The 57,671-nt window shown below is 60.0% G+C and carries 49 protein-coding genes and 1 pseudogene (1 of these 50 running past the window's edge); 35 read left to right on the top strand and 15 right to left on the bottom strand.

Annotation, left to right across the window (positions count from 1 at the left end; genetic code table 11):
- The 9 genes from ftsX to VF436_RS06955 all read left to right on the top strand — a co-directional run.
- A protein-coding gene (gene ftsX, locus VF436_RS06995; protein ID WP_330903288.1) for a permease-like cell division protein FtsX crosses the window boundary here: on the top strand, positions 1 to 187 show its 3' portion. The gene continues 779 nt to the left of window position 1, outside the view; the window shows 187 of its 966 coding nt (coding positions 780-966); the start codon falls outside the window, past its left edge; its stop codon occupies positions 185 to 187.
- A gap of 113 nt (positions 188 to 300) precedes the next feature.
- Positions 301 to 1,143, top strand: coding sequence for a response regulator (locus tag VF436_RS06990; protein WP_330903287.1), 843 nt, complete (start codon positions 301 to 303; stop codon positions 1,141 to 1,143).
- The gene (gene ung, locus VF436_RS06985; RefSeq protein WP_330903286.1) at positions 1,140 to 1,856 is read left to right on the top strand and encodes a uracil-DNA glycosylase; all 717 of its coding nucleotides are present in this window, start codon (positions 1,140 to 1,142) and stop codon (positions 1,854 to 1,856) included. Before VF436_RS06990 ends, ung begins: the two co-directional genes overlap by 4 nt.
- 428 nt (positions 1,857 to 2,284) lie before the next feature.
- Positions 2,285 to 3,142 (top strand): RNA polymerase sigma factor RpoH, encoded by an 858-nt coding sequence (gene rpoH, locus VF436_RS06980; RefSeq protein WP_330903285.1) that lies wholly within the window; start codon positions 2,285 to 2,287, stop codon positions 3,140 to 3,142.
- 173 nt (positions 3,143 to 3,315) lie between these two features.
- Positions 3,316 to 3,996, top strand: a complete 681-nt coding sequence (locus VF436_RS06975; RefSeq protein WP_330903284.1) for a response regulator transcription factor — start codon at positions 3,316 to 3,318, stop codon at positions 3,994 to 3,996.
- Between the two features lie 55 nt (positions 3,997 to 4,051).
- Complete coding sequence (locus VF436_RS06970) at positions 4,052 to 5,485, top strand: HAMP domain-containing sensor histidine kinase (RefSeq protein WP_330903283.1); 1,434 nt, start codon at positions 4,052 to 4,054, stop codon at positions 5,483 to 5,485.
- Positions 5,486 to 5,821: 336 nt separating this feature from the next.
- Positions 5,822 to 9,031, top strand: a complete 3,210-nt coding sequence (locus VF436_RS06965; RefSeq protein WP_330903282.1) for an efflux RND transporter permease subunit — start codon at positions 5,822 to 5,824, stop codon at positions 9,029 to 9,031.
- Positions 9,021 to 10,217 (top strand): efflux RND transporter periplasmic adaptor subunit, encoded by a 1,197-nt coding sequence (locus VF436_RS06960; protein WP_330903281.1) that lies wholly within the window; start codon positions 9,021 to 9,023, stop codon positions 10,215 to 10,217. Before VF436_RS06965 ends, VF436_RS06960 begins: the two co-directional genes overlap by 11 nt.
- Entirely contained in the window at positions 10,201 to 11,664 is a 1,464-nt protein-coding gene (locus tag VF436_RS06955) for an efflux transporter outer membrane subunit (protein WP_330903280.1), read from the top strand. Before VF436_RS06960 ends, VF436_RS06955 begins: the two co-directional genes overlap by 17 nt.
- A 185-nt stretch (positions 11,665 to 11,849) precedes the next feature.
- Here VF436_RS06955 and tal read toward each other — a convergent pair whose 3' ends face one another.
- The 3 genes from tal to VF436_RS06940 all read right to left on the bottom strand — a co-directional run bounded on the left by tal (position 11,850) and on the right by VF436_RS06940 (position 15,188).
- Entirely contained in the window at positions 11,850 to 12,803 is a 954-nt protein-coding gene (tal, locus tag VF436_RS06950) for a transaldolase (RefSeq protein ID WP_330903279.1), read from the bottom strand.
- An 80-nt stretch (positions 12,804 to 12,883) separates the two neighbouring features.
- A complete protein-coding gene (locus tag VF436_RS06945; protein WP_330903278.1) occupies positions 12,884 to 14,170 on the bottom strand; it encodes an NAD(P)/FAD-dependent oxidoreductase in 1,287 nt (428 codons plus the stop codon).
- Between the two features lie 106 nt (positions 14,171 to 14,276).
- Positions 14,277 to 15,188 carry a LysR family transcriptional regulator gene (locus VF436_RS06940; RefSeq protein ID WP_330903277.1) on the bottom strand — a complete coding sequence of 304 codons (912 nt, stop codon included), beginning with the start codon at positions 15,186 to 15,188 and terminating at the stop codon, positions 14,277 to 14,279.
- 130 nt (positions 15,189 to 15,318) lie between these two features.
- Here VF436_RS06940 and VF436_RS06935 point away from each other — a divergent pair, with 130 nt between their 5' ends.
- Positions 15,319 to 16,086 carry an SDR family NAD(P)-dependent oxidoreductase gene (locus VF436_RS06935; protein WP_330903276.1) on the top strand — a complete coding sequence of 256 codons (768 nt, stop codon included), beginning with the start codon at positions 15,319 to 15,321 and terminating at the stop codon, positions 16,084 to 16,086.
- A 193-nt stretch (positions 16,087 to 16,279) separates the two neighbouring features.
- Here the strand turns inward: VF436_RS06935 and VF436_RS06930 are convergent, their stop codons facing one another.
- Positions 16,280 to 18,451, bottom strand: coding sequence for a primosomal protein N' (locus VF436_RS06930; RefSeq protein ID WP_330903275.1), 2,172 nt, complete (start codon positions 18,449 to 18,451; stop codon positions 16,280 to 16,282).
- 428 nt (positions 18,452 to 18,879) lie between these two features.
- Positions 18,880 to 20,058 carry a DUF3667 domain-containing protein gene (locus tag VF436_RS06925; protein ID WP_330903274.1) on the bottom strand — a complete coding sequence of 393 codons (1,179 nt, stop codon included), beginning with the start codon at positions 20,056 to 20,058 and terminating at the stop codon, positions 18,880 to 18,882.
- Between the two features lie 227 nt (positions 20,059 to 20,285).
- Between VF436_RS06925 and VF436_RS06920 the strand changes: the two genes are divergently transcribed.
- Positions 20,286 to 21,686: an MATE family efflux transporter gene (locus VF436_RS06920; protein WP_330903273.1), complete on the top strand. Its 1,401-nt coding sequence runs from the start codon at positions 20,286 to 20,288 to the stop codon at positions 21,684 to 21,686.
- A 95-nt stretch (positions 21,687 to 21,781) separates the two neighbouring features.
- Entirely contained in the window at positions 21,782 to 23,644 is a 1,863-nt protein-coding gene (sppA, locus tag VF436_RS06915; RefSeq protein WP_330903272.1) for a signal peptide peptidase SppA, read from the top strand.
- A gap of 57 nt (positions 23,645 to 23,701) precedes the next feature.
- On the opposite strand, the gene VF436_RS06910 is transcribed toward sppA, so the two are convergent.
- Both VF436_RS06910 and VF436_RS06905 read right to left on the bottom strand, forming a co-directional pair.
- On the bottom strand, positions 23,702 to 24,526 hold the full coding sequence (locus VF436_RS06910) for an ABC transporter ATP-binding protein (protein WP_330903271.1): 825 nt from the start codon (positions 24,524 to 24,526) through the stop codon (positions 23,702 to 23,704).
- On the bottom strand, positions 24,523 to 24,732 hold the full coding sequence (locus VF436_RS06905) for a hypothetical protein (protein WP_330903270.1): 210 nt from the start codon (positions 24,730 to 24,732) through the stop codon (positions 24,523 to 24,525). Before VF436_RS06905 ends, VF436_RS06910 begins: the two co-directional genes overlap by 4 nt.
- A gap of 92 nt (positions 24,733 to 24,824) precedes the next feature.
- On the opposite strand from VF436_RS06905, the gene VF436_RS06900 reads away from it, so the two are divergent.
- Entirely contained in the window at positions 24,825 to 25,607 is a 783-nt protein-coding gene (locus tag VF436_RS06900; RefSeq protein WP_330903269.1) for an SDR family oxidoreductase, read from the top strand.
- 150 nt (positions 25,608 to 25,757) lie between these two features.
- A complete protein-coding gene (locus VF436_RS06895) occupies positions 25,758 to 26,906 on the top strand; it encodes a serine protease (RefSeq protein WP_330903268.1) in 1,149 nt (382 codons plus the stop codon).
- Positions 26,907 to 26,952: 46 nt separating this feature from the next.
- Here the strand turns inward: VF436_RS06895 and VF436_RS06890 are convergent, their stop codons facing one another.
- Positions 26,953 to 27,591, bottom strand: coding sequence for a DUF4124 domain-containing protein (locus VF436_RS06890; protein WP_330903267.1), 639 nt, complete (start codon positions 27,589 to 27,591; stop codon positions 26,953 to 26,955).
- A complete protein-coding gene (locus VF436_RS06885) occupies positions 27,591 to 28,535 on the bottom strand; it encodes a DegV family protein (protein ID WP_330903295.1) in 945 nt (314 codons plus the stop codon). Before VF436_RS06885 ends, VF436_RS06890 begins: the two co-directional genes overlap by 1 nt.
- 265 nt (positions 28,536 to 28,800) lie before the next feature.
- Between VF436_RS06885 and VF436_RS06880 the strand changes: the two genes are divergently transcribed.
- Positions 28,801 to 29,592: an AMP nucleosidase gene (locus tag VF436_RS06880; RefSeq protein ID WP_330903266.1), complete on the top strand. Its 792-nt coding sequence runs from the start codon at positions 28,801 to 28,803 to the stop codon at positions 29,590 to 29,592.
- Between the two features lie 104 nt (positions 29,593 to 29,696).
- Here the strand turns inward: VF436_RS06880 and VF436_RS06875 are convergent, their stop codons facing one another.
- The 5 genes from VF436_RS06875 to VF436_RS06855 form a co-directional block, all read right to left on the bottom strand.
- Positions 29,697 to 32,798, bottom strand: coding sequence for a TonB-dependent receptor (locus VF436_RS06875; RefSeq protein WP_330903265.1), 3,102 nt, complete (start codon positions 32,796 to 32,798; stop codon positions 29,697 to 29,699).
- 563 nt (positions 32,799 to 33,361) lie between these two features.
- On the bottom strand, positions 33,362 to 34,285 hold the full coding sequence (grxD, locus tag VF436_RS06870) for a Grx4 family monothiol glutaredoxin (protein WP_330903264.1): 924 nt from the start codon (positions 34,283 to 34,285) through the stop codon (positions 33,362 to 33,364).
- Positions 34,286 to 34,486: 201 nt separating this feature from the next.
- Positions 34,487 to 35,344 carry a UDP-2,3-diacylglucosamine diphosphatase gene (locus VF436_RS06865; protein ID WP_330903263.1) on the bottom strand — a complete coding sequence of 286 codons (858 nt, stop codon included), beginning with the start codon at positions 35,342 to 35,344 and terminating at the stop codon, positions 34,487 to 34,489.
- 97 nt (positions 35,345 to 35,441) lie between these two features.
- The gene (locus VF436_RS06860; protein ID WP_330903262.1) at positions 35,442 to 36,038 is read right to left on the bottom strand and encodes an SGNH/GDSL hydrolase family protein; all 597 of its coding nucleotides are present in this window, start codon (positions 36,036 to 36,038) and stop codon (positions 35,442 to 35,444) included.
- A 7-nt stretch (positions 36,039 to 36,045) separates the two neighbouring features.
- On the bottom strand, positions 36,046 to 37,299 hold the full coding sequence (locus VF436_RS06855) for an aminotransferase class I/II-fold pyridoxal phosphate-dependent enzyme (protein ID WP_330903261.1): 1,254 nt from the start codon (positions 37,297 to 37,299) through the stop codon (positions 36,046 to 36,048).
- Positions 37,300 to 37,517: 218 nt separating this feature from the next.
- Between VF436_RS06855 and rsgA the strand changes: the two genes are divergently transcribed.
- The 3 genes from rsgA (at position 37,518) to VF436_RS06840 (ending at position 42,561) form a co-directional block, all read left to right on the top strand.
- On the top strand, positions 37,518 to 38,573 hold the full coding sequence (gene rsgA / locus VF436_RS06850; protein WP_330903260.1) for a ribosome small subunit-dependent GTPase A: 1,056 nt from the start codon (positions 37,518 to 37,520) through the stop codon (positions 38,571 to 38,573).
- Between the two features lie 147 nt (positions 38,574 to 38,720).
- Positions 38,721 to 39,992 carry a flavohemoglobin expression-modulating QEGLA motif protein gene (locus tag VF436_RS06845; RefSeq protein WP_330903259.1) on the top strand — a complete coding sequence of 424 codons (1,272 nt, stop codon included), beginning with the start codon at positions 38,721 to 38,723 and terminating at the stop codon, positions 39,990 to 39,992.
- A 277-nt stretch (positions 39,993 to 40,269) separates the two neighbouring features.
- Positions 40,270 to 42,561: an NADP-dependent malic enzyme gene (locus tag VF436_RS06840; protein WP_330903258.1), complete on the top strand. Its 2,292-nt coding sequence runs from the start codon at positions 40,270 to 40,272 to the stop codon at positions 42,559 to 42,561.
- 360 nt (positions 42,562 to 42,921) lie between these two features.
- Here VF436_RS06840 and VF436_RS06835 read toward each other — a convergent pair whose 3' ends face one another.
- Entirely contained in the window at positions 42,922 to 43,248 is a 327-nt protein-coding gene (locus tag VF436_RS06835) for a hypothetical protein (protein ID WP_330903257.1), read from the bottom strand.
- A 371-nt stretch (positions 43,249 to 43,619) separates the two neighbouring features.
- Between VF436_RS06835 and VF436_RS06830 the strand changes: the two genes are divergently transcribed.
- From VF436_RS06830 to aceE, 17 genes and pseudogenes are all read left to right on the top strand, one after another.
- Entirely contained in the window at positions 43,620 to 43,964 is a 345-nt protein-coding gene (locus VF436_RS06830; protein ID WP_330903256.1) for a ribbon-helix-helix domain-containing protein, read from the top strand.
- A gap of 48 nt (positions 43,965 to 44,012) precedes the next feature.
- Positions 44,013 to 45,680: a type III secretion system outer membrane ring subunit SctC gene (sctC, locus tag VF436_RS06825; protein ID WP_330903255.1), complete on the top strand. Its 1,668-nt coding sequence runs from the start codon at positions 44,013 to 44,015 to the stop codon at positions 45,678 to 45,680.
- A 67-nt stretch (positions 45,681 to 45,747) separates the two neighbouring features.
- Positions 45,748 to 46,917: a hypothetical protein gene (locus tag VF436_RS06820; RefSeq protein ID WP_330903254.1), complete on the top strand. Its 1,170-nt coding sequence runs from the start codon at positions 45,748 to 45,750 to the stop codon at positions 46,915 to 46,917.
- Positions 46,918 to 46,995: 78 nt separating this feature from the next.
- Positions 46,996 to 47,325 carry a hypothetical protein gene (locus VF436_RS06815; protein ID WP_330903253.1) on the top strand — a complete coding sequence of 110 codons (330 nt, stop codon included), beginning with the start codon at positions 46,996 to 46,998 and terminating at the stop codon, positions 47,323 to 47,325.
- A 76-nt stretch (positions 47,326 to 47,401) separates the two neighbouring features.
- Positions 47,402 to 47,782 (top strand): hypothetical protein, encoded by a 381-nt coding sequence (locus VF436_RS06810; RefSeq protein WP_330903252.1) that lies wholly within the window; start codon positions 47,402 to 47,404, stop codon positions 47,780 to 47,782.
- A gap of 22 nt (positions 47,783 to 47,804) precedes the next feature.
- Entirely contained in the window at positions 47,805 to 48,590 is a 786-nt protein-coding gene (gene sctJ / locus VF436_RS06805; RefSeq protein ID WP_330903251.1) for a type III secretion system inner membrane ring lipoprotein SctJ, read from the top strand.
- A gap of 245 nt (positions 48,591 to 48,835) precedes the next feature.
- Positions 48,836 to 49,138: a hypothetical protein gene (locus tag VF436_RS06800; RefSeq protein WP_330903250.1), complete on the top strand. Its 303-nt coding sequence runs from the start codon at positions 48,836 to 48,838 to the stop codon at positions 49,136 to 49,138.
- Positions 49,135 to 49,782 carry a hypothetical protein gene (locus VF436_RS06795; protein WP_330903249.1) on the top strand — a complete coding sequence of 216 codons (648 nt, stop codon included), beginning with the start codon at positions 49,135 to 49,137 and terminating at the stop codon, positions 49,780 to 49,782. Before VF436_RS06800 ends, VF436_RS06795 begins: the two co-directional genes overlap by 4 nt.
- Positions 49,782 to 50,777, top strand: coding sequence for a FliM/FliN family flagellar motor switch protein (locus tag VF436_RS06790; RefSeq protein WP_330903248.1), 996 nt, complete (start codon positions 49,782 to 49,784; stop codon positions 50,775 to 50,777). The genes VF436_RS06795 and VF436_RS06790 overlap by 1 nt, the downstream gene beginning before the upstream one ends.
- On the top strand, positions 50,770 to 51,438 hold the full coding sequence (locus tag VF436_RS06785) for an EscR/YscR/HrcR family type III secretion system export apparatus protein (protein WP_330903247.1): 669 nt from the start codon (positions 50,770 to 50,772) through the stop codon (positions 51,436 to 51,438). The genes VF436_RS06790 and VF436_RS06785 overlap by 8 nt, the downstream gene beginning before the upstream one ends.
- A gap of 8 nt (positions 51,439 to 51,446) precedes the next feature.
- Positions 51,447 to 51,707, top strand: coding sequence for a flagellar biosynthetic protein FliQ (locus VF436_RS06780; protein WP_330903246.1), 261 nt, complete (start codon positions 51,447 to 51,449; stop codon positions 51,705 to 51,707).
- A complete protein-coding gene (locus VF436_RS06775; RefSeq protein ID WP_330903245.1) occupies positions 51,692 to 52,450 on the top strand; it encodes an EscT/YscT/HrcT family type III secretion system export apparatus protein in 759 nt (252 codons plus the stop codon). The genes VF436_RS06780 and VF436_RS06775 overlap by 16 nt, the downstream gene beginning before the upstream one ends.
- Positions 52,451 to 52,453: 3 nt before the next feature.
- On the top strand, positions 52,454 to 53,188 hold the full coding sequence (locus VF436_RS06770; protein ID WP_330903244.1) for an EscU/YscU/HrcU family type III secretion system export apparatus switch protein: 735 nt from the start codon (positions 52,454 to 52,456) through the stop codon (positions 53,186 to 53,188).
- On the top strand, positions 53,185 to 55,305 hold the full coding sequence (locus VF436_RS06765) for a flagellar biosynthesis protein FlhA (RefSeq protein ID WP_330903243.1): 2,121 nt from the start codon (positions 53,185 to 53,187) through the stop codon (positions 55,303 to 55,305). Before VF436_RS06770 ends, VF436_RS06765 begins: the two co-directional genes overlap by 4 nt.
- A complete protein-coding gene (locus tag VF436_RS06760; protein WP_330903242.1) occupies positions 55,302 to 56,606 on the top strand; it encodes a FliI/YscN family ATPase in 1,305 nt (434 codons plus the stop codon). The genes VF436_RS06765 and VF436_RS06760 overlap by 4 nt, the downstream gene beginning before the upstream one ends.
- A gap of 35 nt (positions 56,607 to 56,641) precedes the next feature.
- Positions 56,642 to 57,046 carry a hypothetical protein gene (locus VF436_RS06755; protein ID WP_330903241.1) on the top strand — a complete coding sequence of 135 codons (405 nt, stop codon included), beginning with the start codon at positions 56,642 to 56,644 and terminating at the stop codon, positions 57,044 to 57,046.
- A gap of 194 nt (positions 57,047 to 57,240) precedes the next feature.
- Positions 57,241 to 57,671: pseudogene (gene aceE, locus VF436_RS06750) on the top strand (pyruvate dehydrogenase (acetyl-transferring), homodimeric type); the annotation flags it as partial.

Below are 57,671 nucleotides of genomic sequence, written 5' to 3'. Positions count from 1 at the left end.
CGTGGCCTTGGTGGTCGAATTTGCCCTGGTTGATCCGGTGACACGACTGAGTCATGCCTATGAGGGCAAACTGCAGGTCGGTGGATTGCCGTGGTGGCTGCTTGCCGCCGTGCCGGTCGCTGCTGCTGTGCTGGGCTGGTTGGGTGCGCGCTTGATGAGTGCCTGGCAGTTGCGCAAGGCGGTTTGACACGCTCGAAGCAGCATCCGGGCGAAGAACAGGGCAAGATGGTTGTATCCACGGGTGCGCAGGCGTGCTTGCCCGGGTTTCGGACATCGTGTTTCGGGCGAACGGATGGCGGCATGAGTACAAGTTTCAGCAACCGGGTAGCCAGCGCCGCGCCGCGCGTGCTGGTGGTCGATGGTTCCAAGGTGGTCAGGCAGCTCATCACGCGCGTGCTCAACGCCGAACTGCCTGATGCCGAAGTCATCGGTTGCGGCACGGGCGCGCAGGCGCATCAGCTGCTCGAGAGCGGCGTGTTCGATTTCATCACCGTATCGCTGCGCCTGCCGGATATGGACGGCCTGGAGCTGGCTCGCTACGTTCGCGAATTCGCTCCTCAGATCTATATTCCTATCGTGGTCGTGTCCGGCGACGTGGACGATCGACTGCATCGCCGCACGCTGGGTGAGCATGTCACCGATTATTTCGACAAGTCGCTGGGCTTCCAGGCGCTGGCCGAATTCATTCGTGGCTATGTACGCCCGGAGAGCATGGCCGAAGGCGAGGTGCTTTACGTCGAGGACAGTCGCGTGGTTGCGCTGGCCACGCGGCGCGTACTGGAAAAGTACGGACTGACCGTGCGCCATGTGATCAGTGCGGAGGATGCGCTGACCATGCTGGAGACCGCCAAGGCGCAAGGTGTGATAGGTGCGGATATCGTGCTGACGGACGTGAGCCTCAAGGGTGAACTGACCGGCGGCGATTTGCTCGAACGCATTCGCCGCGACTATGGTTATGGCAAGGGCAGCCTGCCCGTGCTGGTCATGACCGGCGACGAAAACCCGGCCAATCAGGCCGCGCTGCTCAAGGCAGGCGCCAACGACCTGGTCGAGAAGCCGATCGAGGAAAAACTGTTGATCACCAAATTGCTGTTCCAGTTGCGCGTGGCGCGACATCTGCGCGAGCGTGACGCAGCCCTATGAGTTCGGAACGTGTGAGACTGGAGCCTTCGTGGAAGGCTCGCATAGGCGATTACCTGGAGCGCCCGGAGATGCAGGCGCTTTCTGCGTTCCTGCGCAAGGAAAAGCAAGCCGGCAAGGTGATCTATCCACCCGGTCCGGAAATCTTCGCCGCCTTCGACCACACCCCTTTTGATGCGGTGCGCGTGGTGATTCTTGGTCAGGATCCATACCATGGTCCCAATCAGGCGCATGGCCTGTGTTTTTCGGTGCGTCCCGGCGTGCAGGTGCCACCGTCCCTGGTAAACATTTTCAAGGAAATCCAGCGTGATCTGGGCCTCGCCTCGCCAGACCATGGCTGCCTCACACCGTGGGCCGATCGTGGGGTGCTATTGCTCAATGCGGTACTTACCGTCGAGCGTGGCCGCGCCGCATCGCACCAGGGTAAGGGCTGGGAAGGTTTCACCGATGCGGCCATCGATGCGCTCAATCGCGGCGAGCGCGAGGGCATCGTGTTCATGCTGTGGGGCTCGTACGCGCAACGTAAGGGGCAGTTGATCGACACGCGCAGGCATCATGTACTGAAATCCGTGCATCCCTCGCCGTTGTCGGCGCATCGTGGCTTCCTGGGTTGCGGACATTTCTCCGCCGCCAATGCCTACCTGGAACAGCACGGCCATAAGCCGATTGATTGGTCGTTGCCGATGCGAGCGCAGCTTGAGTCAAAGTCCGGCTGAGGAACATTCCCGCCTCACTTCAAGCTGGCCCATCCGGTGCTGGTGCGGGTGGGGCCGTTAACGCTCATATGGCGGCGCCCCAGCGGGGTATACCCCTTGTTGATCTCAGCCAGACGCTATCTTGCCAGGTCATCGATCAGTCTCTTGAGACGAAGGGTGTTACCTATGCCTTATGCCAGGCGAATGACCGGACAGGAAGCTATTCAAGCCTGGGTTCCTGGAAAAGCTCGGGATTTTTATGTCCAAGTGGATGATTTAATTGTTTTTTCATGTCTGGGTGGTGGGTTGTTGCGCTGCAGAAACCCACTGGACACACGCAAGGTATTCCTGTACGATTCGGTTTAATAAACGAGCTGGAACTATTCAGCGCGTTAGCACTCTCAACCCCGGAGTGCTAAGTTGTTCCCCAAGTTTTCAGGAGGTTCCTCATGTCACAAGCTTTGGCGACCGCCTCTCTGCCGGTACCCAGTGTTGTCGGCAGTCTGGACGCGTATATCGCGGCGGTGCACCGTATTCCGGTGCTGAGCCAGGACGAGGAGCAGGCACTCTCGCGCCGCTACAACGATGACAACGACCTGGATTCGGCCAAGAAGCTGGTGATGTCCCACCTGCGCTTCGTCGTCCACGTTGCCCGCGGTTATAACGGTTACGGTCTGCAGCTCTCCGACCTGATCCAGGAAGGCAACATCGGCCTGATGAAGGCGGTGAAGCGTTTTGATCCCGACCAGGGCGTTCGCCTGGTCAGCTTCGCGGTGCATTGGATTCGTGCCGAGATGCACGAGTTCATCCTGCGCAACTGGCGCATCGTCAAGGTGGCCACCACCAAGGCGCAGCGCAAGCTGTTCTTTAACCTGCGCAAGAGTAAGAAGCGCCTGGGCTGGATGAACGCAGAGGAAGTGCGCGTGGTAGCGCAGGACCTTGGCGTGCCTGAAGCGACCGTGCGCGAAATGGAGTCCCGTCTGTCTGGTCGTGACATTGGTTTTGAGGCTCCGGCCGACGCTGATGAAGACGCCAAGCCGGCTCCGGAGGCCTTCCTGGTCGACGATGGCGCCGACCCGTACGAGAACATCGCCGACGCTGACCAGGCCGACAATGAGCTGGAAACGCTGTCGGTGGCCTTGCAGAAGCTTGACCAGCGTTCGCGTGACATCATCCAGCGTCGTTGGCTGAACACCGAAAAGGCCACCTTGCAAGACCTTGCAGATGAATACGGTGTCTCCGCCGAACGCATCCGCCAGGTCGAAGCCAACGCGATGAAGAAGATGCGCGGTCTGTTTGCCGCTTGATTCCAGGCATGCGACGCGCTTGATACATACGGCCTCCGGAAGCGGGGGCCGTATGCTTTTCAGCGGCAGGAGAGCGGGCCGCCGGCGGCCCTGGTCGTGAGGTGTGAGGCGCAAAAGCCTTCACCCTGACCCACTCCTCACTCCTCACTCCTCACTCCTCACTCCTCACTCGTATGCCCCAAGTCCTGGTCATCGAAGACGACGAAGTCACTGCCCGCGAGATCGTGGCCGAATTGAGCGTCCATGGCCTCCTGGCCGAATGGGTGGCTGATGGCAGGCTGGGGCTGGAACGGGCGTTGGATGGCGCCTATGACCTGATCACGCTCGATCGCATGCTGCCCGGCATGGATGGGATCGACGTGGTCGAGGCGTTGCGCCGGGCCCACGTGGATACTCCGGTGCTGATGATCAGTGCGCTCAGTGATGTCGATGAGCGGGTGCGTGGCCTGCGTGCCGGCGGCGACGATTACCTGACCAAGCCGTTCGCCCCCGATGAGATGTCGGCTCGTGCCGAGGTGCTGCTGCGCCGCCGCCAGGGTGTGGATGGCGGCAACCGGCTGCGCGTGGCTGACCTGGAACTGGACCTGGTGCGCCATGTAGTGCAGCGCAACGGCCAGTTATTGAACCTGCTCCCTACCGAATTCCGTCTGCTGGAGTTCCTGATGCGCAATTCCGGCCAAGTGGTGACCCGCACCATGATTTTCGAGCATGTGTGGGGCTTTCACTTCGATCCGGGTACCAATGTCATCGACGTGCATATCGGTCGGCTGCGGCGCAAGATCGATAGCGCGGGTCTGCCGGCCTTGATCCGCACGGTCCGGGGAACCGGGTACATGCTGGCGCCGACCCGCTAGTCGTATGATTCCTCTCCGCTCCTGAAGGCGCGCGCGGCGCGTCCGGTTGACTGTCATGACTTTCCATCCCAAGGCCTGGCACTCGGCCACCTCTCGGCTGATCCTGGTCTACGGTGCGCTCTTTGCCGCCTGGGGCCTGATCCTGGTGGGCGTGATCCAGTGGGAAACCACCCGTTATCTCAACAACGTGATCGACCAGATCATCGTGCAGCGCATGCATTACCTGGCCGAGACCGACGCCGCACGATTGCCCGCCACAGTGGATGCGGCCGGGTTGATCGATCCGCATGGCGTGATGTCGGTGGGGTTGTTCGGGGCTGACGGCCATGTGGTGGCCGGTAATATCCGCCGGCTGCCGGCCGAGCTGATTGTCGATGGCAAGCCGCGCCTGCTGGCCGGTGGCATTCCGCGGCCGTTTCGCGCCGATGGCGTGGTGCGTGCCCGCGCCGTGGCTATACAACTCCCCTCTCACGAGGTGCTGGTCATCGCCAAGGACACGAGCACGCTCGATGGCCTGGGCATCATCGTCTGGCGCGCGCTGGCCTGGGGCATTTCCCTGACCATCATCCCCGGCCTGCTGGGTGGTTTCCTCCTGCGGCGAGGCCCGGCTCGGCGTATCCGTGCTTTGCAGGAGGCCACCGATCCAATCCGCCAGGGCGACCTGACCAAGCGCTTGCCGGTCAGCCGGCGTGGAGACGAGTTGGACCTGCTGGCCGGCATCGTCAACACGATGCTGGATGAGATCGAGCGCCTGATGAACGAGGTGAAGGGTGTGTGCGACAACATCGCCCATGACCTGCGCACGCCACTGACCCGCTTGCGTGCCCGCCTTTATCGCGCGCAGCAACAGATCGCCGAACAACCAGAATCGGCCCTGCTCGACGCCTGCGTGACCGACGTGGATGGCCTGCTCGCGCGATTCCGCGCCCTGTTGCGCGTGTCGGAACTGGAAGACCGCAACCGTTGCGCCTGCTTTGCCGAGGTGGATTTGGCCCAGGTGCTGGAACAGGTGCATGAGTTCTACGCCCCGGTGGCCGAGGATCGCGGCCAGCCTTTTTCGCTGGACTTGTCTCCCTTGTCTCCCGTGCGTGCCGATGGGCACCTGATGTTCGAGGCGCTGGCCAACCTGGTGGGCAATGCCATCAAGTTCACACCCAGCGGTGGCCGTATTCACCTGCGTGCCCAGATGGACAAGCTCGGCCCACGCATCGACATTCTCGACAGCGGCCCGGGTATACCCGCCGACGAGCGCGATGCGGTGACCAGGCGCTTCTACCGAGGCGATAACAGCCGCACCACGCCGGGCTCCGGTCTGGGCCTGAGCATCGTCAGCGCCATCGTGCGCCTGCATGGGTTCACCCTGGAGATCGGCGAGGGCGATTACGGTGCCCGCATCACCTTGTATTGCTACACCCCGGAGCCGGGGCAACTGGCACGGCCCAAGGCACTGCCGGCTGACGTGGTGGAGTCGGCACGGGCGACTGCCTGACGGCCCGGAGATGGGGGAGGGTAGTAGGGATGCACCGATGATTGCCCCTTAGGTAATGCAGTTGGCGCGCTGGGCCAAGGCTTATGCCATGGTCACACGTCATGCCACGTTTCGGCGTGCTGCTGCTCGTGTTTGCGCCCCAGCACGCATCCCCGTTCCTGGTTTCCGTCTCCTGGCGCACCAGAAAAACGCCCTCCGGCGCCTGCCGCCCATACCGCCGATCCCCAGGCAATAGTTGAAAGATGAAATTATCTTCATGGATGACAGGGGCCCGCCGGCCTGGTCTCCATGCGAAAATCTGCCGCGACGCACCATCAGCGCTCGGAATCCCCTGGCATGTTCAGTATTGTCCGGATCGCGCTTTCGCGACCGTATACGTTCGTCGTTCTCGCTCTGTTGATCCTCATTATCGGCCCGCTGGCTGCAATGCGGACTCCTACCGACATCTTCCCGGATATCAAGATTCCGGTGATCAGCGTGGTGTGGCAGTACACCGGCCTTCCGCCCGACCAGATGGCTGGACGCATCTCCTCGCCGTTTGAGCGCGTGCTGACCACGACGGTGAATGACGTGGAGCACATCGAGGCCCAGTCCATCAACGGTTTCGGCGTGATCAAGATCTTCTTCCAGCCGACGGTGGATATCCGTACCGCCAATGCCCAGGTGACTGCCGTAGCGCAGACGCTGCTCAAGCAGCTGCCGCCCGGCATCACGCCGCCGCTGATCCTCAACTACAACGCCTCGACCGTCCCGATTATCCAGCTGGCGCTGTCGGGCAAGGGTTTGACCGAACAGAACCTGGGCGATCTTGGCCTGAACGCGGTGCGCCCGGTGTTGAGTTCGGTGGCCGGCGCTTCGATTCCGTATCCCTTCGGCGGCAAGACTCGCCAGGTGCAGATCGATATCGACTCGGCCGCATTGCAGGCGCGTGGCCTGTCCGCGCAGGACGTCGCCAACGCACTGGCGGCCCAGAATCTGATCGTGCCGGTCGGTACGCAGAAGATCGGCCAGTTCGAATATATCCTGCAACTGAACAACGCCCCGTCGGACATCAATGACCTGGGCAACCTGCCGGTCAAGACCGTCAATGGCACTACGGTATATATCCGCGACGTGGCCCATGTGCGCGACGGCGCGCCGCCGCAGACCAACATCGTTCACGTGGACGGCAACCGTTCGGTGCTGATGACGGTGCTCAAGAATGGCTCGGCCTCGACGCTGGCCATCATCGAAGGCGTGAAGCAGAAACTTGCCGCTGCCAAGGATTCGTTCCCCGACTCGTTGCAGATCGCGCCGATCGGCGACCAGTCGTTGTTTGTGCGTGCGGCGATCGGCGGCGTGGCGAAGGAAGGCATCATCGCCGCTGCACTCACGAGCCTGATGATCCTGTTGTTCCTGGGTAGCTGGCGCTCGACGGTCATCATTGCGATCTCGATCCCCCTCGCCATCCTCGGATCGATCATCTCCTTGTCGGTGATCGGCGAGACGCTCAATATCATGACGCTAGGCGGCCTGTCGCTGGCCGTGGGCATCCTGGTGGATGACGCCACGGTGACCATCGAGAACATCAACTGGCATCTTGAGCATGGCAAGGACGTGGAGACAGCCATTCTCGACGGTGCGGCGCAGATCGTAACGCCAGCCTTCGTATCGCTGCTGTGTATCTGTATCGTGTTCGTGCCGATGTTCTTTCTGGAAGGCGTGGCGCGCTTCCTCTTCGTGCCGATGGCCGAAGCGGTGATGTTCGCGATGATCTCCTCGTTCATCCTGTCGCGCACGCTGGTGCCGACGATGGCCAAATACCTGCTGCATCCGCATGCGCCGCATGTGGATGAGCACGGCCATCACGTGTCGCTGTCGCCGTCGAGGAATCCGCTGGTGCGCTTCCAGCGCGGGTTTGAGCGTCGCTTTGACAGCATTCGCGACGGCTACCACAGCTTGCTGGCTACGGCGCTGGAACATCGCAAGGTATTCGTCGCCGGTTTCATGGCCTTCGTGCTGCTGTCGTTCGCCCTGGTGCCGTTCCTTGGCCGTAACTTCTTCCCGGCGGTCGATGCAGGCCAGATCCTGATGCATGTACGTGCGCCAGTAAGCACGCGCGTGGAGGACAGTGCGACGTTGTTCGCCGACATCCAGGCTTCGATCCGTCGCATGATTCCCAAGGAAGAACTGGGCACCGTGGTGGACAACATCGGCCAGCCAGTGTCGGGTATCAACACCGCGTACAACAACACGGGCACCATTGGCTCGTGGGACGGCGATATCCAGCTGGCCTTGAATGAAGGCCATCGTCCGACCGCCGAATACGTGCAGCGCATGCGCGAGCAGTTGCCGCGCCAATTTCCCGGCGTGACCTTCTCCTTTCCACCCGCGGACATCATCAGCCAGATCCTGAACTTTGGTTCGCCGGCACCGATCGACCTGCAAATTCGCGGCAACAAGCTGTCGGAGAATTTTGGCTATGCCAATGCCTTGCTGCGCGATATCAGGCGCATCCCGGGAGTGGTGGATGCACGCATCCAGCAGTCGCAGGCCAACCAGGGCTTCAGCATCGACGTCGATCGTACGCGTGCCCAGTTGCTTGGCGTGACCGAGCGCGACGTCACCAATTCGCTGGTAGTGAACCTCGCCGGTTCCAGTCAGGTGGCGCCGACGTTCTGGCTCAATCCGCAGAATCAGATCTCCTATCCGATCGTGATGCAGACACCGCAGTACAGCCTGGACAACCTTTCGCAGTTGCAAAATCTGCCGATCAATGGCGCATCCGCCAATGGGACGACCCAGGTCCTCGGTGGTTTGGCTACTTTCAAGCGTTTTTCGGGCAATGCGGTGGTCAGCCAGTACAACCTCCAGCCGATGGTGGAGATTTTTGCCACCACCCAGGATCGCGATCTCGGTGCCGTGGCCTCGGATATCCAGAAGGTGGTGAGCGATCACGCCAAGGCGCTGCCCAAGGGTACCTCGGTAGCCCTGTTGGGTCAGGTGCAGACGATGAACAGCGCTTTCTCTGGCCTGATGTTCGGCTTGCTCGGCGCTGCGGTGCTGATCTACCTGCTGATCGTGGTGAACTTCCAGTCCTGGGCTGATCCATTCGTGATCGTCACGGCGTTGCCTGCGGCCCTGGCCGGTATCGTCTGGATGCTGTTTGCCACGCATACCACGCTGTCGGTGCCTGCGTTGACCGGCGCCATCATGTGCATGGGTGTGGCCACGGCCAACTCCATCCTGGTGGTGAGCTTCTGTCGCGAGCGGCTGGCCGAACATGGCAATGCCACCCGCGCGGCGCTTGAAGCCGGTTACACACGTTTCCGCCCGGTACTGATGACGGCACTGGCCATGATCATCGGCATGGGGCCGATGGCCATGGGTATGGGCGAGGGTGGCGAACAGAATGCGCCACTGGGTCGTGCAGTGATCGGCGGCCTCATTTTCGCGACCACGGCCACGTTGTTGTTCGTGCCTGTCGTCTTCAGCATCATCCACGCGCGGCATGGCCGCGCCCAATCCCCGGCGCCTGCTTCCGGAGAGCCTGCACATGTCGTCTGAATCGTCTGAATTCAAAAATCCCACACCGACCCACCCTCGCAAGCTGCGGCTGGCGGCCCTGATCGGTGTCATCCTGGTGGTGGGCATCGTAGCTGTCGGCGTGACCACGCGAGCCTCCGATGCGCACAAGCTCAAAGATTGGACCGACCAGCAGGCCGTGCCCACCGTCGCGGTGGTGGATCCTGAGCCAGGCAAGACGGGCAACGGCCTTGAACTGCCCGGCCGTCTGGAAGCCTATTCGCGTGCGCCGATCTTCGCGCGCATCAATGGTTACTTGAAGTACTGGAAGGTCGACATAGGCACCCAGGTCAAGGCCGGTCAGTTGATGGCCGAGATCGAGACGCCTGACGTCGACCAGCAACTGCTGCAAGCCAAGGCCGACTACGCCAGCGCCAAGGCCAACCAGGAACTGGCGGCCATCACCGCCAAGCGCTGGCAGGCGATGCTAGGCTCCGACTCGGTCTCCAAGCAGGAAGTGGACGAAAAGACCGGCGACCTGACCGCCAAGACCGCCCTGGCCAATGCTGCCAAGGCCAATCTTGACCGACTGCAAGCCACGAAGGCGTTCGCGCGCATCGTGGCGCCCTTCGATGGCGTGGTTACCGCGCGCAATACCGATGTGGGACAGTTGATCAACGTCGGCGGCGGTGCACCGGGGCAGGAGTTGTTCACAGTCTCGGACGTGCGCAAGCTGCGCGTGTATGTCCAGGTCCCGCAGAACTATGTGCCGGCGATCAAACAAGGTTCGGTGGCTCAGATGAGCGTGCCGGAGCATCCGGGACAGACCTTCAAGGCGACCGTCGAATCGTCGGCGCAGGCGGTGAATGCGGCATCCGGTTCGACGCTGGTCCAGCTTTCGGTGGACAACACCGATAACCAGCTGATGCCGGGCGCGTTCGCCAACGTCAAGTTCGACCTGCCGATCAGCGCCACGGCCCTGCGTGTACCGGCCAGCGCGCTGGTCTTCGATAACCAGGGCCTGCGCGTGGCCGTGGTGGGACAGGACAACAAGGTCACTTTCAAGCCGGTATCCATCGCGCGTGATTTCGGCAAGAGCGTGGAATTGAACGCGGGGCTAGCCAAGGGCGACCGAGTGATCGAGAGCCCACCCGATGGCCTGGCCGATGGCGATACCGTGAAGATTGCTGAGAAGACGGCGGACAAGCCCAATGAAAAGAAGGCTTAATGTTGTCCTGGCTGGCGCAGTGACCATGGTCCTGGCCGGTTGTTCGCTGGCTCCGGCCTACAAGGTGCCGGATGCGCCGGTCGCCAACCAGTACAAGGAGCAACCGCAGTCGCAGGGCCCCTGGGTGCTGGCGCAACCGTCCGATCAGCTGGCGCGCGACGGTTGGTGGAAAGTCTATGGCGATTCGCAGTTGGATGACCTGCAACAGCGCCTGCTTGCGCATAACGCCGATCTTGAGGCGGCGCTGGCTCACTTCGAGCAGTCGCAGGCGTTCTATCGGCAGACACGAGCCAACCTGTCTCCGCAGGTATCGGTCAGCGGCAATGCCCAGCGCGATCGCGAATCCGACACCAAGCCATTGCGTGGCGCGACGTCGCCAGCTTGGTACAACTCGTTTACCGCTGTAGGCGAGATCGATTACGAGGTGGACCTGTGGGGTCGCGTGCGTAACGAGGTCGCGGCTAGCAAGGACCAGGCTATCGCGGCCGCGGCCGATCTTGCTTCGGCACAGTTGAGCTTGCAGGCGCAGTTGGCCGATAGCTACATCGTATTGCGCGGGCTGGACCAGCAACTGGATTTGCTCAAACAAAGTACCGACGCTTTCGCCAAGGCCTTGCAGCTGACGCAGACGTTGCATCAGGGCGGTATCGTGTCCGGCCTGGACGTGGCGCGTGCGCAGACGCAGTTGTCGTCGGTGAAATCGCAGTGGTCGCAGACCCAGGCCCAGCGTGAGTTGGTAGAGCATGCGATCGCGGTATTGGTGGGCGAATCGCCGTCCACCTTCACCATCGCGTCCAACACCAAGACGATCGTCTTGCCGACTGTGCCCACTACGGTGCCGTCGACCTTGTTGCAGCGCCGTCCCGACATTGCGGCCGCCGAACGTCGTACGGCGGCATCCAACGCGCAGATTGGTGTGGCGCGCGCGGCGTACTTCCCCTCGCTTAGTCTGGGCGTGCAGGGCGGCTACCAGAGCGACGTCTACGGTGGGCTGTTGTCCACGCCCAATCGCATCTGGGCGTTCGGTCCGAACATCCTGATGGATATCTTCGATGGTGGTCGTCGCAAGGCGCAGGTCGCCGCGGCGAAAGCGGCCACCGAGGAAGCTGGTGCCAAGTATCGCGGCGTGGTGCTCAACGCATTCCAGCAGGTCGAAGACAACCTGGTGCAACTCGATCGCCTGGGCAATGCGCGGGTGGATCAGAAAGATGCCTCCGATGCCGCGCAACACTCCCTGGACCTGGCCATGGATCGCTACAAGCAGGGCGCGGTGGGTTATCTCGATGTCGTGCAGGCGCAGACCACCGCGCTCGATGCGCAACGCAGTCTGCTCGACCTCGATACGCGCCAGTTGCGTTCGAGCGTGCAGTTGATTCGCGCGCTGGGGGGCGGTTGGAGCACCGACGCGCTGGCGAATGCGTGGAAGAAAAGGCCCGAGGCGAAGTGATACCTGCTACAAAAAAAACCGGCTTCGGCCGGTTTTTTTTGTCCTTCATGAAGGGGCGATTGAAGAGTAGCGAGGGCATTCCGATGCAGATCGCCTTGGGTTTGCCGAATGCGAAAGCGATTTCGCAAACATCCCGCTATTGAAGCGGCGCGGCCTTGCGCTCGCGCCCCTCATCCCTCAAGCCCTCACAATTTCGCCGCCAGCACTTTCTCCAGCTTGCGCTGGTCCACGGCAAATTTACGAATGCCTTCGGCCAGTTTATCCGTGGCCATGGCATCTTCGTTGTGGCCCCAGCGGAAATCGTTCTCGCTGATCTTCGGCGTCTTGGGTTCGCGTTTACCGTTGTCCTCGAGTTTGCGTGGCAGGTCACCCTGGTCGGCATCGAGCTTTTCCAGCAGGTCCGGACTGATGGTCAGGCGATCACAGCCCGCCAGCGCCTGGATTTGTCCAATGTTGCGGAAGCTGGCGCCCATCACGATGGTGTCGAAGCCGTGCAGCTTGTACCAGTCGTATATACGGCGTACGGACTTCACGCCCGGGTCTTCGTCCGGTGCGTAGGACTTGGTATCGGTGTTGGCGACGTACCAGTCCATGATGCGGCCGACAAACGGCGAGATAAGGAACACACCAGCCTCGGCACAGGCCACGGCCTGTTCGAACGAGAACAGCAACGTGAGATTGCAGTCGATCTTGCGCTTCTGCAACTGCTCGGCGGCACGAATGCCTTCCCAGGTGGAGGCGATCTTGATCAGGATGCGATCGCGGCCGATGCCCGCGTCTTCATACATGCCGATCAGTCGTTCGGCCTTGGCGATGGTTGCGTCGGTATTGAACGAAAGGCGCGCGTCGACTTCGGTGGACACGCGGCCCGGCACCAGTTCGAGGATTTTGCGACCCACACGCACCGCCAGGTGATCGCTGGCGTCTACGATCTGCTGTTCGCGATCGTTGCCTTTGGATTTGGCCCAGTCCACGGCCTCATCAAGCAACGGCGCATAGCTTGGAATTTCCGAAGCCTTGAGCAGCAACGATGGATTGGTGGTTGCATCGACCGGCTTGTAGCGGGCGATCGCCTCGATGTCGCCGGTGTCGGCAACGACGGTGGTGTACTGGCGCAGTTGTTCGAGTTGGGAGGGCACGATCTTGGTTCCGTGTCAGCAGGAAAGGGGACGCGGCATTCTGGCAGCTCCGCGAGAAGGAATCAGTGAAGAATGTGGGGTCATTCGGACGATTCACCAGTTGAGGGCGCGGACTCGCGGTCCTGTCCGGTCACGATGCGCGCGGCGCGTTCGTAGGTCCAATATGCCCAGGCCCAATCCATCAGCACGACCAGGCGATTGCGAAAGCCGATCAGGAAGTACACGTGTGCCACCAGCCAGATCCACCAGGCCAGCAGCCCAGAAAACTTAAGCTTGCCGAACTGGGCAACGGCGGCCATTCGCCCAATGGTTGCCAACGAGCCATCGTCGCGATAACGAAAGCGGGCCGCCTCCGCCGAACCCTGGATCATGGCGCGTACACGCAGGGCCGCATGCCGCCCCATTTGCTTGGCGGCCGGGGCAACGCCCGGCACGGGTTTGCCGCTTTCCTGCGTGAAGGTGGCCAAGTCGCCGATGACGAAAACCTCGCGATGTCCAGGTAGGCTCAGGTCCGCTTGCACCTGCACACGCCCAGCCCGATCCAGCGGTGCGCCCAGCGAGACGCCAAGAGGCGAAGCCGATACGCCTGCTGCCCATAGCACGGTGCGCGCCTGCAGGCGTTGCTCGCCCAGTTGCACGCCCTCCTCGTCGATCGCGCTCACCGCCGTACCCAGGCGTACCTGCACACCCAGTTTTTCCAGTTGCTTCCTGGCTTTGTCGGAAAGATCTTCGTCGAAGGCGGGCAGTACGCGTGGACCGGCTTCGACCAGCAGTACGTTGGCCATGCGTGGATCGCTGCGCCGGAATTCTCGCGGCAGCGTATGCTTGGCGATTTCGGCCAGCGCGCCCGCCAATTCGACGCCGGTAGCGCCTGCGCCGACGATGACGAAGTTCAGCCACGCCTGTCTTCGTACGGGATCATCCTCGCGCTCGGCTCGCTCGAATGCCAGCAGGACGCGGCGACGGACGGCGAATGCGTCGTCGAGTGTCTTCAGGCCCGGTGCGCGCGATGCCCAATCGTCATGGCCGAAATAGGCGTGCGTCGCGCCAGTGCCGACGATCAGGTAGTCATAGCCGATATCGCCCTGGCCCAGGTGTACACAACGGGCCGTGGTATCGACTGCGCGCGCTTCGTCCATCAGCACGGTGATATTGGCCTGCTTGCGCAGGATCTGCCGCAGCGGTGCGGCGATCGATGGAGCCGACAAGCCGGCCGTGCCTACCTGGTAAAGCAGCGGTTGGAACAGGTGATGATTGCGGCGATCGATCAACGTGATGCGTACCGGCGCATCGGCCAGTTCACGGGCGGCGGCCAAACCGCCGAAGCCGCCTCCAAGTATCACGACATGGGGACACGAGTCGGTCATGGTGTTTTCCTCAAGCTCTGATGCAAAGGCATGGGTTCGCGTTGTCCTCAAGGTCCTGCTGTCCCCGGAGGGGCTTCGAGGAGCAGGCCCATGCCTTTGCACCCTCTTACGTGGTTGGCGGGTCCAACATGGGGGCGAGCAGCCCGGTCAACCATGCCATGAAAGCCTTGGTGCGACGTGGCAGGTTGTGTCGCCGCGCATAGACGAGCGACAAAGGCATCGGTTCGGAGGGCAGGTGGGGCAGCACTTCGATCAATTGCCCGTCGTCCAGCCAGCGCCGCACACCGGTCAGTGGAATCTGCGCGATCCCGAGGCCGGCCAGCACGGCGGCCTCGAATCCCGGCGTATTGTTGACGGTGATGATGCCGGCCATCGGTAGATACCGGTACACCTCGCCATCGCGATATTCGAAGCCCGGAGGCTTGCTGCCCAATGCATTGACGTAATGGACCAGGCGGTGACGCGACAGGTCCTGCAGGTTCGTCGGCGTACCGTACTGATCCAGATAGGTTGGGCTGGCCACGTTCACGCAGCGCATATTGCCCAGTGTATGCGCGACCAGGCGCGAATCGGTCAAGGTTCCGCCGCGCACCACGCAGTCGAAACCCTCAGCAATGACATCGACCATACGATCCGTGCCGCTGAGTTCGATTTCCAGCAGGGGATGATCACGCAGGAATTCCGGCAGGCGCGGGATCACCGTGCGTTGGGCGATCGGTACCGGCATGTCCACGCGCAGGCGCCCGCTCAGGGCCCGGGTGTCGTGCTGGAACATCGTCTGCACTTCGTCCAGTTCGGCCAGCAGATCCTTGCAGCGCGCATAAAACGCCAGGCCATCCTGGGTAGGCTGAACGCGGCGCGTGGTTCGATGCAGTAACTGCGTGCCGATCTGGTCTTCCAGTTGTCGCACGGCCGTGGAGATGCTCGCCTTGGGCAGGCCCAGACTGTCGGCCGCCTTGGTGAAGCTCGCCAGCTCCAGGGTGCGCACAAAGGCGTACATGGCATCAGTGGGGTGCATGGATGTCAGCATTGTTCATATGAAATGAACAGTCAAATTGAATTCCGCCTCTCTATGCGGCTGGCTGCCATCAATAAACTGCGTGCCTGTGTTTCCCGTTCACCTCTCTGCTATCTAAGGAGCCAAGACCATGAGTCAAGCAACCTCTTCAATCGCCCTGATCACTGGCGGCAACCGAGGCCTGGGCAAGAACGCCGCGCTGGCACTGGCCGCGCAGGGCGTCGATGTGATCCTGACCTATCGCAACAACGGCGATGAAGCCCAATCGGTCGTGGCCGGCATCCAGGCCCAGGGTCGCAAGGCTGTCGCGCTGCAACTGGACGTCGGTGTGGTTGCCAGCTTCCCTGGTTTCGTCGAGCAATTGCGTGACGCGTTGGACAGGCACTGGCAGCGTGGTCACTTCAATTACCTGTTCAACAACGCCGGCACCGGTCTGCACGCGATGTTCCATGAGACCACCGAGGCCGATTTCGACGAACTGGTCAACGTGCACTTCAAGGGCGTGTTCTTCCTGACGCAGGCACTGCTACCGCTGATCGCCGATGGCGGCCGCATTCTCAATGTATCGTCCGGCCTGGCTCGCTTCAGCCTGCCTGGTTCATCGGCCTATGCGTGCGTGAAGGGTGCGGTGGAAGTGCTCACGCGCTATCTGGCCAAGGAGCTGGGTTCACGCGGCATCGCCGTCAACACGCTGGCTCCGGGCGCCATCGCCACGGACTTCCGTGACGCGGCTGTCCGCAACAACCCGGAACTGCAAAAGATGATCGCGGCCCAGACCGCGCTGGGCCGGGTCGGCGAAGCCGACGACATCGGCGGCCTGGTCGCCACCTTGTTTTCGTCGTCGACCGGTTGGGTCAACGCACAGCGGATCGAAGCATCGGGCGGGATGTTTATCTGATAGTTAGGTCGGCAGCTTTCGCTGCCTGTGAAGCCGCTCGCTGAGCGAGCTGTGAGGCCGGTGGCTACGCCACCTGTGAAGAGAGAAAGTGGACCGTAGCTATTTTGCTGTCCCTCTTTACAGCCCGCGCAGCGGGCGACCTCACAGCGAGCGCAGCGAGTGGCCTCACAGGCGGCAAGGCCGCCGGCCTCACTCAATACAAATCCACCGGATCGACATCCAACGACCACCGTACGCGTCGCCCCGACGGCATGGCGGTCAAGGCGCGATGCCAGGGACGCAGGGCCTGGTGCAGGACGGCGCGGCTGTCGGCTTCGATGAGCAACTGGCCGCGATGCTTGCCTGCGCGCAAGGGCATGGGGGCCGGCATGGGGCCGGCGATCTGCAAGCTTTCCTGCGGCAGAGCGCTGCGCGCTTCGTGCAGGAACGCATCCACATGCGCGCGCTGATGTGCTTCGGCGCGCAGCAATACCTGGTGGCCGTAGGGTGGCAGCATGGATAACTTGCGCTCGGTCAGCAGTTCCTGGGCGGCGACAGCGTAACCCTGGGCGAGCAGGCCGCGCAGTAACGGATGATCGGGATGGTGCGTTTGCAGCAGCACCCTTCCGGGCTTGCTGGCGCGGCCGGCGCGGCCGGCAACCTGGACGACCAACTGGGCCAGCCGCTCACTGGCCCGGAAGTCGATACTGTGCAGGCCTTCATCCACGCCCACGATCGCCACCAGGGTGAGGTTGGGCAGGTCGTGGCCCTTGGCGAGCATCTGCGTGCCGACCAGGATCGCCGGACCGTCTTCGCGCAAGCCGTCCAGGATCTGTTCGAAGGCATCGCGACGACGCGTGGTTTCGCGATCGATGCGCATGACCGGCACGTTGGAAAACTGCGCCGCCAGGGCCTCTTCCAGTCGCTCGGTACCCTGGCCCTGAGGCTTGAGTTCGCTGGCCCCGCAGGCGGGGCAGGTTTCCGGTTGCCGGGTGTGGTAATCGCAGTGATGGCAGATGAGTTGCTGGCGCGCGAAATGCACGGTCAACGGATGTTCGCAGCGCGGGCATTGCGCATACCAGCCGCAGTGATGGCAGAGCAGTACGGGCGCATAGCCACGGCGATTGCGGAACACCAGGGCTTGTTCGCCGCGCGTGACGGTTTCGGCGACCGCGTTCAGCAATGTAGGCGACAAGCCGTGCTCCAGCCTTTGCGCGCGCATGTCCACGATCTGCACTTGCGGTGGTCGGATGGTGCCGGGGCGCGCACGCAGGCGCAGCGTGCGATAGCGCCCTGCCTGCACGTTGGCCAGCGTTTCCAGCGATGGCGTGGCCGAGCCGAGCACGATGGGAACCTGCAGGGCTTTTGCGCGCAGCAGGGCCAGGTCGCGTGCATGGTAGCGGAAGCCTTCCTGCTGTTTATAGGCGCCGTCATGTTCTTCGTCGACGATGATGATGCCGGGACGCGGTAAGGGGGTGAACACCGCCGAGCGGGTGCCGAGCATGATCTTTGCCTCACCCGAACGCATGCGCAGCCAGGCACGCGCGCGTTCGCCCTCGGCGAGATTGGAATGCATGACTTGCGCCACGATGCCCAGGCGGTCACGTAGCCGGCGTACCGTCTGCGGCGCCAGCCCGATCTCGGGAATCAGCAGCAAGGCTTGCTGGCCGCGTGCCAGCACCTGCTCGATCAAGGCCAGGTAGACCTCGGTCTTGCCGCTGCCGGTGACGCCGTCAAGCACGAACGGTTGAAACCGACCAAGGTTTTCGCCGATCGTGGTAACAGCTAGAGCTTGCTCATCGGTCAGCTGCGGCGCGGGTACCGATGCCTGGGCTATGTGGTCATACGCGCGTTCCGTGCGTTCGACCAGCCCGGCTGCTTCCAGGCGGCGAGCGGCCGTGCGCCAGCCAGGATGCTCCAGATCCAGGTCGCTCGACGAGCGCTGACCGTGGGCGAGCGCATCCAGCAGCCGCCTGCTGCCGCCACGGCGGCTGCCGGCGTCGCGGGCGCTTAGTCCGGACGTGGTCAGGCGCCAGATTTCTTCCCCGGTGGCCGGCAGCGGTTTGTCTTCGCGTAAAGCCAACGGCAGCGCATTGGCGTAGGCCTCGCCTGGCGCGCCCAGCCAGTAATCGGCCGACCACGCGAGCGTCGCCATCAGCTCGTGGTCGAGCAGGGGCGTGTCATCCAGGATGCGCAGCACCCGCTTGAGCCGGTGTCCGCTGACACCGGGCTCGACGTGGGTGGCAATGACCACGCCGACCGCTTTGCCACGCCCGAACGGCACCAGCACACGGCTACCGACCTCGGCCGTGCCGCCTTCGACAGGCAGGTAGTCGAACAGCGTAGGCAGTGGCACCGGCAGGGCGACGCGAAGGACAGATGGCATGGAATCCTCGAGATGCTTTTAAGTGTAACGGCCGAGCGCCTGCTCTGATGAACACCGGATCAGTCCGCCGGGCTGGTGCTTGCGGCGGCTTGCTGTCCTGTCATCTAGGAAAAGGGGGTAAGTAGCTATGGTCGTAAGGATTTTCTGTTTATCCACAAGAGCTGTGGATAACTCTGTGGATGGGCCGGGGAGAGAGGCCAGAAAAAGGCGCTGTGACGGCCTTCACGACGTACTGGTCAAATTTTGATCACGTCAAAAAACATTTCAATATCAATAACTTAATAATGTTGCGCGGTTGACGTTCATGCAGTTGCCACGGTTGTTGTCAATGCCTTGACAGGTCTGTGACGCTGTGCAAAACCCGTTGAGACGCGCCTTCTGGGCGGTCGGAACGGAGCTTAGCTGGGGGCTTTTATGTGAACGGGGTCTCAGTGAGCGGCGCCAAGGATCACGGCGAACAACAGAGCCCAGGCCAGCATCCATACATAGCACCAGCCAATGGCGAAATACTTCACGCTCGTCATCAGCCAGCCCTGCCGGTAGACCCGCTTTTGCATCAGCCACAGGTAAGCCAGGGCCCATAGCGCTAATGCCCATTGGGCAAGGTGGAAGGCCGGGCCAAGCCATGATGCATGGGGTGTGAGCCAGCTCCCGAGAAACAGCAAGGCGATGCTCAGGATGACGTTGAGGAACAAAAACGCGTGGCTGTGCAGGGCCACGATCAGGTGCTCCATGTAGAGCCTGCGTCGAAACAGGTACAACAGTTTCAGCAGCAGGGCAAAGACCGGCATCAGCACAAACATCGTCTGCGGCAGCACGCCGAAGATCCCGGCCTTCATGCGCTCGATGGCTTCCTCGCGCTGGGCTTCAGTGCCATGCCGGGTGGCGCGGATGTTGGCGGCGATGTGCTGCACGCCACGAAGGATGCGAGCCTTCATGAATTGTGGCAGTCCGGGAACGTTGACGTTTACGGAGCCGCCGTCGTCGTCGTCGGCAGGGTCGGCCTCGTCCTGTGATGTGGCTTCGGCGGGGGCTTCGGCGGCCGCCTTGTGCTGCAGTTGCGCAAGGCGCGTATCGGCTTGCCGGCGTAAGCGCGACTCGGCTTCGTCCAGGCCGGCGGACCCGCCGCCTGCCGCCCGCGCCGTCTGCAACTGGGTCATTTGCCGATTCAGTCGGTCACGCACCTCCTGGGCGGTGGTCGCCTGGGCAAAGGCATTCGCCCCGATCTGCGATGGTGGCCCGGACGAATCCACCCCAGCCTCCTGGTGCGCGCCCAAGCCGCTGAACTGGTCAAGCGCCAGGTGCCCAAGGAAGAAAGCCAGAAGACACAACACGAACATCAGTCGGAACGGTGCCACGTAGCGCACGCGGCGTCCGGAGAAATATTCCAACGTAAGGAATCCGGGCTTTGTCAGCAGGGGCGGCAGCGTATGCATGACACGGCCATCGACATGGAACACGATGTCCATAGTGTCTTCGAGCATGTGATGCGCAGGCTTGAGCACGCTATGAATCGATTGTCCGCATTCATGGCAGAACTCACCGACCATCGCCGTGGCGCAATTGGCGCACAGCACCCCCTGGCCAGTTTCGGCAATCTCGTTCATGCATGGGTCCCCGGGACGCGTTGATGCGGGGATAGTGGCATATCTGGGTCGGGAGTTAGCAGCTAGGAGTGAGGAGTGAGGAGTGAGGGGGAGTCTCGTAGTTTTCGTTGCCTCTGGTTCCTCTCGTTCGCCGCGAGCGAGCGACTTTACAGGCCGCATCGCGGCGGACCTCGCCTACAAGCACAGGAGTGGTCGCCTGCTAGAATACGGGGCCAAGGAGTAGCCCTATGCCTTCCTCTCGCCTGGATCGTGCCCGCGTAACGCACGAGATTGGCGCCACCCTTCGCTTGGCGCTGCCACTCATCCTTGCGCAATTGGCTGCGGTGGGCACCAACTTCGTCGATGCCGTACTCGCGGGGCATGTAAGCGCCCATGTATTGGGTGCCGTGGCCGTGGGTACCAGCATCTGGTCGCTGGCGATCGTCAGCGGTATCGGCATGATGATGGCGGTGCCGCCCTCGGTGTCCCAGCTCGATGGCGCAGGTCGGCGGGGCGAAATCGGGGCGGTGTTCCGGCAATCGCTGTGGTTGGCCCTGGGCATGGGCGTGTTGTTGTGGTTCGGGGTGCGTCATGCCGGGCCACTGGTCGGATTGATCGGCGTGGCGCCGGGATTGCGCCACGATGTCGACCAGTTTCTGCATGCCATCAGCTGGGGTGCCCCGGCCTTGACCTGCTATTTCGCGCTACGCGGGTTGTCGGAGGGCTTATCGCTGACGCGGCCGTCGATGTACTTCAGTATCGGTGGGCTGCTGGTGCTGGCGCCGCTGGGCTATGTGCTGATGTTCGGTAAGTTCGGTATCACGCCGCAGGGCGCGCGCGGTTGCGGTATGGCTACGGCATGGGTGTTGTGGCTGGAGATGCTGGCGTTCCTGCTCTATATCGCCCGTCATCGGAACTATCGCGGGCTCAACCTGGGTGAGCGCCTGGATCCACCCAGCCCGCGCAAGATCGGTGAGCTTGTCTGGATCGGCCTGCCCATGGCGATCACGTTGCTGGCCGAGGGCGGCCTGTTCGTCGCCGTGGCGCTGGTCATCGGAACGCTCGGCGAGGATGTGGTGGCCAGCCATCAGGTGGCTTTGAACATCGCTTCGCTGTTTTTCATGATCCCGCTTGGACTGGCGATGGCGATCACCGTGCGGGTAGGTCATGCGGTAGGGCGTGGCGATGGTGTGGGCGTGGCTTATGCCGGCTACTGCGGCATCGCCCTGACCCTGGTCACGCAGTTGTTCTCCGCCGGCGTCATGCTGGGCATGCCGCACCTTATTGCCTCCATTTATACGCACGACGCGACGGTAATCGCGCTGGCGGTGCAATTGATCGTGCTGGCCGGTTTCTTCCAGTTCTCCGACGGTATCCAGGTCGCCTCCAATGGGGCATTGCGTGGCCTAAAGGACACCCGTGTACCGATGGCGATCACCTTGTTTGCCTATTGGGTCATCGGCATGCCGACAGGCTGGTGGCTGGGCTTCCGGCAAGGCCTGGGGGCCAGGGGCATGTGGATGGGGCTGATTGCCGGCCTTAGCGTGGCGGCGGTGTTGCTGTTCGCGCGCTTTGCCCGTGGTATCAAGCATCAGCGCTGGCGTCGCGCGCGGGACCCTGGGGTCTCACCTGGCGTGCCGCTGCACTGACGGGCTTGCCCATAGGGATTTTTCGTACGGCGCCCATGTCACGGGCCGGGAATCCCCGCTAATCTAGCAAAGTATTTTCCTGGGAAATTCCTGCAATGGTTCCGCAGCGGCAAACCGGTTTCTGGCACTTCGTGTGCACGCTGGGACGAGGCATCAATATCGTCCGGCTCGTTATCGTAAACATGATCTTCTTCCCTTTGCTGTTCATCGTGCTGCTGATCGTGATCGGCATGATCATCGGCAGCCGCTCCGAGCGCGTGGCCAGCAACTCGGTGCTGGTGATCAAGCCTGAAGGCCAGATCGTCGAGCAGTACAGCATCGGCGCCGCGCAGCGGGCGCTGGCGGCGATGTCCGGCGAGCAGCCCAAACAGGTGCAGTTGCGTGACATCGTGGCCGCTATCGATGCGGCAGCCAAGGACGAACGCATCACCCGCATCCTGTTGCTGCCCGATCACCTGCAAGCCAGCGGTTTTGCGTCGTTGCGCGAAGTGGGCGCCGCGCTGGATCGCTTCCGCGCTGCTGGCAAGCCGGTGATCGTCTGGGGTGCCGGGCTTGAGCAGGGCCAGTATTACCTGGCGGCCCACGCCGATCGCGTGCTACTTGACCCTCAGGGTGGCGTGATGCTGATGGGGCTGGCCAACTACCGCCTGTTCTACAAGGACCTGCTGGACAAGCTCGGGGTGGACGTCCACCTATTCCGCGTAGGCCAGTTCAAGAGTGCGGCCGAGCCCTATATCCTCGATCACGCCTCGCCGGAATCGAAGGAAGCCGACAGCTTCTGGATGTCAGGCCTGTGGGATCAATACATCGATGAGGTCGCCAAGCTGCGCAAGCTCGATCCGGCTCAGTTGCGCAAGGCCATCAATGGCTTGCCGGACGCGATCACCGCTTCGCAGGGCGACCTGGGCAAGTTGTCATTGGACGAACACCTGGTCGATGCCTTGGCCACGGAAAACGACGTCGAGGACATGATGCGCAAGGCCGGCGTGCCGGCAGCGCAGGACGGCCATGGCTTCCGCCAGGTAAGCCTTGATCGCTACGTGGCGACCCTGCCCGACACCGACGATCAGAGCGGTGACGGCGTGGCGGTGGTGGTTGCCGAGGGCGAGATCGCTGGCGGCAAGCAGCCGCCGGGGCAGATCGGTGGCGAATCGACCGCTGCCCTGATTCGCGCCGCGCGCGAAAATCGCCACACCAAGGCCCTCGTATTGCGCGTCAATTCGCCGGGCGGCGAAGTCTACGCCGCCGAACAGATTCGCCGCGAGATCGCGTTGACCAAGGAAGCGGGCATTCCAGTAGTCGTATCGATGGGTGACGTGGCTGCCAGCGGTGGCTACTGGATCTCGATGAATGCCGATCGCATCTATGCCGAGCCCAACACGATCACCGGTTCCATCGGTATCTTCGGCATGTATTTCAACGTGCCCGGCACGCTGGACAAGCTGGGCGTGAAGAGCGATGGCGTCGCTACCGGTCCGCTAGCCGGCGCGTTCGACATCACCCGGCCACTCGATCCGAAGGTCGGCGCGGTCATCCAGTCGATCATCGACAAAGGCTATCGTGATTTCGTAGGCAATGTGGCCAAGGCGCGAGGCAAGGAGTTCAGTGCCATCGATGCGATTGCCCAGGGGCGCGTATGGACCGGCCAGCAGGCGCTGGAGCGCGGTCTGGTCGATCAGATGGGCGGTCTCGGCGACGCCATCGGCGATGCGGCCAATCGTGCCAAGCTCGGCAAGAACTATCCCGTGCGTTATGTCGAAACGCCTTCGGGGGCATTCGAACAGTTCCTCTCCAGCCTGGGCGATAGCGCGGCCATCCGCGTGGCGCAGAGCTACGGTGTGCGGTTGCCGTCATGGGTAGCACAATTGCCAGCCATGGCTCCAGAACTCAGCCTGCTGCAACATGCGCAGGCCGGTCGGCCGAACATCTATGCGTATTGCTTCTGTTCGCCGCGTTGATGGGACGAACAATCATGGCGCAGTAAACAGAAAGGCCACCGCAGGGTGGCCTTTCTGCTAGAACCGCGCGGAGAAATATCCCTCGTGCTGAGTGACTTCAACCGGCACGCCGAATAGGCTGCCAAGCCGCTCGCCAGTCAGCAACGCCTGCTTGCTGCCATCGGCGAACATGCCGCCCTGGCGCAACATCACCACGCGCTGGATATCAGGCAGGATTTCCTCGATATGATGCGTAACCAGGATCAGGGTCGTGCCATGTCGAGCCAGTCCGCGCAGGGTTTCCAGAAATTGTCGGCGCGCGGCCGGGTCCAGGCCCATGCAGGGCTCGTCGAGCAACAATGCGCGCGGTCGGTGGGTCAAGGCTCTGGCAATCAGCACGCGGCGCGCTTCGCCCGTGGACAGCGTGGCCATCTCGCGTCCAATCAGATGATCGGCATGCATGAGCCTCAGGGCTTCAGTGGCACGCTCGCGCATCAGCATCGTTACCTGATGATCGAGTCCTAGTCCGCGTGCGGCGAAGAAACCGGAGATGACCGCATCGAATACTTCCAATGGCGAGTCGCTGGTGTAGTCCAGTTGCAGGGCGGGTGACACGATGCCCAGTAGCTTGCGCAGTTCGCTGACCTGCCAGCGTTCGCGGCCATAGATGTGCACGTGAGATGAGCCATCATCGCGTGCCAGCGGATAAAGCTGGCGCGTGATCAGCTTGACCAAGGTGGATTTGCCCGAACCGTTAGGGCCGAGGATCGCGGTGTGCTCGCCCTGGGCGATCGATAGTGCGGCCAGGTCCAGCAATGACCGGTCGCCGCGCAGCACAGTGGCGTGCCGGATATCCAGCAGCGGCGTAGTGGCGTCGATCGTGGGAACGGTTGCCAGGTTCATTGGCCTGCCGCGTCCAGTGCCTTGGCTTGGCGATCGGCTTGCTCCTGGCTGGCCTTCTGCACATCCTTGGCTTTTTGCTTGGCCTGCTGCATCTGGTCCCAGGGGGTGGCGGTGCGCGCTTGCGGCTGGGGCGCCTGGGGCGACGGGGGTTTACCCGAACACGCTGTCAGCGCCAGAACCCCCAGCAGGAAAGCCGTCTGTTTCATGATGATCATCCATCGCAGCGGTAGCCTCCGGGAGTGTTGCGCCGCAGCGGGAGCCGCGCAAGGGGGCACGTCGATAGGCTAAGCTGCGTGCCATGAACAACCGTCTCGATGCTTGGCAACTGCAAGGCCACACGGCTCTCGTCACCGGTGCCAGCAAAGGTATTGGTTATGCCACGGCGCGTGAATTGGCCGCGCTCGGCGCCGATCTGTTGCTTGTCGCGCGCGATCAGGATGCACTCGAACAGGTGCGAGTGGAACTGGCCGACGATTTCGATGACGTGGATGTGCTGGCATTCAGCGCTGACGTAAGCGATCCCGAAGACCGGTTGGCGGTGTTCGACTGGATCGCCGATCTCGACGCACCGGTGTCGTTGCTGGTCAACAACGCCGGGGGCAACAAGCCGGATGCCACGCTGCATTATAGCGAAGACGAATACCGGGCGATCTTCGAGTTGAACCTGTTTTCGGCCTTCGAAATGTGCCGTCTTGCGCATCCGCATCTGGCCCGTCATGCGCAGGCAGCGATCGTGAACGTGGGCTCGGTATCGGGCACAACGCATGTGCGTACCGGTTCGCCGTATGGCATGACCAAGGCGGCCATGCACCAGATGACACGCAATCTCGCTGTGGAATGGGCCATGGATGGTATTCGCGTCAATGCCGTGGCGCCCTGGTATATCCGTACGCAACGGTCGGAGCCCGCGCTGGCCAATATCGACTACCTCGACGAAGTGCTCGATCGCACTCCGTTGCACCGCATCGGCGAGCCGGAGGAAGTTGCTGCCGCCATCGCGTTCTTGTGCCTGCCAGCGGCGAGCTACATCACCGGTCAGGTACTCGCGGTCGATGGCGGGTTTCTCAACTACGGTTTTTGAGAGGCAGGGCGCGCAAGCGGTATCCATCGCGTTACTTTCAAGAGCGGTCGAATCCTTCATTCTTGAGGATCGTCGCGCGACTGTAGGAATCTCATGAAAATCCTAAGTTGGTCGGCGGTGAATAATCACCGCAACCACGGACGGATCACGATGAGAAAGAACACGTTCTCGATATACCTTGGTGCCATACTGCTGATGGCGAGTCACGTTGCCGGCGCGGCATCGTCAGGTGCCAAAGCCGACATGCCGGGAGGCATAAAAGTGGCCGATGTCGTGGATGTCGATGTCAATCTGAGTGCATCCAACGCGCGTACCGGTCTTGATCTGCATTACCCCGGTGCCACGTTCCTGCGCTTGCACTTCGTTGCAGGCGATCTTCCTGCCGGCTCGCGGGTTCATCTGGTGACGTCCGACGATGAGCAATGGATCGATGCACAAGCACTGCTGGAAGGCGGCGAGCATGGGTATTCGGCCATGACGATGGACGGCGGTGATGTCCATGTATCTGTGCTGGGCGCGGATGGACAAAGCGCATCAGCACAATCCCTGCTTCGTATCGACCGGGTCGATGTCGGCTTCAGGCCGATCGACGAGGTCCCGGTGGTACTACCCAGTGCCGTCATCGACATCGATCAGCGTAGGCCGGCCGTGTGCTACCGAGAGTCGGCCCCGGCGGCATACAGGCATGCGCAGGCTGTTGCCAGGACTTACAATGCAGGTTGGGTCGGAACGGCGTGGCGCGTGGGGCCGGAAAACCGCATGCTTACCAATCATCATGTCATGGGCAACGATCAGAATCCCGCGGCCTTTGAAATATGGTTCGGGTACGAGCACGCATCATGTGAAGGTACGGCCACACAGCCTGGAGTGAAGGTTCGTGGCGGAAGCCGGCTTGAAGGAGATGCCGGGCTGGATTTCCAGTTGTTCACCATCAACGATGCTCAGTTCAGGGAGATTGCCAAGTTCGGCCACTTAGGTCTCGATGTTGGCCCGCTGAGCAATGGGCAGGTCATCTACATTCCGCAGCATGGCTTAGGGAGACCCAAGCAGTTGGGCTTGTTCGTCGATGGTGGCGGCCGCTGTACTGTCACTGCGCAGGTAGGCAATCTAGGGCGATATACCTGTGATACCGAGGGCGGCAGTTCGGGTTCCCCGGTCATCGACTGGAACACCAACCGTGTTGTCGTACTCCATAATTCAGCCGCTGGCAGGGCCAACCAGGGCAATCGCATCAATGTGATATGGCCGCGTATCCAGCGGCACTTCGCTGGTGGCCAGGTGCCAGTCGGCAGCCCGTAAAACGTAACAAGGTGGGAGGTCGCCAGCCAGATCGGCGATCTCTCGCTCAGCAATTGGCCAACTGCGCCCGCAGGTGGGATTCTCGCTGCTCGAGCGATCCGCGTTCGTCCTTGAAGGCATGGCGAAGCTTGTGCTCTACCTCATCGTAATCGTCTCGCAATGCCTTGCAGGTTTCGCCAATGCTCAGCGCACGGCAACTATCCTGGACCCAGGTGAAATGTCCAGCGACCAAGTTCGAGTTGACCTTGCCCCTGTTTAGCTCTGGGGCTGACGCACCGCCACCGCCCGAGCCGTAGACTTGCGCAAGCGGTTGGGATACCGCGCCTAGGATGCCCCATGGCACGGCATACGGCTGAGGATTGCCGTTGGTGCTGAGGTAGCTCTTGCCGTCGGTGGCTTTGACGCACACATACATCAGTGGCAATGGCTCACCGGGTGTCGATGGAGCGGTGGGCTGCGGTGCCGGCGCCGTATTTACCTGCACCGCAGCGCTGCTGGCAGGTGCCGGCGACGAAGGCACGGCGCTCATGGATATCGATAAAGTGTCCTGTCGCTCTCCGCGGGCGCAAGGATGGTCCTGGTAGGCCACCGCGCCATGGGCCGTAGTGCATTTATAAGCGCCATCGGCTACGGCAGGTTGTGGTAGCAGCGAGAACAGGAGCAGCAATCGGAAAATGCGGCGCATCAGAATTCCGCGACGTGTTCCTCGGCAGCAAAGCCAAGCGCAAGCGCGCCTTCTCCGACATTGACCATGCCGGTGATACTCATCGGGGCCTCCATCAAGGCAACACCGCATTCATCACAAGCCGCCTTGAGCTTGGCATAGCCGGGCAACTTGGGCACATCAGCCAGGTCACCGCCGTAGCTGATGCAGATGACGGGGACCAGCAATCCGGCGTGAACGCGTTCGGCGGCATAACTGAAGAGCGTCTCGGCGCCATGCTCGAAACCGCGAATCTTGCCGATCGGCGAGGTATCGCCGCGATAGGCACGAATCAGAGGTTTGATACCCAGCGCCGTGCCGAGCATGGCGCCGACCAGACCTACGCTGCGGTCACCTTTTTTCTTGGCGCGCGCGCGCAAGTAGTACAGGTCACGCGGAAGCATGTAGCCATAACTGTTGTTGGCGATGTGGGTGAGCCTTTCGCGGATCGCGGCCGGCGCTTCACCGGCCGCGATGAGCCGGGTGGCTTCGACGATCGCCGGGCCTGCGCCTGCGAAGAGGTTGCGTGTGTCAATGACCCGCATCAGGAATGGACCGGTCTGCCCAGCCTTTTCCCGCACTTCGCGGTAGTGCTTGAGCACCGCGAAGCTCGCCTTGATGACGTGGTCGTTGATCGGACTGCGGGTAGCGGTGATGGTCAGGCAGAACACGCAGTCGCGTTCGAGGACGAGCTTCTCCAGGAAGAGCTTCTGTACATCCTCGACCGAACAGGGCTCGGTCTCGGCTGCATGTCCTCGGCTGCCCAGCTTGTGTTCGAGGAAGCGCCTGAGTTCTGCCGGATCACGATCATCCATGAAAATCTCTTGGTCGATCTTCACCGTGATCGGCATGATGGTGATGTCATGTTCTTGCAAGAACGCCTGCGGCAGATCGCAGGAAGCGTCGATGGCCAGGCCCATGCGCATCGTGTGTCCCCCTTCATGTTGGGCGGACCATAGCACGCCGGCTGTCCGTTGCCGACCTCCTGTTCGGCCTGTGCGCGAGTGACGTTTTGTGCTTTTGCAGCAAGAAAATCACGAGAAAGGCCGCTGCAGGGCGCTCGCCCCGGATCGCACTGCGGCAGGCAGCCAGAGCCTGTTATCATGGCCGGCAATCTTCATGGGTTTCCGCCGGTGTGGCGTCACCGGTAATACGGGCCGCAATCGGGTCCGTTCCGACCTCAAGGGTCTTATGAAAGACAAGAACGATATTGTCAGCAACTGGCTGCCGCGTTACACCGGCACGCCACTGGATCAGTTCGGCCAGCACATTCTGCTGACCAATTTCGGCCACTACGTGGACCTGTTTGCGCAGTGGCATGGGGTGGAAGTGCAAGGCCGTGACCGGCCCATGCCCAATGCCACGGCCGATGGCATCACCCTTATCAATTTCGGTATGGGCAGCCCCAACGCGGCCACGGTGATGGACCTGCTCAGCGCGGTGCAGCCGCAGGCGGCACTGTTCCTGGGCAAATGCGGTGGCCTGAAGAAAAAGAACCAGATCGGCGATCTGGTGTTGCCAATCGCGGCGATTCGTGGCGAAGGCACCTCTAACGACTATCTGCTGCCGGAGGTGCCGGCCCTGCCGGCATTCCAGATGCAGCGAGCGGTGTCGACCATGATCCGCGACCTTGGCCACGACTACTGGACCGGTACCGTCTACACCACCAATCGACGAGTGTGGGAGCACGACGATGCCTTCAAGGGCTACCTGCGCCGTACGCGCAGCATGGCCATTGACATGGAGACGGCCACGATCTTCTCGGCGGGTTTCGCCAACGGCATTCCCTGCGGCGCGCTGTTGCTGGTATCGGACCAGCCGATGATTCCCGAGGGCGTCAAGACCGAGGCGAGCGACAAGAGTGTCACGGCCAATTTCGTCGAGTCCCATATCAAGATCGGCATCGAGGCCTTGAAGCTGGTGCGCCGTAACGGTCGCAGCGTCAAGCACCTGCGCTTCGAGGACGAGGCCGGCGAAGTCTAGGCCGGCGCCTTGGCACAAAGAAAAGGCCGCCGGAAACCGGCGGCCAAGTGTTGGGGAGTACCACTGCGGCCACCTGTTCCCGGTGGCCGCAGAATCAGGCTTTCTTACAGGCTGAAGTCGTAGCGGGCACCCAGGCGGACATAGCGCGGGTCCTGATACGAACGCGGCACCAGATAATCCTGGCTCGGCACACCCAATGCCGTCTCACCGTTTTCATAGACCTGTGTTACGCGCTGCTTACCGAGCAGGTTGAACACGTCAGCCGACAGCGTGAGCTTGTGGTTCAGGAAGGCCGGCTTCCAGGCCACGCTCATGTCGATATTGTACGTCCACGGCGTGCGACCTACCGAACCACGCGGTGACGGTTGGCCATTGCACCAGAAGTAGTTGCCGCCGTAGCCATACGGATCTTCCGGACGGAAGCCCAGGCAGCTGATCGGATAGCCGGAGGCAATGCGCGTGACGGTCGAGAACGACCACTCATCCGTCGGCGCGTAGGTGCCCAGGATGCGCAGCTGATGCTTCTGATCGTTCGCCAGCGGACCATTGGTATTTTCCATGATCTGCGGGAAGTCCCAGCTTTCTGTGGTCGACACGTCGGCCTGCACGATGTCCGAGTCGAGCTGACCTTCGGAGTTACCGTAGCTGCGTGAGAACGTGTACTCGATCTTGCCGTACCACTTGTCGCTGAACTGGTGTTCGGCGTAGAAGTCGGCCATGTAGTAGGCGCGCTTCGGATTCGGCTCGCCGATCTCCTTGGCGGAAAGCGGCACGCTCAGGTACTGGCCACCGCCCAGGCTGAGCAGGAAGGTGTTGGCGCGACCGGGGTTGTACAACCAGCAGCCGGTGCTGTTGGCGATACCGGCATCCACCTGTGCGCGAAGGCCGTGCTCGTCGCCCCATTTCTGCATCGGGCCTTCGAAGCCGGCAAGGCCGTTGTCGCAGGTGTCGTCGATCAGGCTGCGAAGCTTGCGATACAGCAATTTGGAGCCGACCACCCAGTTATCGGGCAACTGCTTGTCGAAACCGAGGATGTATTCATCCTGGTAGTACGAGTGCAGGCCCTGGGCACCAACCGTCTTGCCATCCGGCGGTACGCCATTCTCGTTGTTGAGGTAGAACAGACCCGATGCCGAAGTGTTGGTCAGGCCGGTAGGCACGCCAGTGGTCGGGTCGATTCCGGTGAAGGCGAAGTACTGCGACGGGAAAGACGACGGACCGGCGCCACGGATGGCCACCGAGGTCGGCAGGCCCAGGTGGTAACGACCCGCATTGGCGTAGATCTTCAACGAGCTGTCACCGTATACGTCCCAGGTCACGCCCAGGCGCGGATCGAGCTGATGGCGCGACTTGGCATAGGCTTCGCCGACGCCGTTGTAGTTGGTGAACTGCTCGTTGCGCAAGCCAATATAGGCGTGCCAACGATCGGTAACCTGCCAGTTGTCTTCGATGAACTGCGAGGACTGGCTGGTGCGGGCCGAGGTACCGGTGGTCAAGCCTGTCGACTCGACGAACCAGCCATTCGGGTAGTCGGCCGGGTTGAACAGGGCCGGATCCAGGCCAAGGTTCTGCAAGCGCTGCTGGATCAGGTTGCCAGTGCCGGGCGCACCGATATCGCGATAGATGTAGCCAGTGCCGCCGACGGGTGAGTTGCCCCACGTCGCGCGCAGTTCGTAACGATCCACGCCCGCCTTCAGGTCATGGTCGCCCAGGCGATATTCGAGGTTGAGGTTCCAGCCGTTGGTGCGGTCCTTCGAGCCGGGCATCAGGATGGTGGTGCTGCCGACCGTGCAACCCTTCTGGCCATAGCCAGCGCGAAGGTCCTGGATCGACGGGCAGATGTTGCCGCCGCCGCCGGTGACGTCCTGGGCGTGGTCGGAGTTGCTCTTGCCGTACATCGCCGTCAAGGTCAGCGAGTCGGTGAGGTAGCCCGTATAGTTGGCGATGTAGACGTTGCCGCCCGGCGTGCCATTGGTCTGGGTGCCGTTGTAGTTCTTCAGGTACTGGTGGCCCAGGTAGCTGCCACGACCCGAACCGCTATAGACGGAATTGGCAGGATCGACACCGTAGTTGTAGATCTGCGAATCGGTCGTCTCGTCATCACCGATGCCGGTGAATTCGACGATGTTGGAATCGTTGATGTTCCAGTCGATCTTGCCCAGCCAGCGCGTGGTCTTGCTGGTGTTGTTCGCCTGCGTGCCGGTAAGGGTCAAGCCATTGCGGAACACGCTGTCAGTCGGGCCAATGATGGTGCCCGAGCTGCGGATGAAGTCAGCGGCGCCAAAGAAGTACAGTTTGTCCTTGATCAGCGGGCCGCCGATCGAGCCGGAGTACTGCATGCCGCCGTTGTCGGACGGATTGAAGCCGCTGCCCTGCTGATAGATGGAGCCCTTCAGCGGGCCGGTCGGGCGGAACGAACTGCGCGGTTCCTGAGCCAGGTCGCTCGGCGACCAGAAAGCCTGGATATCGCCCTTCCACTCGTTCGAGCCACGCTTGGACACGACGTTGATCACGCCGCCGGTGGAGCGGCCATATTCAGCGCCGTAGCCGCCGATCAGCACCTGTTCCTGGTCGATGGCATCGTAGGGCAACTGACGCGAGCTCACGCCGGTCAGCGGGTTGGTTACTGAAAAACCGTTGATGTAGTAGGCGTTTTCAGAAGCCGACGAACCGCCGAACGACAGCGCGTTGCCGTAGCCCTTGGCTGCCGGCGTGGTGCCAGGGGCGATCAGGGCGATGGAGCTGATGGAGGTACGTGCGATCGGCAGCTTGTTGAGCTGATCGGCCGTGAGCACCGTGCGCGAGTCCACCGAACTGACGTCGATGCTCGGCAGCGAGTTGGCTACCACCTGCACGGCGGACAGGTTCTGCGCATTGGCGGAACTGGCGGCTGTCGTGGCTGCAAAGGATACGTCCGTACCCTGGCTGATGGAGGTCTGCACATTGTCGTGTGTCTCGACCGTTGCACCGTCCTTGACCAGCGACACTTTGTAGACGCCAATCGGCAGGGCGGCAGCGCGATAGCGGCCGCCTGCATCGACAGGCAGGTCACGCTTGAGGCCGGTACCGGTATTTTCGATATGGACGACCGTTCCCGCTGGAGCGGAACCGTAAATCGTACCCGTCGCATTGCTTTGCGCTTGCGCAACGCCCGCGGTGCCCAGAGCCAAGGCCACTGCTGCGGCGATGGCGTGGCGTCGAGTCAAAGAGAAACCCCTACGAAACTGCATTGACACACCCTCCAAAATTAGAGCGGTCAGCCAGGGCTGCTGGCCCCGCCTCCCCAAAAGATGCAAGTTTTTGTTCTCCCGCACTTACCTGCGTCGCCTCGGCATGGACCGTGGCAACGAAGATAGAGCTGGGCATTGAAATAAGACTCCCCAACGCCGGTCGTTTCATCCCCAAACGAAATTTCCGGCGCAATTCGACACTACGATGCCGTCAAAAGTTACGCAACGGTTATGACCATGACGGACATCTATCGCATTTCCGTGCTGGCATTTTTATTGCTTTGGCGCACCGGGCTGACTGGCAGGCATGAAAGTGCGATCCGTTTGGCCTTTTCTTCGCCAATATTTTGCGCAATACGAAATTAGTTACGACAGAAGGCAAGCAATTGCGATATGGCGTCGAGCAATTCGCAATAAATAACGACAAAAGTCTTGTTTTTATTAATCAAGTATAAATGACTAACGACCTATAGCGGACGCAGTCAAAAAAAAGCCCACTGCGAAGGTGGGCTTTTTTCAACGCAGCGCGTCGTGTCGGTTCAATAACGCGGCACCGACGGGTCGATGAACTGTGCCCAGGCATCCATGCCACCTTCGACGTTGTGCACCCGCGTGAAACCATGGGCGGCAAAGCGTTCGGCTACGCCCTGGCTGGAAATCCCGTGGTGACAGATGAAGGCCAGTTCGGTGTCCTTGGGAAGGGCCGCGAGTGCCTCATAGCCTTCCTCTTCCAGAACCCGGGCCTGCGGCAGCGGGGCGGCTGCTGCACGGCCGTGGGCGGGGCGCACATCGATCAGCATGATGCTGCCTTCGACTAGACGCTGCTGGAGTTGCTGCACCGTGATGCTGGCAATGTCCTGGGCGCCAGGAAACTTCAGGCTCAGGCCTTCCCCCTGCACGGTGGAAACCCAGTCGATCACGATGCCCTTGGCGCGCTGCGCGCTGGCCGGGTCGAAATGTACCTCGATGCCGTTCGCGGTGACGACGATGTCATGCTCGCTGGCCGGTGCAAGCTGAAACCCTGCGCTGTGATCCGGCCCGATTTCCAGGTGCAGTGCTACGCCCTGGGCGTTCGCCGTACCCTGTCGGATCGCCTCGGCGGCCTTGTCGGTAATGGTGATTTCCGGCGGCGTGCGATCCGGTGGCGCGGCGCCGAACAACTGATGGAGCTCCCCGCTACCGTACATCTGGCGGATGATATCGGCGCCCCCCACCAGTTCGCCTCCCACATAAAGCTGCGGAATCGTCGGCCAATCCCCATAAGCCTTGATGCCCTCGCGGATTTCCGGATCTTCCAGCACGTTGACCGTGTGGTAGTCGGGCAGCAGCTCATTGAGCGTGTTGGTGGCCGCGGCTGAGAAGCCACACATGGGTTGCTGGCGAGTACCCTTCATGAACAGCACCACGCGGTGGTCCTTGAGCAGGGTTTCGATACGGGCGCGGGTCGCGGCGTCGAGGGACATGAGGTGTTCCGGCTGGCTTGGCTGAAAAAGAGGATGATACTCCTCATATGTTGCCGCCGCGGCTTCGTTCAAGGTGCGCCCACCGTGGCGCCCGGTTTCGCAGGGCCTTTCATATGAGGTCGGCCCAGGTCCGCATACGGGTTTGCCTGCGTTGATAACTCCATGGCTTGAACCGGAAAAATCAAGCCACGGGCCCGAGCCTCAGGCCGCCGGTCGAAGCTCCGACAAATCCCGTGGTCGCCGCGCCAGTGGCGCGAGCGCGAGCGCTGCTGCCGGTGACGGCAGCACCAGTTCGCGGCTGGCCCGGCCCAGGGCGGCAGGCTGCTCACTCCAGTGCAGCAGTTCCATCGCGCCGGTGTCATCTTCCACCAACGCGGTGCAGTGCTCGACCCAGTCGCCATCGTTGAGGTAGAGCACGCCATCCATCGCCCGGACGTGGCCGAAATGGATGTGGCCGCATATGTGGCCGTCGAAACCCCGCTCGCGTGCATCGGCCGCCACGCGTTCTTCGTAGGACCGGATGTAACGCAGAGCCTTGCCGATATGCGACTTGATGATGATCGACAGGGGCAGGTAGGGCAGCTCCATACGTTGGCGCACCTTGTGGACGCGGCGGTTGGTCCAGCAGATGAAGCGATGCATGACCTCGCCCAGGTGCAACAGCCAAGTGCGGCCGACCTGTTCAGGGTCGAACTCATCGCCGTGGCTGACGCGGTAGCGTCGCCCGTCGGCGCCTTCATGAATGGCATCCAGGGCAATTCTCACGCCGCCAAATGATTGCCCGGCGAGGCCTCGCATGGGGGCGTCGTGGTTACCGGGAATATAAGTGACATCCACGCCGCGACGGGCCATATCTAGGATCTCGGCCAGTACGGCGCCATGGTCGGCGTGCCACCACGTCTTTTTCGCCAGGGCTTCCATGTCGACGATGTCGCCGACGAGGTAAAGCTTTTCGCAGCGGATGTTACGCAGGAAATCCAGCAGATAACTGGCCTTGCAATCGGGCGTACCCAGGTGCACGTCGGAAATGAAGGCAGCGCGGCAGTGATAGATGGCCATGGCACGGGTCTCCGGTGGTTAGCCGGGATACCAGTCTGCACATGTTTGGTCTCCGCACGATGGCGGATCGGTTGCAGGGATGTTGCGGTGCGGAAGGTCAGCTGGACAGCATGGCATGCACCGTGGGCAGCGCCCATTCCACCCAGAGCCCGTATTGTTCGCCCGAGGGATGTAGCTCGTCGGCAGTGACCTGCGCAGGGTATTGGCGAGAAATGGGAGTGATATCGACAAACGCCACCTGCTCGGCCACGCAGATTTTTCGGGCGATGGTGTTGTAGTCGTCCAGCTCACGCGCGATCTGCGCGGTATTTCGCCCCGACCTGACGCCAAATGCGGTGACGCCCCAATCGGGAATCGACAGCACTAGCGTGCGTCCGCGCCGGTCGCCGGCCAGTCTCAGGGCACGGGCCAGCAGGCCGGCAAACTCATGCTCGTACTCGCGGGCATGGCGTCCGCGATACTGGTTGTTCACCCCGATCAGCAGGCTGACCAGGTCGTATGGTGGCTCCAGCGGGGCAGTGTCCATGGCGGCGGACAGTTCGTCGGTGGTCCAGCCGGTGGTAGCGACGATCTGCGGTGCATTCACCGCTATGCCTTGTTGGCCCAGCCGGGCTATCAATTGCATCGGCCAGCGCTGTGCGTCAGCCACGCCTTCGCCGATGGTGTAGGAGTCGCCCAGGGCCAGGTAACGCATGGCTGTGTCAGGCTACAGCGGCAGTGGCGGGTTCCCGGGGCTGTTGTTCGGTCGCCATGCGCGCCAGTACACGCTCCATGCGTACGAAGACCTCACGCAGTTGCTCGGGCTGGGGCAGCAAGGTCAGGCGCAGGTGTCGGCTGTGCGGCACGTTGAAACTGCTCCCCGGCACCACCAGAACCGATTCCTCTTCCAGCAGGCGTAGTGCGAAGGCATTGTCATCGAAGTCGACCAGCCGATCGGCACGAATCTGCGGGAACGCATAGAGGGCCCCGGTGGGAGCCTCCAGGGCGAGAAAATCGCTGGCACCCACGCCTTCGAGCACGGCCCGGCGAGCTTCATGCAGACGGCCGCCCGGTGCGGTCAGCGCGCCGATGGTCGCCGCGCTTTCCAGGGCCGGGCGCACGGCCCATTGAGCGGTCACGTTGGCGCATAGGCGCAGTGCCGCCAGCAATTGCAGGGCATCGCGGTAGTCGGTGCTGCGTGCCGGATCGCCAGAAAGGCTCAGCCAGCCCACGCGGTAACCGCAGGCGCGATGCACCTTCGACAGGCCGCCGAAACTCACGCAAGGCAAGTCACCGGCAACCTCGGCCAGGGGCTGGAACACCGTGCCGTCATACAGGATTTCGTCGTAGATCTCGTCGCTCAACAGCAACAGATTGTGTTTGGCGGCAATGGTGACGATCTGTTCGAGCAGTGCGCGCGGATAGACCGCGCCCGTGGGATTGTTGGGGTTGATCAGTACCAGGGCGCGAGTCCGGGCCGTGACCAATGCCTCGATTTCGGCCGGGTCGGGTAGATGTCCGTTCTCGGCCAGGCAACGGTAGTAGCGTGGCCTGCCGTTGTTGAGGAGGGTGGCGGCGCTCCACAGCGGATAATCAGGGCTAGGGAGTAACACCTCGTCGCCGGGTTGGAGCAGGGCGCGCAGGCTCAGATCGATCAACTCGCTGACGCCGTTGCCGACGAAGATCCGCTCGACGTCGACGCCGCGAGCGCCGCGGCGTCGCTGCTGGGCAGCGATCGCCTCGCGCGCTTCTTCCTGGCCTTGTTCGTGTCCGTAAGCCTCGCTATCGCGCAGGTGACTGGCAATGGCTTCGCGCAGGTGATGCGGCGTTTCGAAACCATAGCGCCCGGGATTACCGATATTGAGCTTGATGATGGGCAGGCCTGCTGCTTCGAGCTCGCGTGACCGTCGGGTCAGGGCACCACGAATTTCATAGCGCACGTCTGCCAGGTGCGCACTGGGCTTGATCGAAGCCACTGCCGGAGTCCTTGGGATGTTTCAGTCTGATGTCCGGTCGATGCTAGCAGGGCCACGGGATTGGTGCGAGGCACCATCGAGGGTTGCAGCGACCACGGTGTGATGTATGCAGCATAGGCAGCGAAAGCCCGGGCGCGGCTTTACGCAGGCTTACCGAAGCTTGCCCGGGTTGCATCGCTGCCATCTGCCCGCTGATCCGAACATGCATAATGCGCGGCATGACGGACATCCAGACGATCGATCGCCTGCGCCGCATCGGTTGGCGCGGCGACACTCTGCCGGCCAACGGACGCCGATTGGCGCGCGTGGTGGCCCAGCATCGTGCCGGCTACGAGCTGCACGATGGCGATCACCTGTTCGGTGCGCAGCCAGCGGGCTATTTTCTCAAGCGGGGCCTGGATCCCTCAGAGCGCCCCGCCGTGGGGGATTTCGTCGAGATCGAAGAAGGCAAGCCACCGCACATCGTCACCGTGCTGCCGCGGCGTACCACGTTGTCGCGTGCGGCAGCCGGTGAGCGCTACGAGCGGCAGCTGATCGCCACCAATATTGATTATGTCCTGGTGCTCACGGGCCTGGATGGCGATTTCAACCCGGCCCGAATCGAGCGCTATCTATCGCTGACCGAAGGTTCGGGCGCGCAGCCGGTGGTGCTGCTGAGCAAGCTCGATATACGCGATGACGCCCAGGAGCTACTGGACGCCCTCGCTGCCCGCCTGCCTGCGGGAACTCCGGTTCACGCCATCAACGGCAAGGACCCGTCCAGCGTGGCGATGTTGTCGTCCTATCTGGGGCCGGGCGATAGTGCCGTGCTCGTCGGCTCCTCCGGTGCGGGCAAGTCCACTTTGACCAACACATTGCTCGGGCGTGAGCGCATGGCAACCGGGGCGGTGCGCGAACACGATAGCCGTGGGCGCCACACCACCACGCATCGTGCGTTGCTCGAACTGCCCAGCGGCGGTTGCCTGATCGATACGCCGGGCATGCGCGAGCTCAAGCTGACGGGTGACGAAAACCTCGACCTGTTTGCCGATATCGAAACATTGGCCGAGAGCTGCCGCTTTGCCGATTGTGGGCATGGCAGTGAGCCGGGGTGTGCCGTGCAGGCCGCGCTCGACAGCGGCGAGTTGTCCCATGACCGCTGGCGCAATTACCTCAAACTACGGGATGAACGCGAGGAACAAGCAGCCACGCTGGAGGCCCGCTTGCGCCGTCAACGGGGTGGTCGGCCGCCCGTGCGTCCGCACGGTCAGCGTGGCGCCCGAGAACGGGATTGAAAGCCTGTTGCCGATCTCGAATTGGTCCTAGTATCGAAGTCTCGTACTCAATGGGTCGGTCTCGATGCCCCGGTTGTCTTCGCTCAGGATGCCTCTCCATCATTTGAATCAGGCCACCCCTGTCGGTCAATCGGATAAGAGGGCGCGATGAATACACATCCTGCCCTTCGTCCTGAGCTTGCCCGATACGCTGAACTCGATCAGCGCCTGCTGGGGGCGGTACGTGGTATTCGCATCCTGCCCACCGTGGCATGGCCCGCATCGCTGGAAGACCGGATGATCGAGGCCTACACCAAAGGGAATTACACGTTACCCGAAGTGCGTTATCACGTGCCGGACCTGGCCGAGGCCAGGTCCGAACTGGACGCCATCGAGCGTGAGGCCGGTGAAGACGATCCCTTGGGCGAATATCTGCGGCGCACCGCCGAATCCTGGCGTGTGGCCGCGGAGATGCTGGAGGCGGCCGGTACCGCCGGCGTTACCGGGCCTTCGATCGCGCTGTACGGCAAACCGGGCGATGCCATCCCGGGCAGCAGTCGCAGCAACCTGGATGCCGCGCGCTACTTCGTCGAGCTATCCGATGAATTGGGCGCTGACCTGGAAGATGACGATATCTCAGCCCATATCTCGGCCGAGACGTTGCAAGCGGATCTGGCGCGGACGTTGGGCGAGTTCTTTGGGGAAGGCATCATCCAGGTCGAAGTGGATGACGAACTCACCGCTAAGGCGGCTGCCGGTGCGACCCGTGTGCGCTTGCGCGGAGGCACGCGTTTCAGCGAATACGATCGCCAGCAGTTATTGAATCACGAGGCATTCGTGCATTCGCTGACGGCGCTCAATGGTCGTGCGCAACCGCTGTTGGCATCGCTGGCACGCACTTCGCCCCGCGTGACCGCAACGCAGGAAGGTCTGGCTGTATTTGCCGAACTCATGTCCGGCGCCATTGATATTGCACGCCTCAAGCGCATCAGCTTGCGCATCCTGGCGATCGACATGGCGCTTAACGGTGCCGATTTCGTGCAGGTGTACAAGTTCTTCCAAGAGTTTGGCCAGTCGCCTGCCGATAGTTTCCATTCTGCGCAGCGCGTCTTTCGTGGCGTGCCTGTAACAGGAGGCGCGGCCTTCGCCAAGGACAACGTCTATCTCAGCGGCCTGCTGGCGGTGCATACATTCTTTCGATGGGCCCTCAAGCAACGCCGCATGGACCTGCTGCGGCATCTGTTTGCCGGCAAGCTGGCCCTGCATGACGTCATGAGTCTGGAACCCTATTTCGCTTCCGGAGATATCCTGCCGCCGCGCTGGTTGCCGCCGTGGATGCAACATGTCCACGGCCTGGCCGGCAAGCTGGCGTTTTCGCTGTTCGTCAATCGCATTCACATGGGCAAGGTACAGGCGGACGAATTGGCGTTGGGTGTCTGAGCAGGGCTGTTCGGAACCTTGTCAGTGATTCTCGCAAATACGGCTTGAGGGTTGAGCGCGGCGTTCGACGATCATCGGTCGCGATATGCGTGCAGGCGCACCTGTTGGCCATGCTCAGCGCCCGACGGGCAACTCAGCTTTTCCTTTGCTGCATAGCAAAAGAGCAGATCATGGCCACCTACTTTCCGGCTAGGTCGCAAAGTGCGGTGCTAAGATACGGAACATTGGATGGCATTTGGTCATCCCACGTTTTCCTCTTCCGAACAGCTGGATATCCATGGCCATTTCTGACGATTTCAGGCACGCGGCGCTCGAATACCACCGTCTTCCGCGTCCGGGCAAGATCAAAGTCTCCGCCACCAAGGCCATGGTCACGCAGCGTGACCTGTCGCTGGCCTATTCACCTGGCGTGGCCTATGCCTGCGAAGCGATCGTGGCCGATCCACAACAAGCCAGCGAGTTGACCGCGCGCGGTAATCTTGTCGCGGTCATCAGCAATGGCACCGCCGTGCTGGGCCTGGGCAATATCGGACCGCTGGCCGGCAAGCCAGTCATGGAAGGCAAGGGCGTATTGTTCCAAAAGTTCGCCGGTATCGACGTGTTCGACATCGAGATCGATGAAACCGATCCGGACAAGCTGGTCGATATCATTGCCAGCCTGGAGCCGACCTTCGGTGGCATCAATCTTGAAGACATCAAGGCGCCGGAGTGCTTCATCGTGGAGCGCAAGCTGCGTGAGCGCATGAAGATCCCGGTCTTCCACGACGACCAGCATGGCACGGCGATTATCGTCGGTGCCGCAGTGATCAATGCACTGGAGGTGGTCGGCAAGAAAATCGAGGATGTCAAGCTCGCCACGACCGGCGTCGGTGCCGCAGGCATTGCCTGCCTGGACATGCTGGTAGCCCTGGGGCTCAAGCCCGAGAACATCCTGGGTTTTGATCGCGACGGCGTGCTCTATTCCGGCCGCGACAACATGGACCCGGATAAGCAACGCTACGCGCGCGATACCGAAAAGCGTACGCTAGCCGAGATCGTCGAGGGCGTGGATATCTTCCTGGGTTTATCCGCTGGCGGCATTCTCAAGCCCGACATGGTGGCGAGCATGGCCGAGCGGCCGATCATCTTCGCCTTGGCCAATCCTTCGCCGGAAATTCTGCCGGAAGACGCCAAGCAGGTACGCCCTGATTGCATCATCGCCACGGGTCGTTCGGATTATCCGAACCAGGTGAACAATGCGTTGTGCTTTCCCTACTTGTTCCGTGGGGCGCTCGACGTGGGTGCCACCGCGATCAACGAAGCGATGAAGCTGGCATGCGTGCGCGCCATCGCCGCCCTGGCGCGCATGGAGGCTGGCGATCTGGCCAGTGCCTATGGCGGCGACGTACCGACCTTCGGTCCTGATTACCTGATTCCGCGTCCTTTCGATCCGCGCCTGCTGGTCATGCTGGCGCCAGCTATTGCGCAGGCAGCCATGGATTCGGGCGTCGCCAGCCGCCCGATCGAAGACATGGAAGCCTATGTCGAGCGTCTCGATCAGTTCATCTACCGCACGGGTCTGATCATGAAGCCCGTGTACGAGCGCGCGCGCGCTGATCGCAAGCGTGTGGTCTACGCCGAGGGCGAAGAAGAAACCGTGTTGCGCGCCGTGCAGACGGTCATTGATGAAAAGCTCGCTTTCCCGATCCTGATCGGTCGCCCCGATGTGATACAGACGCGCATCCAGCGTTTGGGTCTACGCATGCGTGAAGGGGTGGACTTCGAGCTGACCAACATCAACGATGATCCGAGATTCAACGATTACTGGCAGCTCTACCATGGCTTGACCGAACGCCGCGGTGTTTCACCGGCGGCAGCCAAGAATCTCGTGCGTTCGCGCCCAGCGCTGATCGCTTCCATCATGGTGGAGCGCGGCGAGGCCGATGCCATGATCTGCGGCCTCGTTGGTCGCTATCACAAGAAGCTGGGCTACATGCGCAGCGTATTTGACCTTGATCCGGGTGTCAGCTGTACGTCCGCGATGACTGGCGTCATCAATGACAAGGGTGCATGGTTCTTCCTTGATACCCATGTGCAGCTTGATCCAACTGCAGAGCAGATCGCCGAGGCCACGCTACAGGCGACGTACCGTCTGAAGTTGTTTGGCGTGGAACCCAAAGTTGCGTTGTTATCGCATTCCAATTTCGGCAGCCACGACAATCCGAGCGCAGCCAAGATGCGCAAGGTCTATCAGATCCTTCGCCAACGAATGCCCAAGCTGGAAGTCGATGGCGAAATGCAGGCCGATAGCGCCTGGGACCAGAACGTACGCCAGTTGATCTTTCCCAACAGTACGCTGTCCGGTCGTGCCAATCTTTTTGTGATGCCTAACCTCGATGCCGCCAATATCACCTACAACCTGGTGCGCGTGATGACCGAGGGGGTAGCGATAGGGCCGATCTTGATGGGCGTGGACAAGGCAGCACACATTCTTACGCCGGCTTCAACGCCGCGCCGGGTCGTCAACATGACCGCGATTGCCGCGGTCGACGCGCAGATTCGCGCTGCTCAGCTAGGAAATCGCTCCTAAGGCATATTGCTTGGGATGCTCCTCTTAGAGGAGCATCCATGCCCGATTTGTCCGTTCCCTGGACAGGCTTCTGGAAGCCCAGGACTTGTCATATTGCGATTTTTGCAACCGCCGATCCCTCACAGTGCAAGCGGCAGGTGTCTGATGCAAGGCTGATGACGATGACCATCAGTGAAATGCATTGTTACACGTAGCATCCGGGCTGGGTGTACACCTGTGGCGCCTGGCGCGGTGCCAGTCAGTGAATCTCAAACTGCATCGGGTTGGTGGAGAGCTTGAAAGCCTCGCCACGTATGGCTCGGCAGCGGCACTGGGCTTCAAGAGCCGGTGCTGCAGGAAACTGGTATCACCCGCGTGCAGTTATAGCCCAGGTATCAGGTTCTTCAGGGCTCCTAGTGCGCTGCTCACGACGGATGCGATGGCCGAGACCAGGGTATTGAAGGCAGTGGTAACGCCCGCGATCAGGTTAGTGACGACGGTCGCGATGGGCTCCAGAACACGCTGAAGAATATCCGGGATCTTCGAGAGCACATCGACCACCGATGGTTTGTTCTCACTCACAGGCTGTTGTACGTCATTGGCGCGCGAGCTAACCAGGCTTTGCTGATTCTGTCGTGGCGCCTGCGATGGAGCGAATGTCCGCGTGTTGCCGATTGAATTCGTGGCTGAAAGGCCGTTGATATGCATGTCTATTTCTCCAAGTGGTTTATGGCTGCGCTCTTATGGTGCGGCGAGCCAAGCGGGATGCTAATGCTCAATAATCCTTTATAGGTCGTAAATAGTTATCCCGGCGGAGGGTCTTGGAAAGGTATGTCCTACATGTAATGTGCAAAAAACTCATCGCTATCATTCAAAAAAGTATCAGTTGTTTTCGGATAATTTTTATAGGTATCCAGGTCTCGAATGTAAGAAGATGAAGGGGAGATGAAGTGACGGGAAGTCCCTTAAAAATCCTTTTTTTCAATGCGATGCATGCTGTGTTTTGAGCTGCGAGTGATTCAATCGATCGTTTGATCGATGCATTATTTTTCGACGGTTGTCCAAGGAAGGAGTCGGTTATGGAATGGAAAGAGATGGGTGAGACGTGCATCCTGGAAAACTTCGACATGGCGCTTGTTGCGCCAAAATCGAAATCGATAAGAATAAATGGCAAGGGCACATGCATACGCCTTGAAAACATCTATTGGATACTGCTTCAACGCATGGCTTGCGTGTATGGCGTGTCTGTCAACAGGCTGATCGCCACGCTCGATAAGGAAGTTCAGTTCAGTGTGGGGGAGGTTTCCAATTTCACGTCCCTGCTTCGGGCAATAGCGGTGACAGAGAGCCTCAGTGGAGAGGCCTTGTTGCAGCGGGCCCCTACCTTGTGCACGCGACAAGCTAGGTTTGCCGAGGAGGTGTGAGCGGTGGGTTACTCAAGAAAACGGCGCTACTGCAACTTGGTGCTCGGCATGACCCTGCTTGCGTGTCTTGCGACGGCGGCTAACTCCTCTCCAGTTCCTTGGCGTACTGTAGACATTTCCTATCAATCCAACGGCAAGCCGCTACGCCAGGTACTCAAGGACATTCTTGCAACGCAACCTTTCCCTGTGGTGGTCTCCGGTAGCGTACGCGGTGATGTACGAGGTGATTTCAAGGACACGGCCGAGCACGTGTTCAAGCGACTGGAAGCGGCTTATGGGCTCGTGTGGTACTTTGACGGCGCTGTCATGCACATTGCGTCCGCTGACGACACGCGCTCGGAAGTCATGGCCCTTGCGCCACTCTCACCCGACGATGCCATGCGAGCTTTATCCAGACTTGGGTTGATCGATGAGCGCTTTCCAGTTCGCAGCGCAGGAGGCAGTCTTTTCGTCAGTGGTCCCAGCGGATACGTTGAACTCATATCGCGAGCATTGAGCGCTGAGCGGGAATCGGTTACCGCTCAGCGCGGACCCATTGGCCTCGTGGGAGAAAATGACGCGAACGCTGGAGTGGATCAAATCCAATCCAGGCGCGGGTCTTCCCTGATCGACGGTAGTCGACTGCTTATTTTTCCTTTGAAATATGCGCAAGCGAAGGATACGACGCGGCAGATCGGTGGCCGATCGGAGACGATCCCCGGAGTTGCCACGCTGTTGAGTCATCTGCTGGATGGACGTAGACCAGTGGCTCCGGCAGGTGAGCGTGCCGACCAGCGTGCGAATGGTTCCTTACGAGGGGTCGTCAATGAAGCACTGATACCGCCATTTGCGGAGCCAGATGCTCGCGCTGGCCGCGACTACATGTTGGTAGACGCGCCGGGAACGATAACCGTGGAGGCGGATCCCAGGACCAACTCGGTCATCGTCAGGGATCAGCCGAGCAACAGGCCGTACTACGAGACAGCCATCGCGGAGCTCGACACGGCGCAGCACCTGGTGGCCTTGGACATAACCATCGTCGACCTGACCGAAAGTGCGATGCGCGATCTGGGCGTCAGCTTGGGCTTGCGAGCCAATCGAGTTGCCGGCGCGACTCCTGAGCCAGATACTGACGGAGCATTGCTCAGGGGGGTCCTCGGCGGTGGCGCCAATTCACTGGTGGTTCGTCTTAATGCATTAGAAAAAAGAGGTAAGGCACGCGTCTTTTCGCAACCAAGAATCCTCACGTTGGAAAACTTGCAGGCCGTCATAGGTAATCAGGAAAGTACCTTTATCAGGGCTTCTGGGGTGTATACGACTAACGTATATCCGATTACCGCGGGGCTAGTCGTCCGCGTAACACCGCAAGTTATTATTCGTCCTGAGGAAAGTAGGCAAATTCAACTGCTGCTTGACATTACGGACGGCCAGCTGACACAGGCAAACGGGACAGAAGATGCTCCTGTGCAGCGCGAGAGCTTTATCGTGACGCAAGCAATCGTCGAAGAAGGACAGACTTTACTCGTTGGTGGCTACCGTTACGATCGTAAGGCATTCAGCACGTCGGGCGTACCTGGATTATCAAAAATTCCCGTTGTAGGTGCACTTTTTCGCAGGAAGACAAACGAGAGAAACCTCACGGAGAGATTGTTCATCATAACACCTCGAACAGTCACCATGGAGACTACGATTTCGCCCGTCATTACGGACATGCAGAAATCGCAACCTGCTGCCTGATTACTTGCCTGCGCGCGTATCGCCGTGGGCAGGAAGAGATAAACCAGTCAATCGCCATGGAGGGGGTATGAAAAATCCAGTTATTCGCATAACAAAAGGGCTTCACGCTGGTTCGCTCATCGTTCTGAATGACAAGCAGAAGTGGATATTTGGAACTTCTGATCATGTTGACGTGCTGCTCGCAGATGATGATGTGGCAACCGAGCATTTCTCGATTGCTAGAAATGCTCGGGGCGCCTGGCTTTTAGAATGCATGGAAGCTATGGAGATTTGCGATCTCCCAATCCAGCGCGGCACGGTTCTACGCCTTGGAGCTGGCATGACGATGAGGGCAGGCGGAGCCTTCATGTTGCTGGCATGTGCGAATGACGAGACGGCTGACGCGCCCGAATACGAACCGGAGACAGCAGAAGTCTCGGCGTGGTCAAGATATAGGATCCTATGGCAGCTAGACCGCAAAGCATGCCTCGCACAGCTGGCCCGGCAAGAAAGGCATCGCGTCGCCGTCGTGTTCGCCATGCTAATATGCCTCTCGGTAGTCTCGCTTATTGCGCATCATGGATTGGCACGAAAACAAGCCACGGATCATCGGCAGCAACTCGTACGTTATATTCTTGATTTGTTCCCTCATGCAAAAGTATCCCGGGACGAAGCGGCGGGCGTGGTCAGTTATGGGGGATATGTCGCGTCACGGCAAGAGCTGGATCGATTGCGGGCCCTTGCTTCCATGGCTGATCCAGGGCGAGTCCTTGTCGAGGTCGTCCCCATGGATGCCCTGGTCTTCAACGCCTCCAATTTTCTGGACGAGTACTACAAAGATATTAGTATTCAAGGCGGCGAGGCAGGGGAAATCAACGTAAGCGTTCCGGGCCAGGGGTCAATGCGAACACTGGCATCATGGGACATGCAAGGTGTGGCGCGCAAACTTATGGCCACATTGCCAGACGTTCGTAGCGTCAATGTGTCGCTTGCCGCCGAAAGCCCCTCGGTAATAACCATGCCCTGGCTACCCGGCATGGTCAGTGTCTTGCGTACACCTGGTGGCAGTTATTTTGCCGTCGATAACGAAGGATCTCGATTATTCGATGGAGCAATGATCGAGCATTCGAGTGTTAGGTCCATGGGTTCGTGCCACGTTGAACTTGAAAGCGAATCTGGTGCCGCTCGCTATCGAATGGTGGAGCGGAAAGGCTCTCGTTGCGAAAATGAATCCACGCGGGTGGACGTGGAAAATTAAACAAAAAATATGTACCACCCGATTTAATGCCAAGGGGCATATATTTTCTTGGGGGGAATCCACCAAAGGAGTTTAAATATGAGCATAAGCATCAATTCCAACCAATCCATGAACCACATGCTTTCGAATGGTATGGTCGAAGGCGATCAGCGCAGGCGCACGCAGGCGGCAGCATCAAGTGCAAGCATTTCCGACGGTGCGGTTGCTGTCGCACTAGGGGAGCTTTCGAACAAGCTGCGAAAGTCAGCGATGACTAAAGTGCAGGCATTGGGTCCGGAGGCTACGCCCAAGGAGACGATGTTGGCCCAATCGGCCTTGCAGGACGCCCAAGTGATCTTCTCCAGCAGTCAAGAGGCGGTCAAGAACATGCACAAGGACAAGAAAGACGCAGTGACCAACCTGCGTTGATGCCTGCAGATACGCGTTGATCTCGTGACGATCCGCCTGGCTCATCAAAATTCTGAAGAGCCAGGCACTTGGCTATATGGAAGCCGTATGCCGATTAGCAGGCATCGAAGAAAAGGACTGTTCGATAATGATTGATTTGACAGGATGTATCGATCAGGGAGCAGTGTCGTGCCTGCCCCAATATGGCAACACTGCCCCCGCCGCAGCTGATATTCATGAAAAAAGCGCTAATGGCGTTCTGTCCATGCTTGACGGCCTGGAAGACAGCTACCGATCTGCCCGTGTGGATGCGCAGAGATCACTGATGAGCCTTGCGCTGCGTTCGGAAAAGGCGACGCCAGGCAGGATGCTCATGGTTACATCCATGATGCAGCAGGTTGGCGTGACCATGTCAGCTTGCGTCAGCCTCGCAAGCAGCTTCAAGAGTGCGCTCAGTGAGTTGCGGCAAAGTGGCTAGGCATTTCACAATCATCATAGGCATGGCGCTCATATATTGCATGCTTGCCGGTTGCAGCAGGCAATTGCGCGATGGACTGGACGAGACGCAGGCGGATGACATTGTCGCACTATTGCGGCAGGAGGGTGTCTCCGCATCGAAATCGCGCGACGATAAGGGGGGATGGTCCGTCACGCTCGAGCGTAACGACGAGCAATTGGACGCGGAACGAATCATTCATCTCTATAACCTCCCACGGAATCGCCACGCAAGCATTCCTCAACTGTTTCCTGGCGGCGGCCTGTTGCCCAGCGAACTGGAAGAGCACGTTCGGTATCAGTACGCCATAGGCCAGGAGCTGTCGACAGCTATAGAGCGAATTGACGGAGTGCTTTCGGCAAATGTGCAGGTAGCCATTCCACAACGTGATCCCAAGCGCATCGATCCTGCAAAAAATACGGCATCGGCCATCGTTCGGTATCGTGGCGATCAACGTGTCGACCTGATGAAGACACAGATTCGTGGCTTGATGGCTGCGGCGATTCCAGAAGCCCAGGTCGAGAACATGTCGCTACTGATGATTCCAGTGTCTGCGCCAACGTCGCGATCCGTTATGGCAGCCATTGCAACGGAGTCAGAGCGCGGTTATCGAGCGATTTGGTACGTTCTGCCGTGGGTCATTGTGCTGTTGTTGGGGGTGGCGCTGGTAGCCCAAAGAAGGCCTGATCTGGCGCTACGTGGGCGCACCCTGGTGAAGCGAGTCATGGCTAGGGAAGCTCGTGCTGCCAGATATGGTGCCAGATCTGCTGATAGGCGAGGCAAATCGTGAAGGTAAGCACGGTCGATGCCAGACAATTACTGCTCCCTTCGGCGCCTGGCTGCGATCCAGGCGCCGAGCACGGCCGCTCCGTGCGTTGGCGTTGCCGTAGGCTGCTGCGTTCCGGTCTATTCCCTCAAGGTGCCACGGCAAGAAATTTATGGCTGTTGAAGTGGGTTTCCAGGGGGAGCGCAGCAATCCATACGGATGTGTTGATCATTGGGATACGTAGTTGCGCCAAAGCGTTGGCATCTAACGTGAATGGGTTTGTTCTTACGGAGTTACGTAAATGCACAGATACCCAGTCTTTGCTCGCTGCGCTGCGTTCGGGGCGCGGTGAAGAGCCGGTGCCTTGCGCTGTCAGCGTGGAGCATATCCGGGTCATCGGATTGTCCGCCTTAAAAGCGTATCTCTGTAACCTAGACCATGCGTTGGTTCGTCGTCTCGATCTGAATCTTTCCGGGGAACTTCAGCTGATGATTGGGCCTGATCCGCTGTGTCAGGCAGCTTCCTTGGCAGCGGAAGTGGAAGCTGTGCTCTTCGAGGGCTTTGCGACATGACGGATGCCTCGAACACCCCTTGCAATGGTCTGATGATGGAGCGAGTGCTGACTGGAAAGGAAGTCGATGCAATCACTCAGTTGCGGAATGTGCAGTTGCAAGCCACTAAAGCTATGGCGGCTGACAGAAGTCGTCTTGCGCAATCGCTTCGTCTGGCCAAACACAAGGCTCGCAGTCTCGGTTATAAGCAGGGCAGGACGGCCGCCTTCAAGGAGGTGGCCGGAACCTTGGCTGAAAATGCAGCGTTCTGGTGCCGGGCTTCCGAAAGGCTCTCCAAAGCGCTGGCGGAGGCGTTATCCGTCACCGAAGTCTCCATGGCGCGTGAGTTGTTCTGGCTGCGGCAACTGCAACGCTGTCTGGTCGCCGCTGGAAAATCTGAGCGAAGCACGCTGTACGTAGCTCAGGATGACCTCATTTTTGCCCAACAGCTCACTGCACAAGTTGATACAGAAGTTGTTGGTATCGATATAAAAATTGCTAATTATTTAGTTCCCGGTACTTGCGTGGTCTCCACAGGCTACGGCGTGATCCATGGCGATATTGGCTCCGATTGGGCGGCCTTCTGCGAGGTGATCCACGGTCACATGATCTCTTGGTCGAAGGCAACAGAGGGCTGCTTCGGGCAAGAACCAGAGGCACTTTGATGAAAGATAACTCACCTTGGAATGCGGCAGATTTTTACCGGCACCACTCCGTGGCGATGAACAATTTGCTCGTTGGCTGGAAGAGTTCGGTGGGCAGTGAATTTCCCTTACATATTGCTGGGCATGATCTGAGTCTTATGCCTGCCATGCCACTATCGGTTTATCCGGTACGTCTGTCGCTGCGCTGCGCCTTTGGCTTGCTGTATCTCGGAGTCGAGTGCTCCACACTGCTGCCGGAATATTCGGGCGACATATTGAAGAGCGCCTGGCTTAATTCCGTCGACGGCGTTGAATATATCAATGTGATGCTCATGCCTTGGCTAGCAGCCGCAGAAGACTTATTGGGTATTGCGCTGGTCGTCGATGATATGAGCTTTGACTGGGAATCGTCTCCTGGTGCATCAGGTTTCGTGCTGACCGATGCCAATAATGACCGCATATTTATCGCTTTGGAAGGGGATACACAAGCCTTGATTAGTTGCCTGCCAGACGTGCGGTTTCGCAGGTGCCGTCAATGGCAGCGAGTTGCCATGTATTGGAGTTTTCTTGTTCGAGGACTCTCTGCGCGGGATATAGCGCGGGTAGCACCTGGCAGCGTTGTGATGATCGATGACGGATCATTGACGCTTAGCCTTGCTCATGGACTATCAAGACGAAGATTTCGAGCTACGTGTTCGGAGACGGGCGCAGTGGTGGGTAGTGAAATTCTAGAAGGAAGTTTGCATATGGATGGCGATGGCGGTGAGGGATTGGTCAATCTGAAGTCGCTCACGTTCGATGTCGATGTTGTGCTCTGTCGACGTTCGTTGTCGTTGGATGAGACCGAGCGGCTTCGCGAGGGCATCGTGTTGGAGCTCGATCGCGCGTGGGATGGCCGGCAGGTGACCTTGGTCAGCGGTGGCGCCGCGTTTGCGCGTGGCGTGATCGTACGTGTCGAAGACCGCATGGGTGTGAAAATCCTGGAGAGCTGGGATGGGGCTCCTCGCCATGGCTAGTGTCGATCCCTGGATATTTCTCGTCATCTCATTCGGCTTGGGCATACTGCCCATGGCCGTGGTGATGACGACTTCATTTACGAAAATATCCATCATTCTTGCATTGCTGCGTAACTCGCTTGGTGTGCAGCAGGCGCCATCCAATCTTGCCTTGTCGGGCATCGCATTGGCTGTAACCATGTTGATCATGGCACCTGTGGTGAAAAAGATCGATGCTGAGCTAAACGTCGATAGCCTTGTCAATGGGGAGCGTAGAATTTCAGCGAGCCAGTTGATCGATGCCGTGCGTCCCCCCATCACCGAGTTCATGCTTGCTCATGTCGACATGAAAGAACTTAAGGCGTTGGAAGATCTAACGAAAGAAAGGCATCTCGATGACCGGCAAGAAGATGTTTCCGTTACCTCGGACGAGTTGCCGACACCAAAGCTGACGACCTTGATATCGGCATTTGTGATCTCCGAGGTCGCCTCTGCATTCAAGATAGGTATGTACCTGGCGTTGGGTTTTGCTGTCGTGGATCTGATTGTCGCCAACCTTCTCATGGCGATGGGAATGACCATGTTTCCTCCCACGACGGTATCCATTCCGCTGAAGCTCATGGTTTTTGTTGTGTCGTCAGGATTTGCAAGGACGATTCACGGTGTGATTCAGTCTTATTGAGATGTCGCATGGATCAAACGCAGATCATCAAGTGGGCGTTTCAAGTTGTTCTTTTGGCATCCGCGCCGGCACTCGGAACCGCCATTCTTGTCGGGCTGATTGTTGGCCTCGTTCAGTCTGTGATTCAAGTTCAGGATCAGGCAGTTAGTTATGTCATAAAGCTTGCTGCGGTAAGCGCAACACTGTTGGCGACATCGCATTGGATTATGGGTCAGATCATGGCTTTGTTCGACCGCATATTGGATGTCATTCCATGGACAGTGGGTTAGTGTTACCAAATTCGGAGGTGATCATCGCTTTCGGGTTAAGTACCGTGCGTGCGTCTGTCGCGTTGGGCACGTTGCCTTTCGGTCAGCGATCCTCGGTTGGAAAAAAGTTCACTTGGCCAATGGCCTTGGCGGTGGCCTTATGTGTGCCACATCCTTCGCTCGAACTGCGAAGCGATATATCCATCATAGCATTAGGCCTCAAGGAGGCGTTGATAGGTTGGTGTCTTGGACATTTTATGAGCCGCATTTTTTACGCAGTAAGTGCGGCTGGAGCGGTGCTTGACCAGCAAGCAGGCTACACGATGGGTGGTAGTCTCAATCCCAATTTTGGTATAGCGACTGGGCCGCTGGAAACGATTTTTTCGACGTTGCTCGTGCTGATGCTGCTGCTGGATGGGAGTGTGCAAGTTGCTTTTCGCGCATTATTGGCTACGTATGAAGCATGGCCAATCGGGGAGCTTTACCCAGGTTCTGGAGTTTCTTTCACGAGTTTCTTTTCAAGGAACATGGATGCACAGTTTCAGTTGATCATGGACGTCGCGCTGGGTCTGGCGGCACCTTTGATTGCTCTATTGCTTCTTGTTGATATCTGTGTGGCCGTGGCAAGCAGATATGCCCAGCAAATTAATCCGTTTTCCATGTCCTTGGCTATCAAGGCGATGGCGACATCTTTTCTGCTGGTCATGGTTGCGTTTCGTCAATGGAAGGCGTGGTCATGGTATTTCGGGCCGTTGATGAGATAGATCATGGCGGACGGCACAGAGGAACCTACCGATCATAAGTTGAGTGAAGCCTTCAAAAAGGGCGATAAGCCGCATAGTAAGGATTTCACTACCGCGTTTTCTATGCTTGCCTGGGCCATATTCTGGGCGGGGTGCGGAGCCATTGCGTTCGTGTGGTTGCGCGGCTATATGAAGATCATGGTTCGGGCCGCACTGCATGACGACGATGCCCTTCTTTCCCGCTGGATGTTGATGCATTTGCTTGAGGGGTTGGGTGTGGTGGCTCTTTCGGGCTTGCTGTTTATCCTGATTCCAGAATTTATACAGACGCAAGGAAAGTTGGCAACGAAGAGAATTTTTTTCGATATGTCCAGGATAAATCCGGCATCTGGATTGAAAAATCTATTTGGCATTTCCAAATTTGTTGAGCTCGGCACGGCCGTGGTTCGACTGTTGCTGGTTGGCGTTACGTGCTGGGTCATTTGGCGCAACACCCTGCCTGCCGGGCTTTTGGTGCCGGGTCAGTCTTGGTATGCCGCATTCATGGTGGCGCGTGCTTCGCTCGTGAAGATGTTGGCTTTAACCGCAATTTTTTCGCTGGCGTTGGCATTGATCGATCTGCTTGTTCAAAGAAAGCTTTGGCGTCGCCGCAATCGTATGAAAAAAGAAGAAATCAAGCGCGAACACAAGGAACAGGATGGCGATCCCCTGGTCAGAGGGGTGCGTCGCGCTATGCACGAGGAGATCAGTAAGCAATGAGTATTGACGTCAAAAGCCTGTTATTCAAACCGCAGGACTTGTCTTCCAGAATCGGTCGTCATGCCGATATCGGTATCGGTTTGATATTGCTGGTTATTATGGCTTTGCTGGTTTTTCCGGTGCCTGGATTCCTATTGGACCTGGCAATTGCGATGAATTTCTGTTTTGCGGTACTGCTATTGACGTCGGCAATTTATATCAAGTCTGCGTTGGAGCTGAGCACATTTCCCTCCTTATTACTGTTGACAACGTTGTTTCGGTTGGGGCTGGCTGTTGCCACAACTAAGATGATCCTTCTCCATGCCTATGCGGGAGACATCATTCACGCATTCGGGAATCTGGTCGTTGGTGGGAATGTTGTCGTAGGACTTGTCGTTTTTGCTGTGTTGTGTGTTGTGCAGTTCATTGTCATCGCAAAGGGAAGCGATCGTGTGGCGGAGGTGGCTGCGCGCTTCACGCTGGATGCTATTCCTGGCAAGCAGATGAGTATCGATGCCGATCTTCGCGCGGGCACGTTGACGGGCGCGCAGGCAAAGGAACGGCGCGATACGCTGCAACGCGAGATCCAGTTGCACGGTGCTATGGATGGCGCGATGAAATTCGTCAAAGGCGACGCGGTGGTGGGGCTGTTAATCGCGTTGGTGAATATCATCGGCGGCATCGTTATCGGCGTTGTGATGAAAGGCATGCCTATGGGAGAGGCCGCGCGCACTTATGTGGTGTTGACCGTCGGAGATGGGCTGGTTTCGCAGATACCATCATTGATCGTTTCGATATCGGCGGGGTTGATCATCACGCGTGGCGAGAACGGAGGTGGCCATGCCGACGATAATCTCGGCCGTCGCATCTTTGACCAGGTCGCCACCAAAGCGAACGCGATGTTCATGGCATCGGCTGGTGCTGCTGCCTTGGGTCTTGTGCCAGGATTCCCGCATGTGGCTTTTTTTTGCATTGCAGCTACCTTGCTGGTGCTGGCGTTGAGTCTCAGGGGGCGTGACACGCAGGTAGCCCGTTCACGTCACGCACCGATGGTCAATATGACACGCGATGGAGCCAGTTATGTCATGAACATACTGGATGAGGTCGAGATGGGGACGGTCAGTCCATTACGGATTCGTATCGGCGAAGAGGCGTTTGGCTGTCTTCATCCTCCTGCGTTCGATGCCGAGTTGGCGATCATGCGTGAGCGGATTGCCAAGGATAATGGCGTGCCGTTTCCGGGCTTGTCCATGAGTGGCGAACGCTCGCTTTCACCGGATTCTTTTTGCATCGAGGTAGATGGACGACTGGTCGCACAGGGTAACCTGCATGCCGGCCGTGTATTCGCGTTCGGGCAATTGGAACGCATGGATGTTGATTCCCTGGATGTCCCGGGTTTTGTGCCCAGGTTGGGTGACGGGTTCTGGGTGCCTTTGCAGCAGGCCTCGCAGTTCGATGAAACCGGTGTCAGTGCTCTTGATGCCAACGCGGTGTTGGCCGAGCATCTTTATGACGTGACCTTGTCGCATGCCAAGGCGTTCATTGGTACACAGGAATCAAAATATCTTCTAGATAAGCTCGCGGTCTTGTTCCCGGATCTTGTCGAGGAGGTCAAGCAATCCGTGCCCTTGATCGTTCTTTCGGAAATGTTGAGGGGGCTGCTCGAAGAAGGCGTAGCCATAAGGAACATGCGCGCCATCTGTGAGGCCATCACCAAGACTGCTCCGAATCGCCGTACCTACGGTAACTTGCTGCGTCAGGTGCGCAGATCGCTAGGACGCCAGATCTGCGCCTCGCATCTGGACGCGGAGTCATCAACACTTCGCATTGCCTTGCTCGATGATGCCTTGACGTCCTATTTGTCCCAGTCGTTGGTCGACGATGAATTGGGAGACGCTCAATTGGTCCTCGACGCGCAGTCGCTGCAGCGGATGGATGCGACATTTAGGCACGGCATGGATGATTTGGCGCTCCCAGGGGTATTGGTGACAGCGCCGCCACTGAGAAGTCACGTTGCTGATCTGGTGCGTGGCGTCGGCGCAACCTTGCCGGTCCTGTCCATGGATGAGATTCCATTTGGAGAAATCGAGATTCAGCGCATTGGATCCATCGCTTTGGCACCGGAGCGCCGCCCGTGACCGATTCGATGGCCGTAGGTGAGAGGGGTATCCTGCGCGGAGGCCGTGTAGTGGCGGTAACCGGCAACTTGATTCGGGTGCAGGGGGTTGAAGCGCGCATTGGTGACCTGTGCAGGCTTCATTTCATGGCACGGTCGGAGCCGTTGTTGGCTGAGGTGGTGGGGCTGGAGGCGGACACGCTACTGGTCATGCCCATGGGGTCTAGCCGCGGCATTTCGTCGACCACGCTGGTCGTGGCGACTGGTAATGGCCTGATGATTCCTTCCGGGGCGTCCTTGCTCGGCCGAGTAATCGATGGCTTTTGCCGGCCGCTGGATGATGGCGCTCCCCTTGACGTTGCCTGTCCCGTGGATGCGGCAGGGAGTGTCGTGCCAGCCCTTGAGCGCCCCATCATCGATACGCCTTTTCAGACCGGTGTGCGTGCCATCGACGGTTTGTTGTCTATTGGGATCGGCCAGCGTGTCGGGGTCTTCGCAGGACCTGGCGTGGGAAAGACGTCACTGATGGCAGCTATTGCGGCACATGCCCATGTGGATGCGGTCGTCATCGGATTGATTGGTGAACGTGGACGAGAGGTCAGTGAGTTCATCCGTGATGGCATCGCGCCAGAGATGAGATCGCGCGCGGTGGTTGTTGTATCGACATCGGATCGTCCCGCTGGCGAACGGATCAAGTCGGCCCATGTCGCATGCGCGATTGCCGAGTCTTTGCGCGACGATGGCGCGCATGTCCTGTTGATACTCGACTCGCTGACCCGCTTTGCGCGAGCTCTCCGTGAAGTGGGGCTTGCGGCAGGTGAGCCACCGGCCCGGCGAGGATTTCCGCCCAGCGTATTCGCTGAATTGCCCAGACTCATCGAAAGGGCTGGCAAGAGCTCTCGCGGCGCGATCACTGGCTTTTATACGGTGCTTGCCGAGGGCGAGGAGGCGCAGGATCCGGTCTGCGAAGAGGCATTCTCGTTGCTTGACGGTCACATCGTGTTATCTCCGGAGTTGGCGGCGGCGGGGCACTTTCCTGCTATTGATGTATTGGCCAGTCGCAGCCGTGTGGCAAATAACGTTTGCGATGCCGAGCAACGAACACAGGCCACCATGGTGCGCGGATGGCTTGCTGCCTACAAGAAGTCCGAATTGTTGATAAGGCTCGGTGAATACCGTCAGGGTGCGGATGCCGAACTCGACCGCGCCGTGGAGCGCAGGCCTTCGATCCAGCATTTTCTGCAGCAGCCGTTGGGAGAGGCGACCGAATGGGAGGCAATGCGTGACAGGCTGGCGGAATTGGTTGAAGGCGGGATCGGATGAAGTGGCCTGCGGGGACCTTGCGAGCCTTGCCTGGCATGACCGAGATCGTTGATTGCCGCCGCCAGAAACGCATGCTGCACCTGCAACGGTTGTCGCGTGAGCGCGACGATATGCTCGCGCGGATCGCCGTGAGCGAGCGAGCCATGGCCACGGCGACGGCTCACATAAGCCAGTTGCTTGTGCGTGAGGCGCAGTTTTCGCCCGCCGAGTCGTCCCACTCAAAGTTGATAGCTGGCAGCGTGGCTGGATGGCGTTTGCGGGCGGCACAGGCAGGGCAGCAAAAGGAGGCCCTTATGGTCAGTCTCGACGATATCGAGCGGGATATCGGTAGTGTGAGCCGTGCCTTGTGCTCCGATGATGAGCGCATCGGTCTTTATCGCGGGGCACTACGCCGGCTCAGGGCCGAACGCGACGAGCGGCGAGCCGATATGGATGATTGACCATGCCGTCCGTCGTGTGGGCGACTTAAGCTTGCTTGCAAATTGGTGCGTCGCAACAATTCGCGGCCGTATATAGGAGCCATGAATTGGCGCGTCGCCGCATCGGAGCTAAACTCAGCCGGTTCCCCGCCGCCAGGTGGGGCGATTCACTTACAGCGCGCCTCGTCCCCGGCGCAGCGGAGAAAAGCATCCCCATGGATCAGCTCGACGATATCCTGCATCAGGACCTCGACCCTTCCGAAACCCAGGAATGGATCGAATCGCTCAACGCGGTGATCAGCCACGACGGCACCGAACGCGCGCACTACCTGCTGGAGCGTATGGTCGACTCGACGCGTCGCGCCGGTGGTTACCTGCCGTTCGACCCCACCACCGAGTACATCAATACCATCGCGCCGAACCAGGAGGCCAAGAGCCCTGGCGACGCTGCTCTGGAATGGCGTATTCGTACCTTGATCCGCTGGAACGCCATGGCGATGGTCGTGCGCGCCAATCGCAAGCCTGGTGAGCTGGGTGGCCACATCGCCAGCTTCGCCTCGTCGGCAACCTTGTATGACGTCGGTTTCAATCATTTCTGGCGTGCGCCCAGCGCCGATCACCCGGGCGACCTGGTGTTCCATCAGGG

Origin of the sequence: Dyella sp. (assembly GCF_036384435.1) — a bacterium.
Taxonomy (GTDB): domain Bacteria; phylum Pseudomonadota; class Gammaproteobacteria; order Xanthomonadales; family Rhodanobacteraceae; genus GSA-30.
The sequence above is the reverse complement of the archived record's forward strand: the minus strand, read 5'-3'. Positions and strand labels throughout refer to the sequence as shown.

What these genes read in the sequence shown, in the direction of transcription:
- VF436_RS06940 (WP_330903277.1), bottom strand. Translation starts at nt 15,188, where the DNA reads ATGCACCCCACTGATGCCATGTACGCCTTTGTGCGCACCCTGGAGCTG.
- VF436_RS06775 (WP_330903245.1), top strand. Translation starts at nt 51,692, where the DNA reads ATGGACAGTGGGTTAGTGTTACCAAATTCGGAGGTGATCATCGCTTTC.
- sctC (WP_330903255.1), top strand. Translation starts at nt 44,013, where the DNA reads ATGACCCTGCTTGCGTGTCTTGCGACGGCGGCTAACTCCTCTCCAGTT.
- VF436_RS06945 (WP_330903278.1), bottom strand. Translation starts at nt 14,170, where the DNA reads ATGACCGACTCGTGTCCCCATGTCGTGATACTTGGAGGCGGCTTCGGC.
- VF436_RS06990 (WP_330903287.1), top strand. Translation starts at nt 301, where the DNA reads ATGAGTACAAGTTTCAGCAACCGGGTAGCCAGCGCCGCGCCGCGCGTG.
- VF436_RS06975 (WP_330903284.1), top strand. Translation starts at nt 3,316, where the DNA reads ATGCCCCAAGTCCTGGTCATCGAAGACGACGAAGTCACTGCCCGCGAG.
- VF436_RS06880 (WP_330903266.1), top strand. Translation starts at nt 28,801, where the DNA reads ATGAAAGACAAGAACGATATTGTCAGCAACTGGCTGCCGCGTTACACC.
- VF436_RS06755 (WP_330903241.1), top strand. Translation starts at nt 56,642, where the DNA reads ATGACCGAGATCGTTGATTGCCGCCGCCAGAAACGCATGCTGCACCTG.
- VF436_RS06820 (WP_330903254.1), top strand. Translation starts at nt 45,748, where the DNA reads ATGAAAAATCCAGTTATTCGCATAACAAAAGGGCTTCACGCTGGTTCG.
- VF436_RS06830 (WP_330903256.1), top strand. Translation starts at nt 43,620, where the DNA reads ATGGAATGGAAAGAGATGGGTGAGACGTGCATCCTGGAAAACTTCGAC.
- VF436_RS06845 (WP_330903259.1), top strand. Translation starts at nt 38,721, where the DNA reads ATGAATACACATCCTGCCCTTCGTCCTGAGCTTGCCCGATACGCTGAA.
- sppA (WP_330903272.1), top strand. Translation starts at nt 21,782, where the DNA reads ATGGTTCCGCAGCGGCAAACCGGTTTCTGGCACTTCGTGTGCACGCTG.
- VF436_RS06935 (WP_330903276.1), top strand. Translation starts at nt 15,319, where the DNA reads ATGAGTCAAGCAACCTCTTCAATCGCCCTGATCACTGGCGGCAACCGA.
- VF436_RS06965 (WP_330903282.1), top strand. Translation starts at nt 5,822, where the DNA reads ATGTTCAGTATTGTCCGGATCGCGCTTTCGCGACCGTATACGTTCGTC.
- VF436_RS06785 (WP_330903247.1), top strand. Translation starts at nt 50,770, where the DNA reads ATGGCTAGTGTCGATCCCTGGATATTTCTCGTCATCTCATTCGGCTTG.
- VF436_RS06960 (WP_330903281.1), top strand. Translation starts at nt 9,021, where the DNA reads ATGTCGTCTGAATCGTCTGAATTCAAAAATCCCACACCGACCCACCCT.
- grxD (WP_330903264.1), bottom strand. Translation starts at nt 34,285, where the DNA reads ATGTCCCTCGACGCCGCGACCCGCGCCCGTATCGAAACCCTGCTCAAG.
- VF436_RS06815 (WP_330903253.1), top strand. Translation starts at nt 46,996, where the DNA reads ATGAGCATAAGCATCAATTCCAACCAATCCATGAACCACATGCTTTCG.
- VF436_RS06955 (WP_330903280.1), top strand. Translation starts at nt 10,201, where the DNA reads ATGAAAAGAAGGCTTAATGTTGTCCTGGCTGGCGCAGTGACCATGGTC.
- VF436_RS06925 (WP_330903274.1), bottom strand. Translation starts at nt 20,058, where the DNA reads ATGAACGAGATTGCCGAAACTGGCCAGGGGGTGCTGTGCGCCAATTGC.
- VF436_RS06890 (WP_330903267.1), bottom strand. Translation starts at nt 27,591, where the DNA reads ATGCGCCGCATTTTCCGATTGCTGCTCCTGTTCTCGCTGCTACCACAA.
- sctJ (WP_330903251.1), top strand. Translation starts at nt 47,805, where the DNA reads ATGGCGCTCATATATTGCATGCTTGCCGGTTGCAGCAGGCAATTGCGC.
- VF436_RS06790 (WP_330903248.1), top strand. Translation starts at nt 49,782, where the DNA reads ATGAAAGATAACTCACCTTGGAATGCGGCAGATTTTTACCGGCACCAC.
- VF436_RS06860 (WP_330903262.1), bottom strand. Translation starts at nt 36,038, where the DNA reads ATGCGTTACCTGGCCCTGGGCGACTCCTACACCATCGGCGAAGGCGTG.
- VF436_RS06930 (WP_330903275.1), bottom strand. Translation starts at nt 18,451, where the DNA reads ATGCCATCTGTCCTTCGCGTCGCCCTGCCGGTGCCACTGCCTACGCTG.
- rsgA (WP_330903260.1), top strand. Translation starts at nt 37,518, where the DNA reads ATGACGGACATCCAGACGATCGATCGCCTGCGCCGCATCGGTTGGCGC.
- VF436_RS06900 (WP_330903269.1), top strand. Translation starts at nt 24,825, where the DNA reads ATGAACAACCGTCTCGATGCTTGGCAACTGCAAGGCCACACGGCTCTC.
- VF436_RS06770 (WP_330903244.1), top strand. Translation starts at nt 52,454, where the DNA reads ATGGCGGACGGCACAGAGGAACCTACCGATCATAAGTTGAGTGAAGCC.
- VF436_RS06885 (WP_330903295.1), bottom strand. Translation starts at nt 28,535, where the DNA reads ATGCGCATGGGCCTGGCCATCGACGCTTCCTGCGATCTGCCGCAGGCG.
- VF436_RS06865 (WP_330903263.1), bottom strand. Translation starts at nt 35,344, where the DNA reads ATGGCCATCTATCACTGCCGCGCTGCCTTCATTTCCGACGTGCACCTG.
- VF436_RS06765 (WP_330903243.1), top strand. Translation starts at nt 53,185, where the DNA reads ATGAGTATTGACGTCAAAAGCCTGTTATTCAAACCGCAGGACTTGTCT.
- VF436_RS06970 (WP_330903283.1), top strand. Translation starts at nt 4,052, where the DNA reads ATGACTTTCCATCCCAAGGCCTGGCACTCGGCCACCTCTCGGCTGATC.
- VF436_RS06780 (WP_330903246.1), top strand. Translation starts at nt 51,447, where the DNA reads ATGGATCAAACGCAGATCATCAAGTGGGCGTTTCAAGTTGTTCTTTTG.
- VF436_RS06835 (WP_330903257.1), bottom strand. Translation starts at nt 43,248, where the DNA reads ATGCATATCAACGGCCTTTCAGCCACGAATTCAATCGGCAACACGCGG.
- VF436_RS06920 (WP_330903273.1), top strand. Translation starts at nt 20,286, where the DNA reads ATGCCTTCCTCTCGCCTGGATCGTGCCCGCGTAACGCACGAGATTGGC.
- VF436_RS06810 (WP_330903252.1), top strand. Translation starts at nt 47,402, where the DNA reads ATGGAAGCCGTATGCCGATTAGCAGGCATCGAAGAAAAGGACTGTTCG.
- rpoH (WP_330903285.1), top strand. Translation starts at nt 2,285, where the DNA reads ATGTCACAAGCTTTGGCGACCGCCTCTCTGCCGGTACCCAGTGTTGTC.
- VF436_RS06905 (WP_330903270.1), bottom strand. Translation starts at nt 24,732, where the DNA reads ATGAAACAGACGGCTTTCCTGCTGGGGGTTCTGGCGCTGACAGCGTGT.
- VF436_RS06795 (WP_330903249.1), top strand. Translation starts at nt 49,135, where the DNA reads ATGACGGATGCCTCGAACACCCCTTGCAATGGTCTGATGATGGAGCGA.
- VF436_RS06840 (WP_330903258.1), top strand. Translation starts at nt 40,270, where the DNA reads ATGGCCATTTCTGACGATTTCAGGCACGCGGCGCTCGAATACCACCGT.
- VF436_RS06895 (WP_330903268.1), top strand. Translation starts at nt 25,758, where the DNA reads ATGAGAAAGAACACGTTCTCGATATACCTTGGTGCCATACTGCTGATG.
- ung (WP_330903286.1), top strand. Translation starts at nt 1,140, where the DNA reads ATGAGTTCGGAACGTGTGAGACTGGAGCCTTCGTGGAAGGCTCGCATA.
- VF436_RS06910 (WP_330903271.1), bottom strand. Translation starts at nt 24,526, where the DNA reads ATGAACCTGGCAACCGTTCCCACGATCGACGCCACTACGCCGCTGCTG.